At 69.1% G+C, this 55946-nt stretch carries 54 protein-coding genes and 2 tRNA genes (1 of these 56 running past the window's edge); 32 read left to right on the forward strand and 24 right to left on the reverse strand.

All coding sequences use genetic code 11. The features are described 5' to 3' along the window. Positions 1 to 203: 203 nt before the first annotated feature. Complete coding sequence (locus ACFVV5_RS16715; RefSeq protein WP_387246344.1) at positions 204 to 1562, reverse strand: 6-phospho-beta-glucosidase; 1359 nt, start codon at positions 1560 to 1562, stop codon at positions 204 to 206. Continuing rightward, a complete protein-coding gene (locus ACFVV5_RS16720; RefSeq protein WP_387246346.1) occupies positions 1559 to 2335 on the reverse strand; it encodes a DeoR/GlpR family DNA-binding transcription regulator in 777 nt (258 codons plus the stop codon). The genes ACFVV5_RS16715 and ACFVV5_RS16720 overlap by 4 nt, the downstream gene beginning before the upstream one ends. 207 nt (positions 2336 to 2542) lie before the next feature. Between ACFVV5_RS16720 and ACFVV5_RS16725 the strand changes: the two genes are divergently transcribed. The 4 genes from ACFVV5_RS16725 to ACFVV5_RS16740 are packed head-to-tail and all read left to right on the forward strand — an operon-like array spanning position 2543 to position 6687. Then, positions 2543 to 3520: a carbohydrate kinase family protein gene (locus tag ACFVV5_RS16725; protein ID WP_387246348.1), complete on the forward strand. Its 978-nt coding sequence runs from the start codon at positions 2543 to 2545 to the stop codon at positions 3518 to 3520. Positions 3521 to 3566: 46 nt separating this feature from the next. Then, a complete protein-coding gene (locus ACFVV5_RS16730; protein WP_387246350.1) occupies positions 3567 to 4925 on the forward strand; it encodes an extracellular solute-binding protein in 1359 nt (452 codons plus the stop codon). A 2-nt stretch (positions 4926 to 4927) separates the two neighbouring features. Next, entirely contained in the window at positions 4928 to 5866 is a 939-nt protein-coding gene (locus ACFVV5_RS16735) for a carbohydrate ABC transporter permease (RefSeq protein WP_387246352.1), read from the forward strand. After that, positions 5863 to 6687, forward strand: coding sequence for a carbohydrate ABC transporter permease (locus ACFVV5_RS16740; RefSeq protein ID WP_387246354.1), 825 nt, complete (start codon positions 5863 to 5865; stop codon positions 6685 to 6687). Before ACFVV5_RS16735 ends, ACFVV5_RS16740 begins: the two co-directional genes overlap by 4 nt. Positions 6688 to 6795: 108 nt before the next feature. On the opposite strand, the gene ACFVV5_RS16745 is transcribed toward ACFVV5_RS16740, so the two are convergent. From ACFVV5_RS16745 to ACFVV5_RS16755, 3 genes are all read right to left on the reverse strand, one after another. Continuing rightward, entirely contained in the window at positions 6796 to 7188 is a 393-nt protein-coding gene (locus ACFVV5_RS16745) for a PLDc N-terminal domain-containing protein (protein WP_387246356.1), read from the reverse strand. A 173-nt stretch (positions 7189 to 7361) separates the two neighbouring features. Next, entirely contained in the window at positions 7362 to 8399 is a 1038-nt protein-coding gene (locus ACFVV5_RS16750; RefSeq protein WP_387246358.1) for a Gfo/Idh/MocA family protein, read from the reverse strand. Then, positions 8399 to 9577, reverse strand: a complete 1179-nt coding sequence (locus ACFVV5_RS16755) for an ROK family protein (RefSeq protein WP_387246360.1) — start codon at positions 9575 to 9577, stop codon at positions 8399 to 8401. Before ACFVV5_RS16755 ends, ACFVV5_RS16750 begins: the two co-directional genes overlap by 1 nt. Before the next feature lie 146 nt (positions 9578 to 9723). On the opposite strand from ACFVV5_RS16755, the gene ACFVV5_RS16760 reads away from it, so the two are divergent. The 9 genes from ACFVV5_RS16760 (at position 9724) to ACFVV5_RS16800 (ending at position 18305) form a co-directional block, all read left to right on the forward strand. Next, the gene (locus ACFVV5_RS16760; protein ID WP_387246362.1) at positions 9724 to 10476 is read left to right on the forward strand and encodes an amino acid ABC transporter ATP-binding protein; all 753 of its coding nucleotides are present in this window, start codon (positions 9724 to 9726) and stop codon (positions 10474 to 10476) included. A gap of 75 nt (positions 10477 to 10551) precedes the next feature. Further along, positions 10552 to 11502 (forward strand): glutamate ABC transporter substrate-binding protein, encoded by a 951-nt coding sequence (locus ACFVV5_RS16765; RefSeq protein ID WP_387246364.1) that lies wholly within the window; start codon positions 10552 to 10554, stop codon positions 11500 to 11502. 99 nt (positions 11503 to 11601) lie between these two features. Next, positions 11602 to 12246, forward strand: a complete 645-nt coding sequence (locus ACFVV5_RS16770; protein WP_387246366.1) for an amino acid ABC transporter permease — start codon at positions 11602 to 11604, stop codon at positions 12244 to 12246. Continuing rightward, positions 12243 to 13181, forward strand: a complete 939-nt coding sequence (locus ACFVV5_RS16775) for an amino acid ABC transporter permease (RefSeq protein WP_387246369.1) — start codon at positions 12243 to 12245, stop codon at positions 13179 to 13181. The genes ACFVV5_RS16770 and ACFVV5_RS16775 overlap by 4 nt, the downstream gene beginning before the upstream one ends. After that, positions 13174 to 14190, forward strand: coding sequence for an asparaginase (locus tag ACFVV5_RS16780; protein WP_387246371.1), 1017 nt, complete (start codon positions 13174 to 13176; stop codon positions 14188 to 14190). Before ACFVV5_RS16775 ends, ACFVV5_RS16780 begins: the two co-directional genes overlap by 8 nt. After that, positions 14187 to 14963: a copper homeostasis protein CutC gene (locus tag ACFVV5_RS16785; RefSeq protein WP_387246373.1), complete on the forward strand. Its 777-nt coding sequence runs from the start codon at positions 14187 to 14189 to the stop codon at positions 14961 to 14963. Before ACFVV5_RS16780 ends, ACFVV5_RS16785 begins: the two co-directional genes overlap by 4 nt. After that, positions 14960 to 16036 (forward strand): ROK family protein, encoded by a 1077-nt coding sequence (locus ACFVV5_RS16790; RefSeq protein ID WP_387246375.1) that lies wholly within the window; start codon positions 14960 to 14962, stop codon positions 16034 to 16036. The genes ACFVV5_RS16785 and ACFVV5_RS16790 overlap by 4 nt, the downstream gene beginning before the upstream one ends. A gap of 313 nt (positions 16037 to 16349) precedes the next feature. Further along, positions 16350 to 16799, forward strand: a complete 450-nt coding sequence (locus ACFVV5_RS16795; protein ID WP_387246377.1) for a Fur family transcriptional regulator — start codon at positions 16350 to 16352, stop codon at positions 16797 to 16799. 12 nt (positions 16800 to 16811) lie between these two features. Then, positions 16812 to 18305, forward strand: coding sequence for a catalase (locus tag ACFVV5_RS16800; RefSeq protein ID WP_387246379.1), 1494 nt, complete (start codon positions 16812 to 16814; stop codon positions 18303 to 18305). 77 nt (positions 18306 to 18382) lie between these two features. Here the strand turns inward: ACFVV5_RS16800 and ACFVV5_RS16805 are convergent, their stop codons facing one another. The 5 genes from ACFVV5_RS16805 to gabT all read right to left on the reverse strand — a co-directional run bounded on the left by ACFVV5_RS16805 (position 18383) and on the right by gabT (position 23923). Further along, positions 18383 to 19054, reverse strand: coding sequence for an O-methyltransferase (locus ACFVV5_RS16805; protein ID WP_387246381.1), 672 nt, complete (start codon positions 19052 to 19054; stop codon positions 18383 to 18385). A 176-nt stretch (positions 19055 to 19230) separates the two neighbouring features. Further along, positions 19231 to 20178 carry a hypothetical protein gene (locus tag ACFVV5_RS16810; protein ID WP_387246383.1) on the reverse strand — a complete coding sequence of 316 codons (948 nt, stop codon included), beginning with the start codon at positions 20176 to 20178 and terminating at the stop codon, positions 19231 to 19233. Beyond that, complete coding sequence (locus ACFVV5_RS16815; protein ID WP_387246385.1) at positions 20175 to 20876, reverse strand: PhzF family phenazine biosynthesis protein; 702 nt, start codon at positions 20874 to 20876, stop codon at positions 20175 to 20177. Before ACFVV5_RS16815 ends, ACFVV5_RS16810 begins: the two co-directional genes overlap by 4 nt. 150 nt (positions 20877 to 21026) lie before the next feature. Beyond that, on the reverse strand, positions 21027 to 22568 hold the full coding sequence (locus ACFVV5_RS16820) for an NAD-dependent succinate-semialdehyde dehydrogenase (protein WP_387246387.1): 1542 nt from the start codon (positions 22566 to 22568) through the stop codon (positions 21027 to 21029). Further along, positions 22565 to 23923 carry a 4-aminobutyrate--2-oxoglutarate transaminase gene (gabT, locus tag ACFVV5_RS16825; protein ID WP_387246389.1) on the reverse strand — a complete coding sequence of 453 codons (1359 nt, stop codon included), beginning with the start codon at positions 23921 to 23923 and terminating at the stop codon, positions 22565 to 22567. Before gabT ends, ACFVV5_RS16820 begins: the two co-directional genes overlap by 4 nt. Positions 23924 to 24016: 93 nt before the next feature. Between gabT and ACFVV5_RS16830 the strand changes: the two genes are divergently transcribed. Both ACFVV5_RS16830 and ACFVV5_RS16835 read left to right on the forward strand, forming a co-directional pair. Continuing rightward, a complete protein-coding gene (locus tag ACFVV5_RS16830; protein ID WP_387246391.1) occupies positions 24017 to 25579 on the forward strand; it encodes a PucR family transcriptional regulator in 1563 nt (520 codons plus the stop codon). A gap of 197 nt (positions 25580 to 25776) precedes the next feature. Next, positions 25777 to 26700, forward strand: a complete 924-nt coding sequence (locus tag ACFVV5_RS16835) for an aldose 1-epimerase family protein (RefSeq protein ID WP_387246393.1) — start codon at positions 25777 to 25779, stop codon at positions 26698 to 26700. Positions 26701 to 26775: 75 nt separating this feature from the next. On the opposite strand, the gene ACFVV5_RS16840 is transcribed toward ACFVV5_RS16835, so the two are convergent. Further along, a complete protein-coding gene (locus ACFVV5_RS16840; RefSeq protein ID WP_387246395.1) occupies positions 26776 to 27399 on the reverse strand; it encodes a TetR/AcrR family transcriptional regulator in 624 nt (207 codons plus the stop codon). Positions 27400 to 27474: 75 nt separating this feature from the next. On the opposite strand from ACFVV5_RS16840, the gene ACFVV5_RS16845 reads away from it, so the two are divergent. Both ACFVV5_RS16845 and ACFVV5_RS16850 read left to right on the forward strand, forming a co-directional pair. Continuing rightward, positions 27475 to 28440, forward strand: a complete 966-nt coding sequence (locus ACFVV5_RS16845) for a nitrilase-related carbon-nitrogen hydrolase (protein ID WP_387246397.1) — start codon at positions 27475 to 27477, stop codon at positions 28438 to 28440. Positions 28441 to 28448: 8 nt separating this feature from the next. Next, entirely contained in the window at positions 28449 to 29453 is a 1005-nt protein-coding gene (locus ACFVV5_RS16850) for an agmatine/peptidylarginine deiminase (protein WP_387246399.1), read from the forward strand. 179 nt (positions 29454 to 29632) lie between these two features. Here the strand turns inward: ACFVV5_RS16850 and ACFVV5_RS16855 are convergent, their stop codons facing one another. Further along, the gene (locus ACFVV5_RS16855; protein ID WP_387246401.1) at positions 29633 to 30985 is read right to left on the reverse strand and encodes a flavin monoamine oxidase family protein; all 1353 of its coding nucleotides are present in this window, start codon (positions 30983 to 30985) and stop codon (positions 29633 to 29635) included. A gap of 207 nt (positions 30986 to 31192) precedes the next feature. Between ACFVV5_RS16855 and ACFVV5_RS16860 the strand changes: the two genes are divergently transcribed. Together ACFVV5_RS16860 and ACFVV5_RS16865 are read left to right on the forward strand one after the other, a co-directional pair. Beyond that, positions 31193 to 32137 carry a glycerophosphodiester phosphodiesterase gene (locus ACFVV5_RS16860; RefSeq protein WP_387246403.1) on the forward strand — a complete coding sequence of 315 codons (945 nt, stop codon included), beginning with the start codon at positions 31193 to 31195 and terminating at the stop codon, positions 32135 to 32137. A 378-nt stretch (positions 32138 to 32515) separates the two neighbouring features. Then, positions 32516 to 33181, forward strand: a complete 666-nt coding sequence (locus tag ACFVV5_RS16865) for a hydrolase (RefSeq protein WP_387246405.1) — start codon at positions 32516 to 32518, stop codon at positions 33179 to 33181. A 96-nt stretch (positions 33182 to 33277) separates the two neighbouring features. Here the strand turns inward: ACFVV5_RS16865 and ACFVV5_RS16870 are convergent, their stop codons facing one another. From ACFVV5_RS16870 to ACFVV5_RS16880, 3 genes are all read right to left on the reverse strand, one after another. After that, positions 33278 to 33490, reverse strand: coding sequence for a DUF1427 family protein (locus ACFVV5_RS16870; RefSeq protein ID WP_387246407.1), 213 nt, complete (start codon positions 33488 to 33490; stop codon positions 33278 to 33280). Further along, entirely contained in the window at positions 33487 to 33636 is a 150-nt protein-coding gene (locus ACFVV5_RS16875; protein WP_387246409.1) for a DUF1427 family protein, read from the reverse strand. The genes ACFVV5_RS16870 and ACFVV5_RS16875 overlap by 4 nt, the downstream gene beginning before the upstream one ends. 84 nt (positions 33637 to 33720) lie before the next feature. Beyond that, on the reverse strand, positions 33721 to 35601 hold the full coding sequence (locus tag ACFVV5_RS16880; RefSeq protein WP_387246411.1) for an amidohydrolase: 1881 nt from the start codon (positions 35599 to 35601) through the stop codon (positions 33721 to 33723). Positions 35602 to 35734: 133 nt separating this feature from the next. Between ACFVV5_RS16880 and ACFVV5_RS16885 the strand changes: the two genes are divergently transcribed. The 3 genes from ACFVV5_RS16885 to ACFVV5_RS16895 all read left to right on the forward strand — a co-directional run bounded on the left by ACFVV5_RS16885 (position 35735) and on the right by ACFVV5_RS16895 (position 37974). Continuing rightward, positions 35735 to 36655 (forward strand): LysR family transcriptional regulator, encoded by a 921-nt coding sequence (locus ACFVV5_RS16885; protein ID WP_387246413.1) that lies wholly within the window; start codon positions 35735 to 35737, stop codon positions 36653 to 36655. A 75-nt stretch (positions 36656 to 36730) separates the two neighbouring features. Next, positions 36731 to 37243, forward strand: a complete 513-nt coding sequence (locus ACFVV5_RS16890; RefSeq protein WP_387246415.1) for a DoxX family protein — start codon at positions 36731 to 36733, stop codon at positions 37241 to 37243. Next, positions 37240 to 37974 carry a YoaK family protein gene (locus ACFVV5_RS16895; RefSeq protein ID WP_387246417.1) on the forward strand — a complete coding sequence of 245 codons (735 nt, stop codon included), beginning with the start codon at positions 37240 to 37242 and terminating at the stop codon, positions 37972 to 37974. The genes ACFVV5_RS16890 and ACFVV5_RS16895 overlap by 4 nt, the downstream gene beginning before the upstream one ends. 20 nt (positions 37975 to 37994) lie before the next feature. Here the strand turns inward: ACFVV5_RS16895 and ACFVV5_RS16900 are convergent, their stop codons facing one another. Then, complete coding sequence (locus ACFVV5_RS16900; RefSeq protein WP_387246419.1) at positions 37995 to 39992, reverse strand: cell wall-binding repeat-containing protein; 1998 nt, start codon at positions 39990 to 39992, stop codon at positions 37995 to 37997. A gap of 454 nt (positions 39993 to 40446) precedes the next feature. Between ACFVV5_RS16900 and ACFVV5_RS16905 the strand changes: the two genes are divergently transcribed. After that, complete coding sequence (locus ACFVV5_RS16905) at positions 40447 to 41166, forward strand: GntR family transcriptional regulator (protein ID WP_387246421.1); 720 nt, start codon at positions 40447 to 40449, stop codon at positions 41164 to 41166. 63 nt (positions 41167 to 41229) lie between these two features. On the opposite strand, the gene ACFVV5_RS16910 is transcribed toward ACFVV5_RS16905, so the two are convergent. Together ACFVV5_RS16910 and ACFVV5_RS16915 are read right to left on the reverse strand one after the other, a co-directional pair. Continuing rightward, positions 41230 to 42582, reverse strand: a complete 1353-nt coding sequence (locus tag ACFVV5_RS16910) for a hypothetical protein (RefSeq protein ID WP_387246423.1) — start codon at positions 42580 to 42582, stop codon at positions 41230 to 41232. A gap of 3 nt (positions 42583 to 42585) precedes the next feature. Next, positions 42586 to 43545: an N-acetylglucosamine kinase gene (locus ACFVV5_RS16915; RefSeq protein ID WP_387246425.1), complete on the reverse strand. Its 960-nt coding sequence runs from the start codon at positions 43543 to 43545 to the stop codon at positions 42586 to 42588. Positions 43546 to 43895: 350 nt separating this feature from the next. Here ACFVV5_RS16915 and ACFVV5_RS16920 point away from each other — a divergent pair, with 350 nt between their 5' ends. From ACFVV5_RS16920 to ACFVV5_RS16940, 5 genes are read left to right on the forward strand one after another with little or no spacing between them, the layout of a single operon-like run. After that, complete coding sequence (locus ACFVV5_RS16920; RefSeq protein ID WP_387246427.1) at positions 43896 to 45248, forward strand: ABC transporter substrate-binding protein; 1353 nt, start codon at positions 43896 to 43898, stop codon at positions 45246 to 45248. 4 nt (positions 45249 to 45252) lie between these two features. Continuing rightward, complete coding sequence (locus ACFVV5_RS16925) at positions 45253 to 46224, forward strand: carbohydrate ABC transporter permease (protein WP_387246429.1); 972 nt, start codon at positions 45253 to 45255, stop codon at positions 46222 to 46224. Continuing rightward, entirely contained in the window at positions 46221 to 47033 is an 813-nt protein-coding gene (locus ACFVV5_RS16930; protein WP_387246431.1) for a carbohydrate ABC transporter permease, read from the forward strand. The genes ACFVV5_RS16925 and ACFVV5_RS16930 overlap by 4 nt, the downstream gene beginning before the upstream one ends. A gap of 44 nt (positions 47034 to 47077) precedes the next feature. After that, positions 47078 to 47899, forward strand: a complete 822-nt coding sequence (locus ACFVV5_RS16935) for a 6-phosphogluconolactonase (protein ID WP_387246433.1) — start codon at positions 47078 to 47080, stop codon at positions 47897 to 47899. 39 nt (positions 47900 to 47938) lie between these two features. Further along, positions 47939 to 50299, forward strand: coding sequence for a beta-glucosidase (locus ACFVV5_RS16940; RefSeq protein ID WP_387246435.1), 2361 nt, complete (start codon positions 47939 to 47941; stop codon positions 50297 to 50299). A gap of 377 nt (positions 50300 to 50676) precedes the next feature. On the opposite strand, the gene ACFVV5_RS16945 is transcribed toward ACFVV5_RS16940, so the two are convergent. Then, on the reverse strand, positions 50677 to 51042 hold the full coding sequence (locus ACFVV5_RS16945) for a hypothetical protein (RefSeq protein WP_387246437.1): 366 nt from the start codon (positions 51040 to 51042) through the stop codon (positions 50677 to 50679). A 165-nt stretch (positions 51043 to 51207) separates the two neighbouring features. Here ACFVV5_RS16945 and ACFVV5_RS16950 point away from each other — a divergent pair, with 165 nt between their 5' ends. Then, positions 51208 to 51450, forward strand: coding sequence for a hypothetical protein (locus ACFVV5_RS16950; protein WP_387246439.1), 243 nt, complete (start codon positions 51208 to 51210; stop codon positions 51448 to 51450). Positions 51451 to 51499: 49 nt separating this feature from the next. Here the strand turns inward: ACFVV5_RS16950 and ACFVV5_RS16955 are convergent, their stop codons facing one another. Together ACFVV5_RS16955 and ACFVV5_RS16960 are read right to left on the reverse strand one after the other, a co-directional pair. Next, on the reverse strand, positions 51500 to 52006 hold the full coding sequence (locus ACFVV5_RS16955) for a hypothetical protein (protein WP_387246441.1): 507 nt from the start codon (positions 52004 to 52006) through the stop codon (positions 51500 to 51502). A gap of 614 nt (positions 52007 to 52620) precedes the next feature. Continuing rightward, positions 52621 to 52803: a hypothetical protein gene (locus ACFVV5_RS16960; protein ID WP_387246443.1), complete on the reverse strand. Its 183-nt coding sequence runs from the start codon at positions 52801 to 52803 to the stop codon at positions 52621 to 52623. On the opposite strand from ACFVV5_RS16960, the gene ACFVV5_RS16965 reads away from it, so the two are divergent. After that, positions 52802 to 53230, forward strand: coding sequence for a tyrosine-type recombinase/integrase (locus tag ACFVV5_RS16965; RefSeq protein WP_387246445.1), 429 nt, complete (start codon positions 52802 to 52804; stop codon positions 53228 to 53230). The genes ACFVV5_RS16960 and ACFVV5_RS16965 overlap by 2 nt on opposite strands. Before the next feature lie 83 nt (positions 53231 to 53313). On the opposite strand, the gene ACFVV5_RS16970 is transcribed toward ACFVV5_RS16965, so the two are convergent. The 3 genes from ACFVV5_RS16970 to ACFVV5_RS16980 form a co-directional block, all read right to left on the reverse strand. Next, positions 53314 to 53387, reverse strand: a tRNA-Met gene (locus tag ACFVV5_RS16970). 34 nt (positions 53388 to 53421) lie between these two features. Beyond that, positions 53422 to 53493, reverse strand: a tRNA-Thr gene (locus ACFVV5_RS16975). Positions 53494 to 53624: 131 nt separating this feature from the next. Beyond that, the gene (locus ACFVV5_RS16980) at positions 53625 to 54581 is read right to left on the reverse strand and encodes an aldo/keto reductase (RefSeq protein WP_387246447.1); all 957 of its coding nucleotides are present in this window, start codon (positions 54579 to 54581) and stop codon (positions 53625 to 53627) included. Positions 54582 to 54692: 111 nt separating this feature from the next. Here ACFVV5_RS16980 and ACFVV5_RS16985 point away from each other — a divergent pair, with 111 nt between their 5' ends. Next, entirely contained in the window at positions 54693 to 55535 is an 843-nt protein-coding gene (locus ACFVV5_RS16985) for a pentapeptide repeat-containing protein (RefSeq protein WP_387246449.1), read from the forward strand. Between the two features lie 125 nt (positions 55536 to 55660). Next, positions 55661 to 55946: the start of a glycoside hydrolase family 13 protein gene (locus ACFVV5_RS16990; protein WP_387246451.1), read on the forward strand. Its footprint extends 1436 nt past the window's final position; the window shows 286 of its 1722 coding nt (coding positions 1-286); its start codon is at positions 55661 to 55663; the stop codon falls past the right edge of the window.

The raw sequence follows: 55946 nt of genomic DNA on the forward strand, positions 1-55946 counted from the left end.
GCCCCCCCCCCCCGCCCGCGGGCCCCCCCCCCCACCCCGCTTTTTTTTTGTAATTTTTCCTGCACCCCCCCCCCCCACCCCCCCAAAACCCAACCCCCCCCACAACTCAGCAGCCTGCACACGCCGGAGGGTGTGGACAACTCGCTGCCCGCCCCGGCGCCGCGGCCGGGAGGCGGCCATCCCGCCCCAGCGCCGCGGCGCGCCTACTTCGTGAGAACGGCGGCGACCTCGGGGATGCGGTCGATGTAGCCGGCGAGCAGCTCGCGGGCGACGGTGACGCTGTCGACGAGCGGATGCAGCGCGAACGCTTTCAGCGCCTCGTCCTTCGAGCCGGTGAGTGCCGCGGCGATGGTGTGCCGCTCCACGTCCTTCACCTGCGACATCAGGCCGATCTGGTGCAGGTTCGGCTGCTCGGTCGACAGCGGATGCACGCCGTTGGCGTCGACCATCGTGGGGACCTCGACCACCGCGTCGTCAGGAAGGCTCTTGATCGTGCCGCGGTTGCGCACATTCAGGATCATCGTCTGACGCTCGTTGCGGCTGATCGCGGCCATGACGCCGAGGGCGACGCCCGCGTAGCCCTGGTGCGCCGGGTCGGCCTCGCGCTCGCGGCTGTGCGTCGGCTCGTCCTGCGTTCCGCCCTTGGCCTCGGCCATGTAGCTGGCGCTGCGGCGCTCGACCGTCTCACGCCAGAGCTCGGCGACGCCGTCGCCGGCGGCAGATGCCCGCGAGTAGAAGTCGTTCTGCGATCGCGCCAGGAAGTCGCCGCGGGTCGCGCCCGAGCTCGTGATCGTCCGCACCGCATCCCGGTTGAAGTAGTAGTAGTAGAGGTACTCGTTCGGGATGCTGCCGAGGGTGCGGATCCAGTCCAGCCCGAAGACGTGGCCCTCCTCCATCAGACCGAGCTTCTGGTCATCGGCCATCAGCTCGGGCAGCAGGTCGCGTCCGTCGTACATCACGCGGCGCATCCAGCCGAGGTGGTTGAGCCCGATGTAGTCCATCTGCACGCGCGTGTGGTCGAGGCCCATGAGCCCGGCGACCCGGCGGCCGAGGCCGGACGGGGTGTCGCAGATGCCGAGGACGCGATCGCCGAGGACCGTCTGCATGGCCTCGGTGATGATGCCGGCGGGGTTGGTGAAGTTCATCACGTAGGCGTTCGGGGCCAGGTCTTTGATGACCTTCGCCGCCTCCACCATGACGGGCACGGTCCGGATGGCGTAGGAGAGCCCGCCTGGGCCGGTGGTCTCCTGGCCCAGGACGTTGAGGTCGAGGGCGACGTGCTCGTCGCAGCGACGCCCCTCGAGCCCGCCGACGCGGAGGGCGGCGAACACGAAGTCGGCCCCCTCGACGGCCTGGGGAAGGCTGGTGGTCGGCGTGAGCGCGGGAGCATCCGGGAAGTCGGCGGCGAGCTCGCGGAGGATCGCGACCATCGCGTTCAGGCGGGCCTCGTCGACGTCGTAGAGCGACACCTCGTCGACGCGCGGCGAACCGGTGTCGCGGAGGAGGGCCTGGTAGACGTAGGGCGTGCGGAATCCGCCGCCTCCGAGAATGCAGAGCTTCATACGACTGTGACCTCTCCGCCGGCGTTCCGGCATAGTGCGAGCGTTTCGTCGGGCGCGCCGGATGTGGTGATCAGCACGTCGACGTCGGTGAGGGAGCACAGACGCAGAGCGCCGGTCCCCGGGAACTTGGCCTCGCTGGCGAGGAGGACGACCTTGTCGGACGCCGCGATCATGGACTGCTTGATGGGGGCTTCGACGGCCATGTTGTCGACGACGTGGCCGTTGGCGCGCACACCCGTGCAGGTGAGGAAGACCACATCGGCGCTGATCTGGCTGAGCGCGAGCTCGGCGAGCGAGCCGACGAGGCTGCGGTAGTTGCGGCGCACGACGCCGCCGAGGAGCACGACGCGGACGGCCTCATCGTCTCGGAGCTCGTCGAAGACGGCCAGGTTCGACGTGATGACCGTGATGTCGCGGCCGCGCAGGTGGCGGGCGAGGAGCGGTGTCGTGGTGCCGATGTCGAGGATGATGACGCTGCCGTCGACGACCATGTCGGCCGCCGCCTTGGCGATCGCCGACTTCAGGTGGACGTCGACGGTCTCGCTGTAGTGGCCCTCCCACGCCTGGCCGCCGTGCTCTTCGACCGTGGTGCCCGGCTTCAGCATGGCGCCGCCGTAGGTGCGCGTGAGCTCGCCGTTGCGGTCGAGGATCTCGAGATCACGGCGTATGGTCGATTCGCTGACGTCGAGAGCCTCGGCCAGTTCGCGAACCGATGCCGCGCCATCGACGCGCAGCGCGCTGATGATGCGGTTCTGCCGGTCTCTCAGGATCATGCTGCTCAGCCTACCCACAATTCGCGCAGAGTTGAGCAAACTCGGTCAGCGAAACTTCTCAGGTTGCGCAGACTTAACAAAACTGCGTCATATGGGTAACGTAGACGAAACATCGGCTGCGCAGGCTGGCTACAACACCACGCTGACCCGCAGAAGATGAGCAAACCTGAGCATCCACCCGCGGATCCGCAACGACGAGGAGTCCCTGTGCCAACAGACCAGCATGCCGCACGCCCCCAGCGCGGCGCCGACCTGTTGTTCGCCGGCGAGGTGTTCTGCGATCTCGTGTTCTCCGGCGTCGCCGTCCCCGAGATCGGCGCCGAGGTCTACGCCGACGGATTCGCGGTCACACCCGGCGGAGTCGCCAACCGCGCTGTCGCCGCTGCGCGGGTCGGCGCCCACACCATGCTGCTCTCCCGGCTCGGCGACGACCCGATCGGCAGCCACATCCACGCGCTGCTCGACGCGGAGCCCGACCTGGACACCTCCCTGCTCGAGAGCGTGCCCGGACACCAGAGTCCCGTCAGCGTCTCCCTCACCGGCGAACACGACCGCAGCTTCATCACCTATCAGGAAGACCTCGGTCACCTGCACCTTCCCGACGGGATCGGACCCATCGGGGCAACCCACGTCGGCATCGCCAACGAGCTCCCGGCCTGGGTGGGGCGTCTGCGCGCGGCCGGCACCGTCGTCGTGGGCGGCGTCGGCTGGGACTCCAGCGGAGACTGGTCGCCGTCGGTGCTCGAGCGGCTCTCCGAGGTCGACGTGTTCGTGCCCAACGACGTCGAGGCGATGCGCTACACGCGCACCGACGACGCGGTGAGCGCGGCCAGGCTCCTTGCGGAACGCGTCCCGCTCGCCGTCGTCACGCGCGGCAGGGACGGGGTCGTGGCGATCGACTCCGCGAGCGGCACACTGGTCGAGGTGCCGACCGTCTCCGTCCGCGCCGTCGACCCGACCGGTGCGGGAGACGTGTTCGTCGCAACCTTCATGGCGTCGGCCGGCCACGGCTGGGACCTCGCCTCGCGCCTGCGCTTCGCCGGCCTCGCCGCCTCGATCTCGGTCACCGGATTCGGCGGTGCGGCGAGCGCGCCCACCATCGCCGGACTCCAGTCCTTCGTCGCGGCCAGCAGGCCCGACGGCGACTGGTCCTTCCTGCTCGACACCGCCTCAGCAGCCCGCTGAGCCGCGGACCCCGATGGTCTCCCGACCGCACACGATTGGAACAAGGATGAAGAAAACCCGGAAGATCCCCTTGCTCGTGGGAGTCGCCGCCGCGCTCGCACTGGGCCTCGCCGCCTGTGCGCCCGGAAGCGGCGGCTCGACTGCGAGCCAGACGCTCGGCGCCGTATCGAAGAACGTCGGCTCCGGCAAAGTCACCCTCACCGTGTGGGACCAGAACACCGACGGCGGAATCGACACCGCGCAGACCGCGCTGAACACGGCGTTCGAGAAGAAGTACCCGAACGTCACGATCAAGCGCGTCTCGCGGTCGTTCACCGACCTCAAGACCACGCTCAAGCTCGCCCTCTCCGGCTCGAACCCGCCCGACGTCGTGCAGGCCAACCAGGGCTACCCCGACATGGGCGCCTTCGTGAAGGCCGGTCTGCTTCGACCGATCAACGACTACGCCGGCCTCTACGGCTGGAAGGACTACTACCCGTCCAGCCTGCTCAAGCTCAACTCGTTCTCCGAGGACGGCAAGACCTGGCAGGGCGACAAGCTCTATGGCGTCTCCCAGACCGGTGAGGTCGTCGGCGTGTTCTACAACCGCGACATCCTCAAGAAGCTCGGCGTCGAGGCTCCGACCAGTCTGAAGGAGCTCTCCGACGACATGGCCAAAGCGAAGGCCGCGGGCATCCTGCCGCTCAGCTACGGCGACGTGGAGAAGAGCCCGGGCATCCACCTGTACGGCGTCGTGCAGGCGGCCCTGGCCGGCCAGAAGGCCGTGAACGACCTCGTCACGTCGGCGAGCGGCGCCTGGACCGACCCGGCCAACGTCGAGGCCGCCAAGACGATCCAGAGCTGGCAGAGCAAGGGCTACCTCACCCCCGGCGCCAACGGTGTCTCGCGGGATGCGGCGGTCGCCTCGTTCGGCAAGGGCGGCGCGGCCTTCCTCATCACGGGCACCTGGTACCAGGCCACCCTCGAGGAGGCACTCGGCAAGAGCGGCGTCGGCTTCACCGCCCTGAAGCCGGACGGCGCCGACGTTCCGGCGACCACCGGCGGCGAGGGCCTCGCCTGGGCGCTCACGTCCAAGACGAAGCATCCGGATGCTGCAGCCGCCTACGTCAACTTCATCACGGACAAGAGCGCATCGCAGACCCTCGTGAAGACCGGCAACCTGCCGACGGTGGTCCCGGATGACGACAAGCCCGCCGACGGCACGCTCGCCGCCGACATCACCAGCGAGTACAAGACGATCTCGTCCGGGAACGGCATCGTGCCGTACCTCGACTACACGACATCGACGTTCTACGACACGCTGACGGCAGCCATGCAGGACCTGGTCGCCGGCAAGGTCACCCCCGAGCAGTTCACCCAGACGCTCCAGGACGACTACACGAAGTTCGCGTCGAGCCGCGGTTGACCGTGACCGACACCGCGACACAGCAGACCCCGAGGGGCACGGCCGACCGCCGTGCCCCCCGGGTGGCGCGCAGACGACGCCGCAGCAGGGCCGCCTACCTCTACGTGCTCCCCGCGTTCGTGGTCTTCGCGATCTTCCTCGGCGTCCCCTTCGTGCAGACGTTCCAGTACTCGTTCTACGACTGGGACGGCCTCTCGGCGGCGACCTGGGCGGGCTTCGCCAACTACCTCTCGGTGGTCCAGGATGCCGAACTGCGCAACGCCTTCGCGCATGCGCTGGTGCTCATGGTGTTCTACTCGGTGGTGCCGGTCACGATCGCACTGTTCCTCACCGCCCTCATCTCGCGGGCCAACGGCCTGCGCGGCATGTCGTTCTTCCGCACCGCGCTGTTCCTCCCCCAGGTCATCGCCTCGGTGGTCGTCGCCACGATCTGGGTGTCGATCTACTCGACCGACGGCCTCCTCAACCAGATCCTGCGTGCCGTCGGACTGGGCGACCTCGCGCGCGTCTGGCTCGGCGACTACTCGACGGCCCTCATCGCGATCGGCTTCGTGGGAACCTGGCTCAACATCGGCCTCTGCCTGGTCCTGTTCCTCTCGGGCGTCGGCAACATCGATCCCGTGCTGTTCGAGGCGGCCCGCATCGACGGCGCCTCCGCGCCCCGGGAGTTCTTCGCGATCACCCTCCCGGCTCTCCGCGGGCAGATCGCCGTCGCGCTGACGCTCACCATCGTCTCGGCGCTCAAGACGTTCGACCTCGTCTACATCACCACCAAGGGCGGTCCGGGCACTTCCACCACGGTTCCGGCCTTCGAGGCGTACAACCGGGCGTTCAACACCGGCCAGGTCGGCTCGGCGGCCGCCGTGGCCATCGCGCTCACCGTGGTGATCATGATCGTCACCGCCCTGATCAGCAGACTCCAGCCGAAGGATGCCGAATGAGAATCTCCGCTCCCGAGAAGAGCGTCAACTACGTCATCCTGTCGCTCTTCGCGCTGTTCGCGATCATCCCCCTGGTCGGCGTGCTGTTCTCGGCCGTCACGCCCCCGAAGGAGAACAGCGGCGCGTTCACGCTGCCCACCACGATCGACCTCGGCAACTTCGGCGCGGCATGGACCCAGGGTCACTTCGGCACCTACATGTTCTCGAGCATCCTGGTCACCGTGGCCGTCGTCGTGCTGACGACCCTGCTGGCCGTGCTCGCCGGGTTCGCCTTCGCCCGGCTCGACTTCTTCGGCTCCAACGTGCTGTTCTTCGTGATGCTCGCGGGCCTGATGCTGCCGGCCGAGGCGTTCATCATCCCGCTGTACTTCAACCTGAGGAGCGTCGGCCTCGCGGACACCTACGCCGCCCTCGTCCTGCCGCAGACCGCGCAGTCGCTCGCGTTCGGCATCTTCTGGATGCGCAACCAGTTCCGCACCTTTCCCGGCACCATCATCGAGGCGGCGCGGCTCGACGGCGCCCGCGACTTCCGGCTGCTCTGGCAGGTGATCGTGCCACCGTCGCTCGCGCCGATCATGACGATGTGCGTGCTCGTCGCGATGTGGACCTGGAACGAGTTCCTCATCCCGCTCGTGCTGATCACCTCGGAGGACAAACGAACGGCGCCCCTGGGCCTCGCCTTCTTCCAGGGCGAGCACCTGACGGACTACTCGCTCCTGGCGGCCGCCGGCATCATGGTCGCGCTGCCGATCGTGATCCTCTACTTCGTCCTGCAGAAGCGCTTCATCTCGGGGATGCTCGGCGGGATCGCCACGAAGTAGCGCCACTCGGCCCGTTCGCGTGCGCAACTCCGGAGAATCGGCCCGCGCGGCCTCGTCTCCTCCGTCGTTGCATGCGGGCGGGCGGCGCGTCGCCCAGGTTCTCCGGAGTTACTCGCCGGCCGCCTTGCGCTTCTCTTCGAGCTCCCGCTGCAACCGTTCCACCTGGGCGCGCTTCTCGTAGAACTCGATCTCGCGGTCGAGCTCCGCGAGCTGCTCCTCCGTGCTGAGTGCGCCCTGCCCGGAGAACTGCCCGAAGGACAGCGGTTCGGGCATCGCGGCCGGCGTCGCGCGGCGCACCGGCAGGGCGACGCCGCCGGTCGCGGTCCCCCAGTCACGGCCGATGGCGAACCAGAGGATGCTCCCGATGAGCGGGATCAGGATGACGATGATGACCCACATCGTCTTCGGCAGGTGGCGCACCTGCGACTGGTCGCGCGTGATGATGTCGATGAGAGCGACGACGAACAGCAGCAGCGACAGCGCCGGGAGCAGAACGAACATGACCCGGATTCTATGGGGAAACCGTGCGTTCCATTCCGAACGGCCGGTTTTCCGACTCCGTGTCTCGCGCGCTGCTGGCATGCTCTCCTGAATTCAGGAGTTTCCGGCCCGCAGCGACCGCCTGCGCCTGTTTTCAGGAATGGGCGGTCGCGGGCATCCGGATTCTCCTGAATTCAGGAGGGTGGTCGGGGCGGGGGCGCCTCCGTGGTCAGCACCACGCGTTCGCCCGACCGCAGAGAGTCGCGCGCCGCGAGCGCGACCCGGAGCGCGTCGACGGCAGCCGACGTCGGGCAGCGTTCCGGGTCGACCCCGGCTTCGATGCAGTCGAGGAAGTAGCGGGCCTGCGCGACGAACGGGTCGCCGTCGTCGGCGACCACCGCATCCGTGCCCGTCGTGCCGATCACCTCGAGCGCGCTCCGGAACGCGAAGCCGTCGGCCAGGTCAGCGACGCTGAGCACCTGTGCGATGCCCCCTCCGGCGTACTCGACCGTCGTCTCGACCGGCGTGCCGAACGCCGCTCCCGCACCCGCACCCGCACCCGCCACACTCCCGTCGACCCCGACACCAAGCACCCGGATGCTCCGCACAGCGACCGGCGCGCCCAGCAGCAGGTTGGCCTGGTCGAAGTCGTGGATCGCGAAGTCCACCACCATGCCGCCCGATTGCTCCTCGTCGTCGAGCCACGACGCCCAGCGGGGCGCCGCCGACAGCCGGGATGCCCGCACCGTCCGCACCCGTCCGACCGAGCCGTCCGCCACCCGGCCGGCCAGCGCCGCGTAGCCGTCGAAGAACCGCACCACCTGCGCCACCATCAGGATGCCCGGCGCCTGTTCCGCCGCGGCCGCGACCGCGAGGGCGTCCGGCACCGTCAGCGCAATCGGCTTCTCGAGCAGCACGTTCCGGCCCGCGGCGAGCGAGCGGATGGCGAGCTCGGCGTGCGACGGCGTCGGCGTGCAGACGGACACGATCGTGACGGACGGATCGCTGAGGGCATCGTCGAGGGAGCGCGCCCAGCGGGCATCCGGGGCGTCGTCGAGCGCGGGCCGCGTGCGGGGCGAGACGACAACACCAACCGGCACCCCCAGACGCGACCACGCAGCTGCGTGCGCAGCGGCCATGCGCCCGGTGCCGACGATGGCGACCGAATGCGAACGCGCGCCCCGCGCCGACCCGTGCCGCGGCGATCCCGTCCGCACCGGACCCTCCCGCATCAGCGCACCAGGCGGCTGACCTCGGCGGTGTCGAAGAGCTTGTCGAGCACCAGCCGGCCGGCGCCCAGCACTCCGGCGCGGTCCTTGGCCACGCTCACCGCGATGTCGAGATTGTCGGTGACCATCGGCAGGCACTCGAAGTAGATCGTCGACCGCACCCCGGCCACGAAGGCCTCGGCCTCGCCGAGGATCCCGCCGAGCACGAGCCGCTGGGGGTTGAAGAAGTTCATGATGGTGGCCAGCACGCCGCCGACGCGGGTGCCCGCCTCGCGCAGCATCTGGGTGGCGAGCGGATGCGCGTCCCGGGCCAGCGCCAGCACCTCACTGGTGTCCGCCACGTCGACCCCGGCATCGCGGAGGGCCTGCACGATGGCCGCTCCCCCGGCGACCGCGTCGAGGCATCCGGTGCGGCCGCAGGAGCACAGCACCGGCGGAGCGCCGGGGACGGTCACATGGCTGATGTCTCCGGCCATGCCGTGGTGGCCGTGGTAGAGCTCGCCGGAGGCGACCACTCCGCAGCCGATGCTGGAGCCGGCTTTGACGAAGACGAAGTGCTTCACGTCGTCGTGCAGGCTGACATGCTCGCCGAGGGCCATCAGGTTGGCGTCGTTGTCCGTCGCGGTCGGCAGGCCGCTCAGCGAGGTCATCATGGCGGCCACGTCGACGCCGTTCCAGCCGGGCATCCGGGAGGGCGACACCATGAGGCCGCTCGAGTCGACGGGACCGGGGAGGCCGATGCCGTAGCCGCGCAGGCGCTGCCCGGGCTGGCCGTGCTGCGCGACCAGGTCGTCGGCGACCTCCATGATCCAGGCGAGGATGCGCCGGGGTCCTGCGCCGATGTCCATGTTGTCGTTGCGGATCGCGAGCAGGCGGCCCGAGAGGTCGAGCAGGCCGAAGGTGGCGTGGTGCGAGCCGAGGTCGACCACGCAGACGACGCCCGTGGACGGGTCGATCTCGAGGGTGCGCGGGCGTCGGCCGCCCTGCGAGACGCCTTCGCCGGCTTCGCGCACATAGCCGGCGTCGATCAGGGCGTCGATGCGCTGGGCGACCGTGGACGGCGAGAGGCCGGTGGACCGCGCGATCTCGGCGCGCGAGCGGGAGTGCCCTGAGCGGATGAGGTCGAGGATGGCGCCGGCCGATGAGCCGTGGCCCAGCAGGGCATCCGTCGTGCTGTTCATAGCGCGGCCACTCCACTCTGATCGGTTGGGTTGAGAATACTGTACTGACTTTCTGCGAAATCGCATTAAGTAATTCCAAGATTGCGTTAAACGCGTCTTACTTAGTACGCTTTCCGAAACCCGACGACAATGACGCGAGGAACACGATGACAGCAACGGATGCGCGGCCCATGGTGAGCCTGCACGCGGTCAACAAGCACTTCGGCGAACTGCACGTGCTTCAGAACATCGAACTCGAGGTGCAGCCGAAAGAGGTCGTCGTCGTCGTCGGCCCCTCCGGCTCCGGCAAGTCCACCCTGTGCCGCTCGATCAACCGGCTCGAGACGATCGACGGCGGCGAGATCCGCGTCGACGGAGAGCTGCTCCCGGTCGAAGGCGCCGCACTCGCGAAGCTGCGGGCCGACGTCGGCATGGTCTTCCAGTCGTTCAACCTGTTCGCGCACCGCACGATCCTCGACAACGTCACCCTCGCGCCGATCAAGGTGCGCGGCATGAAGAAGGCCGCCGCCGAAGCCGAGGCGATGGAGCTGCTCGACCGCGTCGGCATCGCCGAGAAGGCCCACAGCCACCCCGCTCAGCTCTCCGGCGGCCAGCAGCAGCGCGCCGCCATCGCCCGCGCGCTCGCCATGCACCCCAAGGTGATGCTCTTCGACGAGCCCACCTCCGCCCTCGACCCGGAGATGGTCGGCGAAGTGCTCGAGGTCATGGCCTCCCTCGCCGCCGAGGGCATGACCATGATCGTCGTCACGCACGAGATGGGCTTCGCCCGTCGCGCCGCCGACCGCGTGGTCTTCATGGACCACGGGCAGATCGTGGAAGAGGCCACTCCGGCCGACTTCTTCGACAACCCGCAATCCGAGCGCGCGCGCTCGTTCCTGGCTTCCGTCCTGTCGCATTAGCGAACGGAAGGCACCGCCCTGCACCAACCCGATCGCGCCCGCGATCCTCAACGAAGTAACGAAAGGACGCATCACATGACCCGCACCCCCCGCAGCATCCGCAGGAAGGCGACCGTCGCCGGCATCCTGCTGACGACCGTGGCTCTCGCCGTCACGGGCTGCTCGAGCACGACCAGCCTCCCCGGCAGCGGTTCCAGCTCGAGCTCGTCGAGCGCCGATTCGGTGTTCTCCGGCGCCCCCGTCGCCAAGGCCGACCTGATCATCCCCGGCTCCACGATGGAGGCCATCAAGAAGCGCGGCAAGCTCATCGTCGCCGAGGCGCTGGACGCCCCGCTGCTCTCGCAGCAGGACCCGACCAACCCCGACCAGGTGAACGGGTTCGACGCCGATCTCGCCAAGCTGCTCGCCATCTACATCCTCGGCAAGCCGAGCGTGGAGATCGTGCCGCCGGCATCCGAGACCCGTGAGGCCATGCTGCAGAACGGCACCGCCGACGTCGTGTTCAACACCTACACGATCACGCCGGAGCGCGCCACGCAGATCGACTTCGCCGGACCCTACTTCGAGTCCGGCCTCGCGGTCGCCGTCAAGAGCGACAACACCTCGATCAAGTCCGTCAAGGACATCGACGGCAAGAACGTGATCGTCGGCGCCAACACGCCCGCGGTCACCGAGGTCCCGAAGGTCGCGCCCACCGCCAAGGTGACCGCTTTCGGCACCGACCCGGCCGCCGTCCAGGCGCTCATCCAGGGCCGCGGCGACGCGTACGTGCAGGACTACACGCTGCTCGCGAGCGACGCCGCCAGCGAGAAGCAGATCAAGGTCGTGGGCGAGCCGTTCACCAAGGAGCCGTACGGCATCGGCCTCAAGCACGGTGACTCCGACTTCAAGTCGTTCATCAACGACTGGCTGAAGACGATCCAGAAGGGCGGCCAGTGGGGCAAGGCGTGGAAGACCACGCTCGGCACCGTGACCGACTCGGCCATCCCGACCCCGCCGGAGATCGGTTCGGTCCCCGGTTCCTGACCGGCCGGGATGCGGCGGAGTGCCCACACAACCTCCGCCGCATCCCGTCCTTCACCCTTCTTTTCACCCTCCCTCCGACCCGGACCCAGTGAGCGCCCCATGAATCCCCTGATCGACAACCTCGGGCTCATCGCCCAGGCTCTCGGCACGACCCTGATGATGGCCCTCATCGCCGGGGTCGGGTCGATCGTGCTTGGCGTGCTCGTGACCGTCGCACGGGTGAGCCCCATCCCGATCCTCCGGGCCGCGGCCTTCGCCTACGTGCAGTTCTTCATCAACGTCCCGCTGCTGGCTCTGCTGCTGCTCGCCGTGTTCGCGCTTCCGGATGCCGGCCTCCTGCTGCCCCTCACCCCCACCGCGATCATCGTGCTCACCGTGTACGAGGCCGCCTATGTGGCCGAGGCCGTGCGCAGCGGTGTGAACACCGTCTCGGTCGGCCAGGTCGAGGCATCGCGGGCGCTCGGCCTCACCCTCGGGCAGTCGCTGCGCCACGTGGTGATCCCCCAGGCCCTGCGCGCGGTGGTGCAGCCGATCGGCAACGTGATGATCGCCCTCGCGATGAACACGGCCCTCGCGGCGGCCGTCGGCGTCGTCGAGCTCACAGCCACGGTCAACAAGATCAACCTCGTCGCCGCCCAGCCCATCCTGATCTTCTCCGGCGCCGGCCTCGTCTACATGGCCATCGCGCTCGCCATCGGCCTGAGCGCCGGGTGGGTCGAACGAAAGGTGGCGATCGTCCGATGACCGCTCAGCTCATCCCCGACCGCCCGGCGCCCGGACCCACCCGCCCGGCCCGCTCCCGTGCACCGAAGCGGACATATGCCGCCTCGTTCATCTACGACCGGCCGGGGCCACGCGGCAAACGCAACATCCTGCTCGGGTCCATCATCAGCTGTGCCGTGTTCGCCATCGTGATCGGGTTCGGCCTCTGGCAGTTCGCCTCCCACGGACAGTTCGCGCCCGAACGGTGGGCGCCGTTCACCGAGTGGGCGATCTGGGAGTACCTGCTCGTCGGCCTGCTGGGCACCCTCCAGGCCGCCGCGATCGTCGCGGTGCTGGGCGGCGTGCTCGGCGTGCTGCTGGCCCTCGGCCGGATGAGCCACCAGCGCTGGCTGCGCTGGATCTGCTCGGCCTACATCGAGATCGCGCGCACGGTTCCGGTGCTGCTGGTGATCTACCTCATGCTCTTCGGCCTCCCCCAGATCGGCATCAACCTGCCCACCCTCTGGAAGCTGGTCGTGCCGCTCACCATCGCCAACTCGGCCGTGTTCGCCGAGATCGTGCGCGCCGGCGTGGCCAGTCTGCCGCGCGGCCAGCGCGAGGCGGCCCTCAGCCTCGGGATGCGCGGGGCACAGGCCATGCGCTTCGTGGTGCTCCCGCAGGCCCTCCGCAACGTCGCCCCGTCCCTCGTGAGCCAGCTGGTGAGCCTGCTCAAAGACACGTCGCTCGGCTACATCGTCGCCTACACCGAGCTGCTCTACCGTGGACAGGTGCTCGCCTCGTACCTGCACCTGCTCATCCCGACCTACATCGCCGTGACCGTGATCTACCTCGTGGTCAACGGCAGTCTGTCCGCCCTGGCGTCGCGTCTGCAACGCGGCTCGCGCCGACGCTCCTCACCTCTTCCCGACCTGCCGGCCTTGCCTGCGACCGAACACACGAAAGCCGCGAATGTCTGACCCCGCCTCCCCCTCCTCGTCGCCGACGCCCGTCGTCGCCGGCCTCGCCGAGCTCGCCGTCGTCATCCGGTCGGGCCTGATCGAGAGCCGCCACTTCGGTTCGCTCGCCGCCGTCGACCCGTCCGGTGCGACGGTGCTCGAGCTGGGCATCCCGGATGCCGACGTGCTGCCGCGCTCGACCGTCAAGCCTCTGCAGGCGCTCGCCTGCCTCACCGCCGGGGCCCCCCTCTCCGGCCCCGAGCTGGCGATCGCGGCCGGCAGCCACACGGGCGAGGACGAGCACGTCCGCGTCGTCCGCGAGATCCTGGACCGCGCGGGCCTCGACGAGTCCGCCCTCGGCTGCCCGGTCGACCGGCCCGAAGACGAGGCGACCTTCGAACGGCTGATCGCCGCGGGCGAGCCGCGGGCGCGCATCCGGATGAACTGTTCCGGCAAGCACGCCGCGATGCTCCTCGCCTGCGCGGTCAACGGCTGGTCGACCCACGACTACCTCGACACCGACCACCCGCTGCAGCAGCACGTGCGCGCCACCATGGCGGAGCTGACGGGAGTGCCCGTCTCGCACGATGCGATCGACGGCTGCGGCGCACCCCTCTTCGGCACCACCGTGCGCGGTGTCGCCCAGGCGTTCCGCGCTCTGGTGCAGGCCGACCCCGCGTCGCCCGCCGGCCAGGTGGCCGCCGCGATGCGCGAGCATCCGTTCTATGTCGGCGGCTCCGGACACCAGAACTCGACGCTGATGGAGACCGTCCCCGGCGCTCTCGCCAAAGGCGGGGCCGAGGGCGTGATCGGGGTCGCGGCGGCGGACGGCACGGCGGTCTCGATGAAGATCGTGGACGGGAGCCCCCGCGCCACGACCCTGCTCGCGTTGCGCGTGCTCGAGGCGCTCGGCACCGACGTGTCCGGTGCGACCGTGCTCACCGACCTCCCGGTGCTCGGCGGAGGCGTTCCGGTCGGCGCGATCGTCGTCGGAAGCGACCTCGCCTCCGCACTGGAGACGATCGCGTGACGCTGGTCGAAATCTGCCTCGACGATCTCGACGGCGTCTCCGCTGCAGAGCGCGCGGGAGCCGACCGCGTCGAACTATGCGCGTCGCTCGGCGAGGGCGGCATCACCCCGAGCATCGGCACCGTCGCGGTCGCCCTCCGCACGGCGACGCGCATCGGCATCAACGTCCTGGTGCGCCAGCGACCCGGCGACTTCGTCTACAGCGCCGCCGAGGTGGACGCGATGGTGCAGGACATCCTCGCCATCCGCGCTTTGCCCAACCCGGCCGGCGTGCCGCTCGCCTTCGTGATCGGCGCCCTCCGCGCCGACGGGTCGATCGACGTGCTCTCGACGGCCCGGATGCTCGAAGCGGCGGGCGACTCCCCCGTCACCTTCCACAAGGCGTTCGACCAGACGCCCGACCTCCTCGCGGCGCTGGACGAGCTGACCGTGCTCGGCGTGACGCGCATCCTGACCTCCGGCGGGGCCGCGACGGCGCTCGACGGCTCCGAGCTGCTCGCCGAGCTGGTGGTGCGGGCGGGAGACGCGGTCACGATCCTCGCCGGCGGCGGGGTGCGGGCGGCGAACGTGGCCGAGCTCGTGCGCCGAACCGGTGTCACCGAGGTGCATCTGCGAGCCGGCGCCGCCGTGCCCAGCGCGTCGCAGGCTGTCGGGGGCGCCGCATCGGTGTACGACTCCGGCGAGCGGATGGCGACCTCGGATGCCCTGGTCGGCGAGCTCCTCGCGGCGGTCGGCCGCGGAGCGCTCGGCAGCGGAGCGGGGGCTGTCGCGTGAGTGCGATCGAGACGGTGGATGGGGCCGGCGCCGCTGGCGCGGCTGCGACCGGTAGCGGAACCACTACTGCTTTGGCCGCGGCTCTGGCCGTGGCTCCCGCGGGCGGCATCGCTCCCACGGGCAGCATCGCTCCCACGGCCGTGCAGGCTCCTGCTGCCGTGCTCGCGGTCGACCTCGGCGGCACCGCGATGAAGGGCGCCGTTGTGACGGAGGGTGGCGAGACGCTCGCCGACCTGACACGGCCGACCCCCGCATCCGGAGTCGTCGAGGCGCTCGTCGCGCTCTTCCGCGACCTGCGTGCGGCCGCGGCGGACCTCGGCTGCCGCGTGGTCGGCGCCGGAGTCGCCACCCCCGGCATGATCGACGAGGAGCGTGGCATCGTTCGCTACGCGTCCAACCTCGATTGGCGGGACGTACCGCTGCGCGACGCGCTCCGCGAAGCGCTCGACCTGCCGGTCGCGCTCGGGCACGACGTGCGCGCGGCCGGCCTCGCCGAGCGTTTGATCGGCGCCGCCCGCGGGACCGACGACTTCGTGCTCGTCCCGATCGGCACCGGCGTCGCGGCGGCCCTCATCACAGCGGGCGGAACGGTCACCGGCGCCACCGGCGCGGCCGGCGAGTTCGGGCACATCCCGGTCGTGATCGACGGCGAGCCGTGCACCTGCGGTCAGCGCGGCTGCCTCGAGGTCTACGTCTCGGGAGCCGGCCTGGCCCGGCGCTACGCGGCCGCCGGCGGCGACGCGCTCAGCTCGCGCGAGATCGTCGCCCGCCTCGGCTCCGACGACATCGCGGACCGCGTCTGGTCGCGGGCGGTCGACGTGCTCGCGCAGGGCCTCAACACGCTCACCCTGCTCCTCGACCCCGACGTGATCGTGCTCGGCGGAGGGTTCTCGCGGGCCGGGGATGCGCTGCTCACCCCGCTCACGGCCCGCATGTCGGCGGGTCTCGCGTGGCGGTCCCGGCCGCGGGTCGTGCGCAGCGAGCTGGGCGGGGACGCCGGCCGCACGGGAGCCGCGATCCTCGCATTCCGCGCGGCCGGCCTCGGCGACGTCGTCGCCGGCTGGCAGGCATAGGGCTCCGGGGCCGCTCGTGTTCCGGCCCCTGTCCCCGGCACCTGTACTCAGGAGATTCCGGCCCCGCGCGACCGCCGGCTCCTGAATTCAGGAGCCGGTGGCGCGCCGCATCCGGTGACTCCCGAATAGAGGAGCGGCAGAGCTGGTGCCGGGCCGTTCCGCCAGAGGCAGGGCGCAACTCCGGAGATCGGAGGCGACACGCCGGTCGAAGTACCGTCGTCACGGGCATCCTGCGGGTTTCGGCCCGAGTTCTCCGGAGTTGCTGACGGAGATTGTTTTGAGCTATTCAAAACAAGCCACTAGGCTCGGGAGCATGGACACGGCACAGCTCGAGAACGGCCTCCGCGCCGCGGGACTGCGCGTCACCTCCGGACGGATCGCGGTTCTCGCCGCGCTCTCCGACCGGCCGCACACCGACGCCGAGACGGTGTTCCGGGCGGTCCTCGGCGAGCTTCCGGGAACCTCGATCCAGAACGTGCACAACGTTCTGGGCGACCTGAGCGACGCCGGCCTCGTGCGGCGCATCGAGCCCGCAGGGTCCGCCGCGCTGTACGAACGGCGCATCGGGGACAACCACCACCACGTCGTCTGCACCTCGTGCGGCGCGGTGGCCGATGTCGACTGCGTCGTCGGGCACGCCCCGTGCCTGACGCCGTCCGACGCATCCGGTTTCACGGTCTCGACCGCCGAGGTCACGTTCTGGGGACTGTGCCCGTCCTGCCAGCAGCGCGCGTCACAGGTCTCGTCGCGCGCAGACGTATGAATGAGGAGAAGCATGTCGGAGAACTACACCACCACCCAGACCGGAACGCCGGTCGCCAGTGACGCCCACTCGCTGAGCGCCGGCGCCGACGGCGCGATCGCGCTGCACGACCGGTACCTGGTGGAGAAGCTCGCGCAGTTCAACCGCGAGCGCATCCCGGAGCGGATCGTCCACGCGAAGGGCGGCGGCGCGTTCGGCGAGTTCGTCGTCACCGGCGACGTCTCGGCGTACACGAAGGCAGCGGTGTTCCAGCCCGGCACGGCTACCGGGACCGTGCAGCGGTTCTCCTCGGTCGCCGGCGAACAGGGTTCGCCCGACACCTGGCGCGACGTGCGCGGATTCTCGGTGAAGTTCTACACCAGCGAGGGCAACTACGACATCGTCGGCAACAACACCCCGGTGTTCTTCATCCGCGACGGCATCAAGTTCCCCGACTTCATCCACTCGCAGAAGCGGATGCCCGGCTCCGGTCTGCGCGACGCAGACATGCAGTGGGACTTCTGGACCCTCTCGCCCGAGTCGGCGCACCAGGTGACCTATCTGATGGGCGATCGGGGCATCCCGCGCTCGTGGCGGCACATGCCCGGCTACGGCTCCCACACCTACCAGTGGATCAACGCCGCAGGCGAGCGCTTCTGGGTCAAGTACCACTTCCACGCGCTGCAGGGAAACGAGCAGATCGAGGGCGCTGAGGCGGAAGCGATCGCCGGCGCGGACGCCGACTACTACCGCCGCGACCTCTACGAGGCGATCGAGCGCGGCGACTTCCCGTCGTGGAAGGTGTCGGTCCAGGTCATGCCGTACGAGGAGGCGAAGAACTACCGCTTCAACCCGTTCGATCTCACCAAGGTGTGGTCGCACGACGACTACCCGTTGATCGAGGTCGGCCTGCACACTCTCAACCGCAATCCCGAGAACTTCTTCGCGCAGATCGAGCAGGCCGCCTTCTCGCCGGCGAACACCGTGCCGGGTATCGACATCAGCCCCGACAAGATGCTGATGGCCCGGGTGTTCTCCTACCCGGATGCTCAGCGCTACCGTGTCGGCACCAACTACAACGAGCTCCCGGTGAACGCCCCGGTCGCACCGGTTCACGGCTACTCGCAGGACGGAGCGACCCGCCACGGGTTCAAGCCCGCGACGTCGCCGGTGTACGCGCCGAACTCGACCGGCGGCCCCGTCGCCGACGAGGCGCGCGCCGGTGCCGGCACCTGGGAGTCCGACGGCGAGCTGCTGCGGTCCGCCGCGACGCTCCACGCAGCCGACGACGACTTCGGCCAGGCGGGAGCCCTCTACCGCGAGGTCTACGACGACGCGGCCAAGGAGCGGTTCCTGCAGACGATCACCGGTGCGCTCGGCGGCGTGAAGAGCGACGAGATCCGCGAGCGGGCCATCGGCTACTGGACCAAGGTCGACGCCTCCCTGGGCCAGGCCCTGCGCGCCAACCTCGAGAACGGCACCCGGACCGCCGACGAGACCGCCGAGTACGTGGGCGTCGCCGACTAGGCGTCACTGCCGGACGGGCGCCCCACCGAACCCGGTGAGGCGCCCGTCTCCGCGTCGTCGCGGCATTCACAGCGGCGTCACGCCACTCGCAGCAGGATCGCGAACCCGTCCCACCCCTTGGACCCCACCGTCTGCAGCGCCGTCGCGCTCAGTCGCGGGTCCGCTGCAGCGGCCTCCAGCGCAGCGCGCGTGCCGCGCACGTTCGGGTCCGAGCTGTCCTCGTCGACCACCCCGCCGTTGCGCACCACATTGTCGATCACGATCACGCTGCCCGCGTGCGTCAACTCCATCGCCGCGGCGAGGTACAGCGCGTTGTTCGGCTTGTCGGCGTCGATGAAGACGAAGTCGTACGGTTCGACGCCGCGCTCGACGAGCTCGGCCGCCGTGTCCGCGGCCGGGGCGACGTGCACATCCACTCGGTCGAACACGCCCGCCCGCTTGAAGTTCGTCCGCGCGATGGCGGCGTTCCCCTCCTCCAGCTCGAGCGTGTCGACATGCCCGTCGTCCCCGGTCGCACGGGCCAGCCAGATCGTGCTGTAGCCGGCGAGCGTGCCGAACTCGAGGATGCGGCGCGCCCCGATCATCCGGGCCAGCATGGCGAGCAGGGCGCCCTGGTTGGGCGTGACCTCGATGTGGCCGCCGGTGGTGTCGCCGCTGGAGTCGCGGGCCAGGGCGAGCGGGGCGTCCTCGTCGACGAGGGTGTCGGCGAGGTAGCGGTCGACGGCGTTCCAGGTGTCCGGTGTGCTCATGCGCCCCAGGGTACGCCTGGGCCGGCCACCCGTCCGCCGGGCTCCGCGCCGGTGGGTGTCGTTCGCCAGTAGACGTCGGCATCCCGGGCGTGTTGGCCGCAGCTAGTGGCAAACGACGACCCAACCGGGGGCCGGGGCGGGCCGCGGCGGGCTGGGCCGCGGCGGGAGCGCTCGGGTCAGGCGGACGCCGACACCGGCGCCAGTTCGGCGAGGGCGCCGGATTCCAGCGCCACCCACACGGTCCCGTCCTCCGCGACGGCGACGCCGTGCGGCTCGCTCTCGGGGTCAGGCAGGTCGTGCGGCGCGAGCGTCCCATCGTCGGCGACCGAGATCACCTGGCCGGTCCCCCACAACGTCACCCACACACCGTCCGCCGGGTCGGCCGCCACGGCATGCGGCTTCGACCCCGCCGGGAGCGGGAACTCGGTGAGCGTTCCGTCGCGGCTCACGCGAGCCAGCGCATCCGCGAGGATCTCGGCCACCCAGACGGCGCCGTCCTCCGCGATGGCGACGCCGACCGGACCCGACCGGATGCTCGGCAGTTCGGTGAACGCGATCGCAGCGTCGCCCCCGCGTACATGCCCGATCGCGTTCCCGGCGTTGAGCGTGAACCAGAGGTCGTCCCCGGAGGCGGCGACCATCGAGACGAAGGAGCCGTCCCGCCCCACGGGGAACTCTTCGACGCGCCCCAGGATGTCGATCCTGCCGAGGGCATCCGCCCCCAGCTCGGTGAACCAGGCGGTGCCGTCGTCGAGCGCGACCACTCCGAAGGGCTGCGCGTCGGCGGTCGGAACGTCGACGGCGCCGACCAGCACGATGCGCCGGCCGCTGTCGCCGCTGCCGCCACTGCCGCTGCCACCGTCACCGCCGACACCGAGGTGCACCAGGCGGTTGCCCGTCGTGTCGGTGACCCAGACGCTCGACTCCGTCGCCCCGGCGAGCTGCGACGGCTGCGCGCCCTCACCGAGCGAGAAGTACGCGAGACCGCCGTCGGGGTCGCGCCGGCCGACCCGGCCGCCGTGCACGAGCGTGAACCACACGGCGCCGTCACGCGTCACGGCGACTCCGTACGGACCCTCGCCCGGCTCACCGACCGGATGCTCGACGACGGTCCGTCCGATCACAGGCTCACCGAGATCGTGCGGTCGTAGATGGTACGGCCGCCGACGCGGACGCGCCCGCCGGCTTCGAGCACGGTGAACAGCTCCGACCCTTCGCCCTGGCTGATCTGCACGTCCCGCCCGAGTTTGGCGGTGAGCGCGACCGCTGCCGCACCCGTCGCCTCGTCTTCGACGATGCCCAGAGCCGGCGCGAACATCCTGGCTCGCAGCGCGCCGCCCTCCTCGTCGATCCAGGCGTAGGCGTAGTGCTGGCCCGACCCGAAGGCGAGCGAATCGAGAGCGTCGACATCTGCCGGCGAGCGCAGCGGGAGCCATTCGAACGCGGGCGTCCAGGAGGCTTCGGCCGTGATCCAGGTGAGGTTGCCGTCGTCGCTCACCGCGACATCCCCGGCCTCCTCGTGCAGAGTGACCACGGGCAGGTGCTCGTGGGCCAGCCACCAGGCGGTTCCGACACTCGGATGCCCGGCGAACGGCAACTCGCGGCCGGGGGTGAAGATCCGGATGCTCGCGACGCGGCCGCCCGGCGCATCCGGGTCGATCTGATCCACGAAAACCGTCTCGCTGAAGCCGAGACCGGTGGCGATCTCCTGCTCGCGCTGGGCGGTGGCCGCCGAGCTCCGGATGATTCCCAGTTCGTTCCCGTTGGCGCCCCGGTCGTCCGTGAAGACCCGCACCACTACTACGTCGATCGTCTCAGCCATGTGGCCAGCCTCCCACGGACGCGCCCCGCACCGCCATCGCTCGCCCGTCCGCCCCGCAGTCGAGTCCGTGAAGAATCCCGCTTCGACGCGGCGAGTCGAGGGATTCTTCCCGGACTCGACTGCGGAAGGTCTCGGGGCGAGGGGCGTGCGCTACGCGGGGATCAGCGTGTACTTGGGGGTCAGGTACTCGTGGATGCCCTCGAGTCCGCCTTCGCGGCCCAGGCCCGACTGCTTCACCCCACCGAAGGGCGCGGCGGCGTTCGACACCAGGCCCGTGTTGAGACCCATCATGCCCGTGTCGATCCGGTCGATCATCCGCTGCCCGCGTGCGAGGTCGCGTGTGAACACGTAGCCGACCAGACCGAACTCGGTCTCGTTGGCACGGGCGACGGCCTCGTCCTCGGTGCTGAACGTCGAGATCGCGAGCACCGGGCCGAAGATCTCCTCGCGCAGGATGTCGCTGCCGGGCTGCACGTCGACGACCACCGTCGGCTCGAAGAAGTATCCGTCGCCGTCCGGCGCGGTCCCTCCGGTGAGCACTCGGGCACCCCGCGACACCGCGTCGGCGATGAGGGAGCCCATCGATGCCACGGCGCGGTCGTCGATCAGCGGTCCGATGGTGACGCCTTCGTCGGTTCCGCGTCCCAGCCGCAGCGCCTGCACCCGCGCCGTGACGCGCGCTGCGAAGTCGTCGGCGATCGACTCGTGCACGATGAACCGGTTGGCCGCCGTGCACGCCTGCCCGATGTTGCGGAACTTCGCCAGCATCGCACCGTCCACCGCCTTGTCGAGGTCGGCGTCGTCGAAGACGACGAACGGGGCGTTGCCGCCGAGCTCCATCGAGGTGCGCAGCACATTCTGGCCGGCCTGAGCCAGCAGTCGCCGGCCGACCGGGGTCGACCCCGTGAACGAGAGCTTGCGCAGCCGCGGGTCGGCGATGATCGGCTCGGAGAGCGCGCCGGCGGTGCTGGTCGGCACCACGTTGACGACTCCGGCCGGCACCCCTGCGTCTTCGAGCAGCTGCGCGAACAGCAGCGTGGTGAGCGGCGTGAGCTCTGCCGGCTTGACGACCACCGTGCAGCCGGCGGCGAGGGCGGGAGCGATCTTGCGGGTGGCCATCGCGAGCGGGAAGTTCCACGGCGTGATCAGGAAGCACGGTCCGACCGGGCGCTGCGAGACGACCATCGTGCCCGTGCCTTCGGGGTTCTGTCCGTAACGGCCGCCGATACGCACCGCCTCCTCGCTGAACCAGCGCAGGAACTCGCCGCCGTAGGTGACCTCGCCGTTGGCCTCGGCCAGCGGTTTGCCCATCTCGAGCGTCATCAGCAGCGCGAAGTCGTCGCGGCGCTCCTGCAGCAGGTCGAACGCCCGCCGGAGGATCTCGGCGCGGGTGCGGGGCGGGGTCGCCGCCCACGCCTCCGCCGCCTCGACGGCCGCGTCCAGAGCACGGATGCCGTCCTCCGGGCGCGCATCGGCGATGCGCTTGATGACGCGGCCGGTCGCCGGGTCGCTGACCTCGATGGGGTCGCGCTCCCCGGCCTCCCAGCGGCCTCCGATGTACAGGCCGTCGGGCACGCGGGCGAGCAGCTCCGCCTCGCGCGCGCCCAGGGCGGGCGCGGGCTGGTCTGGCGCAGACGGCGCGGGCGCGGCCGCGCCTGCCGTCTCGGTCACGGTCGTGTCGGCGGCGCTCATGCGTTGACCAGCGCGTCCGCGACGATGTCGAGGCCCTCGACGAGCAGGTGATCCGGGATGCTCAGCGGAGGCAGGAACCGGATGACGTTGCCGTACGTGCCGCAGGTCAGCAGCACGACGCCCGCCGCGTGGACGGCGGAGGCGACGGTCGAGGTGAGTGCGGCATCCGGCTCGCCCGTCACGGGGTCGACGAGCTCGATCGCGACCATGGCCCCACGTCCGCGGACCTCGGCGATGCGGGCATCCGCCGCCTTCAGCGCCCCGAGCTTGTCGAACAGGATGTCACCGATCTCGCGGGCGCGCTCGGCGAGGTTCTCGGTCTCATAGGTCTCGATGGTCGCGAGAGCGGCCACGCAGGCGAGCGGGTTGCCGCCGTAGGTGCCACCGAGGCCGCCGAGCTGCGGTGCGTCCATGATCTCGGCGCGACCGGTCACTGCGGAGAGCGGCAGGCCGCCCGCGATGCCCTTGGCCGTGACGATGAGGTCGGGGACGATCCCGAACTGCTCGGAGGCGAACATGGTGCCGGTGCGGGCGAACCCGGTCTGCACCTCGTCGGCGATGAACACGACACCGTTGGCGGACGCCCACTCGGCGAGCGCCGGCAGGAAGCCGTCGGCCGGGACGATGAAACCGCCTTCGCCCTGGATCGGCTCGATGATGATCGCCGCCAGGTTGGAGGCGCCGACCTGCTTCTCGATCTGCAGGATGGCGCGGGCCGCCGCCTCGGCGCCGGTCAGGCCGCCGTCGCGCAGCGGGTACGACGCGGGCGCCCGGTAGATCTCCGGAGCGAAGGGTCCGAAGCCGTTCTTGTACGGCTGGTTCTTGGCGGTGAGGCCCATCGTGAGGTTGGTCCGGCCGTGGTAGGCGTGGTCGAAGGCGACGACGGCCTGCTTGCCGGTGTAGTGGCGTGCGATCTTGACCGCGTTCTCGACGGCCTCGGCGCCCGAGTTGAAGAGGGCGCTGCGCTTGGCGTGGTCGCCGGGGGTGAGGCGGTTGAGCGCCTCGGCGACGTCGACGTAGGAGTCGTACGGAGCGACCGTGAAGCAGGTGTGGGTGAACTGCGCGAGCTGGGCGGTCACGGCCTCGACGACCCGCGGGGCGGAGTTGCCGACGCCGGTGACGGCGATGCCCGAGCCGAAGTCGATGAGGGAGTTGCCGTCGACGTCGACGAGCACGCCGCCTCCGGCTGCGGCGGTGAACACGGGGATGGTCGCACCGACGCCGGCGGCGACAGCCTGGGACTTGCGCTCCATGCGCTTGCGCGACTCGGGGCCGGGGATGGGGGTGACGAGCCGGCGCTCCTGTGGGAGGGCGGGCCCGCCGATGACGGTGGCGGGGGTGTCGACGATGGTCATGTGGGCATCGTATGGAGGCTCGCGCACCAGAGTCATCGACACCTCGTACAATTGCCGTGCCCGCATTCGACACGCTGGCAGATCGGAGGCGTCGTGCCCGCCAGCCTCGCTCAGCTGCTCGCCCGCCCCGAGCTCGCCCTGCGGCTGCTCGCGCCGGTTCCGGAGGAGGCGCTGAGCCGTGCCATCCCGTGGGTGCACAGCTCCGAGCTCGCCGACCCCACCCCCTTCCTCAGCGAAGGCCACGTGCTCCTCGTCACCGGGGCCCCCGACGACGTCGACCCGTATGTCGCGCGGCTCGTCGCCCACGGCATCGCCGGTCTCGGCTTCGGAACGGAGGTGGTCCGCGACGGGACGCCCGACGCCCTCGTCGAGGCCTGCCGACGCCACGGGCTCCCCCTCTTCGAGGTGCCGTACCGCACGCCCTTCATCGCGATCGCCCGCTTCGTCGCCGACCGTGTGGCCGCCGACACGTACGCCCGCAACACGTGGGCGCTGCGGGCATCCCGTGCCATCTCGCTCGCCGCGCTGCGACCGGATGCCCTGGGAGCCACCCTCGCCGAACTGGCCCGGCAGCTCGACCGGTCCGTCGCCCTGGTCGGGGCCGCGGGAGCCGTGGAGCAGGTGTTCCCCGCGCACGCGCTGAGCGCATCCGCCCGCCTCGCACTCGCCGATGCGGTCGAGCCGCTGCTGCGCCGCCGCCGCCGGGCGGCCGGCACGGCGCCCATCGGCGAGAAGACCTTCGAACTGCAGACCCTCGGCGCGCCCGGCCGTCTGCGCGGAGTGCTGGCGATCGGGGGCGACGGTCCGCTCGACCAGGCCGCCCAGCAAGTGGTGACAGGCGTCGTGGCGCTGGCCGGGCTCGCCCTCGAGCAGAGCCGGGCGACGGATGCGGCGCGCGCCCGCCTGCGCACGGCCGTGTGGCGCGCCCTCCTGGCCGGGGATCGCGCACTTGCGGCGGCGATCGCCGAACCGGTCTTCGGCGACCTCCGGGACGGGCCGGTGCGGGTCGCGCTGCTCAGCGGACCCGCCCTCGACGCTGCGGCCGACTGGCTCGAACTGCACTCCGACGCCTTCTTCGCCCGCGACGGCCGGGACCTGGCGGTGCTGGTGGCCGGTGGGCCGGGGGCGGCGGACGGCGGCGACGGCGCGGGCGGCAGCGACGGCGCTGGCGGCGGCGACAGCGACCGCGGGGACGCCTCTGCCGGTAGCCGTGGGGACGCGCCCGACGAAGTCGCCGCCCTCTCCGCGCGCTTCGACCTGCGTGCCGGCGTCTCGGGAGTCGTCTCACTCACGGGACTCCCCCGCGCCGTTCAGCAAGCGGTCGCCGCCCGCGACCGCGCTACGCCCGCCACGCCCGTCCGCATGTTCGACGAGCTGGCCGCGGGAGGGATGCTCGCCCTTCTCCAGACCGACGACGCCCGCACCGTCGCCGCCGCATCCCTCGCCCCGCTCCTCGCCGCCGACCCGTCGCTGCCCGCCACCCTGCTCACCTGGCTCGACCACAACGGTGTCTACGACGTCGCCGCCCGCGAGCTCGGCATCCACCGCCACACTCTGCGCGCCCGAGTCGCCGATGCCGAACGCCTGCTCGGCCGCGACCTCTCCGGATTCGCCGCCCGCGCCGACCTCTACGCCGCACTCCGTGCCGCCGGCTGAGTCCCCATCCGCGCCGCCGCTAACTCCGGAGATCTGCACCCTCCGACTGCCGAAACCCCCTCGTTCCCCGCGACACGCCGCATCCGCCCCGCACACCTCCGGAGTTACCAGCACCACCCGCCTGAATTCAGGAGTCCCTGCAACCGATCGACACCTCCCCGACTGTGCTCAGCGCGCAGACGGGGCAGAATGGCCGGATGAGCACTCCGATCTCCGGGACCCACTACGGCCTCACCGCAGGCGACTACCACGCGACCATCGCGACGGTCGGCGCCACCCTCCGCACGCTCGAGCACAAGGGCCGACCGCTGGTCGTCCCCTTCGACGCCGACGAGGTGCGTCCGGCCTTCCGCGGCGCGACGCTCGCCCCGTGGCCCAACCGGGTCGTCGACGGCCGCTACACCTTCGCGGGCACCGAGCAGCAGCTCCCGCTCACCGAGCCGGCGCGAGGCCACGCCCTCCACGGCCTCGCCGCGTGGCTGGATTTCAGTGTGGTCGACCACTCGGGGAGCAGCGTCACCCTGGCCGCGACCATCGAGGCGCAGGCGGGATACCCGCACCGCATCGATGTCGCCGTCGTCTTCGAGCTCGACGAGAACGGCCTGCACACCACGGTCACCGCGACCAACACCGGCCGGGATGCGGCGCCCTGGGGCACCGGACCCCACCCCTACCTCGTGGCCGGGTCCGGCCGCGTCGACGACTGGACCCTGACGCTCCCGGCGGACATCGTCCTGACCGTCACCGACGACCGCCTCATCCCGGTCGCGAACGCCGACGTCGGCACCGAGGCCGGAGGTGTGTTCGACTTCCGCACAGCGCGCGCGATCGGCGACACCTTCATCGACCACGCGTTCACCGGACTCGCGCGCGACGCATCCGGTATCGCCACCGTCACCCTTCGCAGCCAGGACGGCACCGGCACGGAGATGACCTGGGATGCCGCCTGCCCGTGGGTGCAGGTGCACACGGCCGACAACCCGGCCTCGGACGCGCACCGCGCCGGGCTCGCCGTCGAGCCGATGACGTGCCCGCCCGACGCGTTCAATTCCGGAGTCGACCTGATCGTCCTCGAACAGGGCGAGTCGACGACGGCCGGCTGGGACATCCGGGCCGTCTAGCCCCGACACCCGGGCCGCCCACGCCTGCCACCCGGCCCGGCCGCGCCGCCCGGCCGCGCCGCCCGGCCGCGACGCCTACCCGCTCTTCGCTTCGCGCATCGCGTCGAGCCGCACGCGCAGCGACGCGATGAGCAGGTCCACGCCGAGGTCGAACGCTTTGTCAGCCCGGATGCCCCCCGGCTCGCCGCCCGCGACGAGCCTTCCGAGCGCTGTGCCGGGCTCGGCCTGCCACACCTGCGGCGGCGCCGAGAGGTCGAGCCCGGAGCCGAGCGCGAACGCATCGAGCACCGCCACGATCACCAGCACCTCCTCGTCGGGGAATCCGGCCGACAGCAGGGCCTCGGCGAGCGCCTCGTAGTAGCCGAGCACGGTCACGTCGGTGACCGGCTTGCCGACCAGCAGCGGCAGGACGAGCGGATGCTCCGCGAACATCGACCGCTGCGCCCGCACGACGTACTCCACGACGCCGTGCCAGGTGAGCCCGTCGGGGACCTCGATTGCGGAGCGCACCGCGAGCCGCCCGCGCATCAGTTCGACGATCGCGTCTCTGCCGTCGACGTGGTTGTACAGCGACGACGGCGTGACGCCCAGTTCCCGGGCGAGCGCGTTCACTCCGAACGGCTTGCCCGCGTCGACGAGCTCGATCGCGGCGTCGGCGATGCGGTCGGCGCTCAGGATGGGCGATGTCGGTCTCGGCAACCCGTCCCCTTCCGTTCGAGGCCTGCACTGTGCATAATAAACGAACACTATTCGTTTTAGCATCCGGATGGAACCATGACCTTCACCCTCGTCCGCGCGACGACCCCTCCCGCATCCCTCGCCCGCGTGCCCGGCAGCCGCGACGACAGCGCGCCGCTCCGCATCGGGGTCGTGCAGCACGCCTGGCAGCCCGACACCGACGCGCTCACCGCCGAGCTCAGCGCCGCCGTCGCCGCCGCAGCAGCCGAGGGCGCGCAGATCGTGTTCCTCCCCGAGCTCACCCTCTCGCGCTACCCCGCCGACACCGTGCCCAACGGCCGGGCCGACGAACTGGCCGAAGATCTCGAGACCGGACCGACCCGCCGCTGGGCCGCAGAAGCCGCCGCCGCCAACGACGTGTACGTGCACGCCTCCCTCTACGAGCGGACCGGCGACGCCGACGGCCGCGGCCTCAACACCGCGATCGTGGTCGCGCCCTCGGGCGAGATCGTCGCGAAGACCCACAAGCTCCACATCCCCGTGACCGCCGGGTACTACGAAGACAAGTACTTCCGCGCGGGGCCGGCCGAGCATCCGTATCCCGTGCACGAAGTCGCAGCGCTCCCGGGCGTGCGGCTCGGCCTCCCCACCTGCTGGGACGAGTGGTTCCCCGAGGTCACCCGCGCCTACAGCCTGCAGGGCGCCAACGTCCTCGTCTACCCGACCGCGATCGGCTCCGAGCCCGACCACCCCGAGTTCGACACCCAGCCGCTCTGGCGCCAGGTCATCGTCGGAAACGGCATCGCCAACGGCACTTTCATGGTGGTGCCCAACCGCATCGGGTCCGAGACGCGACCCGACGGCACCCCCGGCAACACGTTCTACGGATCATCGTTCGTCAGCGACCCCTACGGCCGCATCCTCGCCGAGGCGCCGCGCGCCGAGCAGGCCGTGCTCATCGTCGATCTCGACCTGCCGCAGCGCGACGACTGGCTCGACCTGTTCCCGTTCCTCGCCACGCGCCGTCCCGACACCTACGAACTCCTCGGCGACGCCCGATGAGCTGGCGGATGCCCCACGAGGGCGAACGGCACGAGCGCACCTGGCTCGCCTGGCCGACCACCGGATACACCCTCGGAGACACCCCGGAGGAGGCCGAGGAGGCCCGCACGACCTGGGCCGCGGTGGCCAACGCCGTCGCCGAGTTCGAGCCCGTCTCCGTCGTCGTCGACCCGCGGGACCGCCACCTCGCCCCGCGCTACCTCTCCGCCTCGATCGAGTTGCACGAGGCGCCCCTCAACGACGCGTGGATGCGCGACATGGGGCCGACGTTCGTGCGATCGGATGCCGGCGAGCTCGGCGCCGTGGACTGGGTGTTCAACGGCTGGGGCGCACAGGACTGGGCGCACTGGGACAAGGACAGCCTGATCGGGGCCCGCGTCGCCTCCTGGTCGGGTGCGCAGCTGATCTCGAGCGACCTGGTGAACGAGGGCGGCGGGATCCACGTCGACGGGGAGGGCACCGTGCTCGCCACCGACACCGTGCAGCTCGACCCCGGGCGCAACCCGGGCCTCACCCGCGCCGACGTCGAGGCCGAGTTCGCCCGCACGATCGGCGCGACGAAGACGATCTGGCTGCCGCGCGGCCTCACCCGCGACTCCGAGCGCTTCGGCACCCGCGGGCACGTGGACATCGTGGCGACCTTCGCCCGGCCCGGCGTCGTGCTGCTGCACGCCCAGCGCGACGAGTCGCATCCGGATGCCGCGGTGTCGCGCGAAGTGCGCGCGGCTCTCGAGTCGGCGACGGATGCGGCCGGCCGCACTCTCGAGATCGTCGAGGTGCCGGCCCCCGCCACGCTTCGCGACGACGACGACTGGACCGACTACAGCTACATCAACCACCTGCTGGTCGACGGCGGCGTGATCGCGTGCAGTTTCGGCGACGCGCACGACGCGGAGGCGGCCGCTGTGCTCGCCGAAGCGTACCCCGGTCGCCGGGTCGTGACCGTGGACGCCCGCCCGCTTTTCGCGCGCGGCGGCGGCATCCACTGCATCACGCAGCAGCAGCCCGCGTAGCGCTCTCGCGCGATCCGTCGCTCAGCCCGACGCCGCCGCACTCGAGTCCGGACTTGCTGGCTCGAAAATCGGCGGTTCGACCCATTAAGTCCGGACTCGATTGCGGCGGCGGACTCGGAGATGCGCGAGAGGGGTGGGCGCGGCGCTCCACGACGGGCCGCGCCCAGCTTGTGGGGCGGTCAGGCCGCCGCGATGATCGCCTGCGCGTTCTCACGCCCGACGCGGATGGCGCCGTCGACGTGCTGGTATCCCTTGCCCGCCATGTCGCTGCACGAGAAGTGGATGGGCCCGACCGGCTTCCGCAGGTCGGCGCCGTACCGTGCCAGACCGCCCATGTCGAAGCTCGCCGCGTACGCGCCGCGCGTCCACTCCTCGCTGCCCCAGTCGCTCTCGTAGTACACGACCGGGCTGAGTGCCTGCTCGCCGTAGTAGTGCGAGAGCGACTCCAGGATGCGCGCCTTGCGCTCCTCGGGGGCGAGCCGGAAGACCTCGTCGGCCGCCTCATCCGAGACGAAGCCCACCAGCGTCCCTCGCGGATCGCCGTCGTAGCTGTTGTCGTACGCCTCGTGCACGACCTCGTAGGGGCTGAACGCTGTGCCCGAGTATCCGGATGCCCGCCAGAACGGCGTCGCGTACACCGCATGCACCTTGATCACAAAGCCCATCGACAGATGCTGGTGCAGCTGCTGCTGCCGTCGCGGGAGCGGGGGCTCGTACGAGATGCGGCTGATCAGCACCGGCGGAACGGCGAGAACCGCGAAACGGGCGCGCACCTCCACTTCGTCCGCGATCGCGGTGACCCCGTGGTCGTCCCAGCGCAGGGTGCGCACCGGCGCGCCGAGATGGACGTCGTCGCCGAGCCGTTCGGCGAGCAGGAGGGGAACTTGCTGCAGGCCGCCTTTGACCCGCTTGTCGAGGATGAAGTCGGCGTCGACCAGGTTGGAGAAGCTGCCTGCCGAGGCCGCCATCAGCAGCGCTTGCAGTGCCGAGAAGGCGTGGGCCGGCTTGGTGAGCATCGCCCCGGCGATGAACATGCCGATGTTGCTGCGCGCCTCTTCGTCGTCGGTCTGGGTCTCCAGCCAGCGGCGGAACGAGATCTCGTCGAGCTCTTCGGCCAGCGGATGCTCCCACGGTCGGTCGGGGTCGATCTCGGCCACCAGCGCGTCCAGTTTGTCGATCAGGCTGACGATCTCGTGCTCGGTCTTCGGCGGCACCGGGAAGATCTCCCCTTCGAAGGTGCGTCGCTCACCGGTCGGGCTGATGTAGATGTTGAGCCCGTCGCGATACCGCTCGTACGTCTCCAGTCCGAGGTCGTCGAGGGTGCCGATGAGGGCGTCCTGGTCGGGCGACACCCACTGGCCGCCGATCTCGAGGGTGGCGCCGTCGACGTCGTCGGTCCAGAGCCGGCCGCCGACCCGGTCGCGCGCTTCGAGCACAGCGACGCTCAGTCCGGCTCTACGGAGTTCGGTGGCCGCCGTCAGCCCCGAGGCGCCTGCGCCCACGATGACGACGTCTCGTTCGATGCTGCTCATTGCGTGTCTTCCGTCCCGTACTGAGGTTCACGGCGATCGTAGGTCGGGCCGCCACGCGCTGGACTATACGCGGTGTACATCGCACGCGCATCCCGTCGACACCGTGGCGAGAGACAGCACGGCCCCGGATGCACGCCGCCGCGAAACCCGCATGGTTCTCGCAGCCTGAACGACGCCTTTTCGAACGCCCGCGGGTTAGCATGCCGCATGCCGGACGACGCACCCCGAGACGCTGACGACGATGTCGTCGTACCGTCGCGCGTGAACGGGTCGCCGTTGACCCCGTTCCGGCCGTTGCTGACCAGGCGGTCGTTCGTCGTCGCGGCCAGCGCGGTCGCCGTCGCCGGCGTCGCCGCGTCGTTCGCCGCTCCGGTGGCGCTCCAACGCCTGATCGCGCCGCCGCGCGGCAAGCGGGTGACGGAGCTCTTCGCCGCAGAGTCGTTCTCGGCGGCCCATCGCGGCGGTTCGGCCGACTGGCCGGAGATGTCCGCATACGCGTACCAGCAGGCGGTCGCGCACGGCGTCGACGCACTCGAGATCTCCCTCGCCCGCACGTCCGACGGCGTCTGGTTCGGGTTGCACGATGCCACCCTCGACCGAACCTCCGGCACGTCGGGGTTCGTCGCGGCGGAGCACACGTGGAAGGAGGTCGCGCGGCACCTGATCAGTGCTCGGGAGACGTCGGACCCGCGGCAGCGGGCGCGGCCGTATCTGCGTTTCACGGAACTTCTCGGCGCCTTCGGCGATTCGCACACGATCTTCGTCGATCCCAAGGTCGTGCCGGCGCAGTACTTCCCCGAGCTCGTGGCGCTGATGAAGCGCGTGTCCAAGCCGCGCGAGACGTTCGTGGCGAAAGGGTATTGCACGGCCGGTCAGTGGCCGCAGGTCGCCGCCGAGCAGGGCTGGAAGAGCTGGGGCTACTACTACGGCGCGGAGATCGAGGCGTCCCCCGACCTCCTGAGTTCCACGCAGGCCCGCTGGACCTCGCTCGGACTCGACTACGAGGCCTCGGCCGCCGCCTGGTCACGCGTCGGGGAGCTGGGCAAACCGGTGATCGGCCACATCATCCCGTCGCGAGAGGATGCCGACCGCGTCCGGCGACTCGGCGCCCAGGGACTCATGATCTCGGGTGTGACCGAGGTCCTCGGCTGACGCGTCCGCGGCGACGCACACGGTTCCCGCCCGCTCGGTGAGATGCAACGGCCCCGTGAAGACGCCCCCGGTCGGCTCACACACCGTGATCGCAGGGACGGCCACCGCTGGCGCGGCTGCCAGGCCGACCATCATCAGTGCGGCGACAAGAGAAGCCGCAACGCTCCGGAGAGCCATGGCGCACCCGACCTATCTGATCATTTCTTCAGGGCGTCGATCGCTTTCGCCGATCGGCACAGGATGCGTTCGCTATCGCCCGCACCTTGTTTCGCGTCTCCGCGGATGTCACCATTTCTACTGCAAATCAATGCAAACGCATGGATTTCTGTCCGTGCGAACCCAGCACATGTGTGCGTACTGCAACAAAGGAAAAAGAGAATGACCGAGTTCAATCTTGACAATGTGAAGGCTGCCCCCAGCGAAGATCTCATCACCCCCGAGAACAGCGTCTTCCTCTTCGTCGACCACCAGCCGCAGATGTTCTTCGGCGTCGGGAGCGGCGACCGCCAGTCGATCGTCAACGGCACGGTGGCCCTCGCTAAGGCGGCGAAGGCATTCAACGTGCCGACCGTCCTCACGACCGTCGCCGCCCAGAGCTTCTCCGGAAACCTGCTCCCGGCGCTGCGCGAGGTGTTCCCCGATGCGGACATCATCGACCGCACCACCATGAATGCGTGGGAGGACGAGAACCTCGTCAACGCGATCAAGGCCACCGGACGCCGGAAGATCGTCATCTCCGGTCTCTGGACCGAGGTCTGCCTTGTACTCCCCGTCCTGTCCGCGCTCGCTCAGGGCTACGAGATCTTCGTGGTCGCTGACGCATCGGGCGGAGTGAGCGCCGAGGCGCACGAGCACGCCCTCCTCCGCATGGTCAACGCCGGCGCCGTTCCCGTCACCTGGCTTCAGATCCTTCTCGAGCTCCAGCGCGACTGGGCACGTGGAGAGACCTACGTGGCCGTGACCGACATCGTCAAGGCTCACGGTGGCGCATACGGCCTCGGCCTGTCGTACGCCGGAGACTTCCTCGGCGGCAACGCCGGCTAGTCCGAGAATTCACGAACACGCCGAACGCCCGGCTGGGATCTCCCAGCCGGGCGTTCGGCGTATGCGGCATGCCGTTAGCCGGCTCCATTGTCGCCGTCAGCGAACGGCCTTGCGCCGTGCTCGTCTCTCGGCGACGCGTCGACGGATCATGCGCGCCGCCCTCTCCCCGACGACCATCCCCAGAAGGCCGACCAGCGCGATGGGGCCCGGCGCCGGCGACGGGACGTGGATGGCCCAGTAGACCGCACCCATCAGGATGCCGGCGCCGAGCGCGATGGCGCTGCTGCGCAGCACTCCTCGCCGGCTCACAGCAATCCCCCGAGGAGAGCCGGGCTGGCCCACAAGCCGAGCAGACCGAACAGTGCGATCACGGGCGGAGCGGGAGACGCGACCTTCAGAAGGGCGTAGAGCACTCCGATCAGCGCTCCCGCGGAAAAAGCAATGACGAAATTCATCCTGGACTCCGTTGGGTGAGATGGACGTGGGCCGGGAGATCGATCTCTCCCGGCCCACATGGATTGGTTGCTGCGCGCAGCTCGCTAGCAGTCCTCGAGCGGGTTGTGCGTGTGCTCGCGCACCTGCTCTCCGCGTCGTTCCCGCCAGGCACGCTGCTCAGCGGAGTCGTTCGAGGCTTCGACGAATCCGTTCGCCTGCTGCACCCCGGAGGGCGTGCGGTGGTATCCGCCGAACAGCGCGACGGGGCTCCATTCGATGGACGGGGCCTCGAGGACCTCGTCCTGTCCTTCGTACTGGTCCGACGCGTACACGACTCGGCCGCCGGCGATCGTGAGCTCCGCTTCGATGTACGGGATCACGGAGTCGGCCACGGTGAAGTAGTCGGCCGAGAGGATCGCGAGGTCGGCGTACTTGCCGACTTCGATCGTGCCCTTCTCGTCCGCCTCGCCGGAGAGCTTCGCACCCGCGACGGTGTACATCTCGAGAGCGGTCGCCCGGTCCACGATGTTCTCCCGGCTGTACAGCCGCGATCCACCGATATCCGTGCCGGTGGTCAACCAGTGCAACGCGAGCCAGGGGTTGTACGACGATACGCGTGTCGCATCGGTTCCCGCGCCGACGGTCAGACCGGCCTCGAGGAGCCTGGTCACCGGCGGCGCCCATTCCGTCGCGGCCTTGCCATACCGGTTCTCGAAGGCGGCGCCCTGGAAATACATCCGGTTCTGGATGGATACGTTTCCGCCGAGAGCCTTCACCCGGGCGATGCTGTCCTCGCTGATCGTCTCAGCGTGGTCGAACAGCCATGGCACGCCCAACGTGCCACCCGAGTCTTTCGCGATCTTCTCGAAGACATCCAGGTCATGGCGGATCGTCTCGTCGTACGTCGCGTGAAGCCGGAAGCCCCAGTCGTTCTCGATGAGAAGCCGCGCTGCCGCCTCCAGGTCTGCAGCCGCGTTATCGCGCAACTGCGGTCGGGGTTCTGCGAAGTTCTCGAAATCGGCGGGACTCCAGGCCAGGTTCTCACCGGCGCCGTTCGCCCGAAGCCACTGGTCGCCGTCGCCGGGTTTGACCATCCCGATCCAGCGACGGAGGTCGTCCAGCTCCTGGCCGGCCGTCTGCGGGAAGAGGTGGTAGGCGATCCGGATGCTCAACTCGCCGCGCTGCGCCAACTGCATGACGGTGCCGTAGTCGTCGGGGAAGTCCTGAAAACCACCCGCAGCATCGATAGCGCTGGTGAGTCCGAAGCGATTCAGCTCGCGGAAGAAGTGCCGCGTCGACTCGAGCTTCTGCTCGTCACCGAGGACGGGGCCTTTGGAGAGCGTCGAGTAGAGAAGGGATGCGCCTGGAGCCGCTAGGAGCAGGCCGGTCGGCTCTCCGGAGCGGTCGCGCACGATCTCGCCGCCGGGAGGGTTGGGAGAGTCCCTGGTGTAGCCGACCGCGGCGAGTGCCGCTCGGTTCATCAGCGCGGACTGGTAGAGGTGCATGACGAACACCGGGGTGTCCGGTGCGGCGGCGTTGAGCTCCTTCAGGGTGGGGAGGCGCTTCTCAGCGAACTGTTCCGGCGTCCACCCGCCGACCACGCGAACCCACTGGCCCTCCGGGGTGCGGCCGGCTTGTTCTCGCAGCATGTCGAGGGCGCGACGGAGGGACGGGACGCCGTCCCAGCGGAGTTCCATGAGGTAGTTGTTCCCACCGCGGATCACATGCGTGTGGGAGTCGTTCAACCCGGGAATCGCGCGCCGGTTGAGCGCGTCGACGACGCGGGTGCCTGTGCCGATGTGGCGGGCTACCTCCGCGTCACCACCGACAGCGACGAAGACGCCGTCTTTGATCGCCACGGCAGTCGCGGCAGGGTTGGCGGGGTCCCCTGTATAGATCTTCGCGTTGCGCACGACCAGGTCGGCACCGGTTCCCGCACTTTCGACCGGTCGCATTCCTCCGACCGGCATTGTTTTTGTTGCCATCTGAATTCCTCACATCTCGAGCCTCAGAAGAGAGGCGCACAGAAGGAAGATAGACACCTGGACCGGCATAAGTCCAAGATGTAAACTAGCTAAGACCAATCGTTGTATGCGATCGCAACCGAGGAGCCCGACTGTGGAGCTACGTCACCTCAGATACTTCCTCGCCGTCGCGGACCTGAAGAATTTCACGCGAGCGGCTGAGCAGAGCTTCGTGGCGCAGTCCGCTTTGAGCCAGCAGGTGAGCAGACTCGAAAAGGAGCTCGGGACCCGCCTGTTCGTGCGCACCAGCCACAGCGTGGAACTGACCGCCGCCGGCGAGCTGCTGCTGCCCCATGCGCGCCGCATCGTCGCCGATGCCGCCCGCGCTCAGGCGGACATGCGTTCGCATCTCGGATTGGAGAAGGGACGGCTCTCGCTCGGCCTGATCCAGACGTCCGTCAGCCCGATCGATATCGTTCGCCCGATCGGCCGCTTCCACACTGCGCATCCGGAGATCGAGATCTCGATCGTCAACCAGCCGTCTTCAGAGATGGTCGACGGCGTCGTGCACGGGCTGCTCGATGTCGCGGTGGTCGGCGCCAGTCCTGACGAGTTGCCCGATGGGCTGGAGGCGCGACTGCTCGCCACCGATCCGCTGGTGGCCGTGATCGACGCCGAATCCTCGCGCAAACGCGTCGGACCGCTGACACTGAAGCAGGCTCTCAAGCATGGTCCGCTGATCAATTTCGCGCCGGGTACCGGCATCCGGCGTCACGTGGACGAAGCGCTGAAGCGCTCGGGGATCGAGCCCTCATCCGCCTTTGAGATGTCGCAGGTGATCGACATGGTCCGTTTCGCCGCGGTGGGCCTGGGCGTCGCGATCGTGCCTCACGCGCTGACCCTGCATGCCACCGCCGAAGCCGCGGACATCGAAGGCGACTATTGCGTGTTCGAGCTGCGCGACCAGTTGGCCGTGCATCCGGTGTCCGTCGTGTTCGACCCGTCACGGATCTCCGCGGCGGGTCGCCGCTTCCTCGATTTCCTGGATGGGTTCGACGATAAGTCGAACAGATGATCGCTAGCTGATCTGGCTGTTGGACGCATAGCCCTGAGACACCTGATGATGGATCCGAAGAAAGGGTCGATCACGATGGATATTGGGCTTCTCATAGTGCGTGTCGTGCTCGGTGCGTTCGTCGCCGTGCACGGCATCCAAAAGACGACGTACCTCTGGGGTGGCGGCGGACTCGAAGCGTCGAGCGCCGAGTTCCGCGCCGACGGTTTCGCCGGGGGCAAGGCCACCGCCTTCATCGCGGCGGGCACGCAGATCGCGGCCGGAGCCGCCCTCGTGCTGGGGCTCTTGACGCCGCTCGCCTCCGCGGGTGTCATTGCAGTGATGAGCATCGCAACCATCGTCAAGCTCCGACGCGGCTTCTGGTCCCAGGACGGCGGGTACGAGTATCCGCTGTTCCTGACCGCGCTCGGGGTCGCCGTGGCGTGGACAGGGCCTGGCGCGATCTCTCTCGACGGCGTCCTGGGGTTGTCAGCCCTGTGGGTCCCCGTCGTATCGATCGCTGCAACGCTGGCCGGCTTGGCGGGTGCAGCGGCCACCTACGTCGTTCTCCACCGTCGCGCATCCGTCACGGGGGGTGCTGCACTGTGAGCGGGCGCTTCGCCGAGAACTGGCGCGCAATCGCCGTCGCCCGCGGGAATCCGCACGGTCCGTTGCCCTTGCTTCTCGTACTCCTCACGGTTGTGACGGGGCTCGTGGATGCGTTCAGCTATCTGGAGCTCGGTCACGTCTTCGTCGCCAACATGACCGGGAACGTGGTGTTCCTCGCGTTCGCGCTGGGGGGAACGCCGGGGTTCATCTGGTGGGCTTCGATCCTCGCCATCGTGACCTTCAGCATCGGAGCATTCATCGGCGGCCGCATCCAGTCGACCTACGGAGGTCACCGCGGGCGTCATCTGCTCGTCGCCTCAGCGATCCAGGCCGCTGTTTTCGCCGCGTCCTTCATCGTCGCCCTGGTCGCGGCGCTTCCCTATGACAACATCCGGATCGTCATCCTGATCGCACTTCTGGGCATTGGGATGGGCTTGCAGAACGCGACGGCACGCGGATTGGCGATTCCCGACCTGACGACCACGGTGCTCACGTTGACGATCACCGGAATCTCCGCAGACAGCACGGCGGCGGGCGGCGCGGGCAGCAAGCTCGGCCGTCGTCTGGTCTCGATCGTGAGCATGTTCGTCGGCGCACTCATCGGTGTCGTGCTCGTCGGCCTGGGTCTGGCACCGTGGGCGATCTTCGGAGCGCTGCTGCTCCTTCTCGTCGTCGTGACCGTGACCGCCGTCTCCGCCCGCTCGACGGAGACCTGGACGGCGAAGAAGTAGTCGCGCTCGGCGCCGATCGGCTAATACCAGGCGCAGGGCACGAGGTCGGCGACCTTTGTCGTGAGCACCGCCGTCCCACCGATCACGGTCACCGTCCCGGCGCCGAGGTGTCCCAGGCCGACCAGGACGCCGCGCGGCACACATCCGCTGGGCGCGAGATACAGCGGCGACGAGGTCATGCCCGCCCAGCTGGTCGCGGACATCGCGTCGGGGAAGCCGGCACCGGTGGCGATGATGGCCGTGGATGCGTGCGTGTACGTCTTCGCGTTGACCGACTCGGCAGTGCCGTAGCGAGTGGGGCCCGCGAGCCGCGTGACCGCGTAACCCGCGTGCGTCAGCGACGCCGCCAAACCGGCGGACACGACCACGGTGCCGCCCACCAGCGCGATGTTCTTCACCTTGAGCGACGACAGCAGCAGAGCGGTCGACCGGTCGACAGTGCTCGCGCCGCCATTGACGAGCAGGATCGGTGCCCCCTTCGCGCCGGCCGCACTGCCGGCGGACAGGGCATCCGGGAAGTTCAGGCCCGAAGCCAGATAGACGGTGTTCGCCGTCGTGAACGCGCCCGCGACGACGGCCCGCGACGTCGCGAACCGATCGGAACCGGCTGCGCGCGACACGTTCGCCCCCGGCGCGGCCGTCCGCAGCTGCGCCAGAACGCGGTCGGATACCGAGGCGGGGCCACCGGCGACCACGATCGTCGACGGCTTCAGGCGCGCGACCTCGGCGGCGACGCTCCCCGGCAGGGCGCCGGGCGTTGTCAGCAGCAGCGGCCCATGGCGCTTCACTGCGGCGGGGCCGGCGGCGAGGGCATCCGGATAGTTCGCTCCCGACGCCACGTAGACGATGGGCGCGGTCCCCGGGAATTCGCGCTGCGACACGGCGACTGATGTCGCATAGCGGTTGCTGCCGGCCACGCGGTCGACGCCGAGCAACCGCACCGCGGAGATGGTCGTGTCTCCCGACGACGCACCCGACACGTAGGCGGTACGCGTCATCGCGCTCACGGCGACGTCGGCGGGGGTGGGGAGCGGTGTGGTCGAGAGGATGCTCTTCGTCGCAGTGCTGATCGTGACGAGCTCGTTCACCCGGCCGCCTTCGTAGGGCTGGGCGAGGGCGGCGTAAAGGGTCCCAGCGGTCGCATCGACGTCCAGCGACTGGACACCGGCCGGCACGGCGATGGTCGCGCTGACGGCGGCGGCGCCCCGGAGCACGACGGCGACGCTGTTGCTGGTGCCGGAGGGTGAGTGCTGAGAGACGTAGACCGTGCCCGTGCCCCTGTCGACGGCAGCGGTAGACGGAATCCCGGCGAGCGGGATCGTGCCGGTCAGCGTGTTCGATGTGGTGCTGATCGTGAACAGCGACGATGAGGAGAACCCCGCACCCGTCGCGTATACGATCCCCGCCGCCGAGTCGACTACGACGGCGACCTGGTTGCCGGACGGCAAGGCGATGGCTGTCGGGGTGACGGCCGTCCCGCCGATCGCTGCGGTGATCTGCGACGCGGTGAGCACTCTCAACCCGGGTGTGGCCGCCCCGCCCGGGCCGGCCATTCCCGCGACGTAGATCGACCCCGTCGCCGTGTCGACACCGATGCCGGCGACCCCATTGAAACTGCTCGGACCGAACACACCGAGAGGAATGGTCGCGACCAGCGCTCTCGTCGCCGCACTGAACACCGAGACGATACCGGTGCCGGCGTTGATGTCGCTGCCCGACACATAGACCAGGGCTCGGGCGGTGTCGATCGCCACGTCGGCGGGAACCTTCGGCAGCGGGAGGGTCTTCGACACCGCGTTCGACGTGAGATCGACGACCGAGAGGCTGCTGTGGACGCTGCCGGACTGGAGCGCGTACAGCGTATTCGTTCCGGCATCCACTGCCAGTGCCGGCACGGCGGCGAACGCGTCGCCGCCGGCGGGCACCGTCACGGTGCCGACGATGGCCGCTCGCTGAGTCACTGCATTCGCCGGCGCCGCCCCGAGGACGGTTCCCGCGAGCACCGCGGCGATCGTCACTCCGACAGCGAACCGCCTGACGTCCCGGCCCGTATCCGACATCGCTTTCCCCCCGTATTCGATTGAATCCAGAGCGATTATGGCAGTTGTCGAGCGCGCGTCCCGCGACGCGCCGTTCGTCGGCGGAAACGCGCGACCGTCGTTTGCCACTTGTGGTCGTCAACACGCCCGGGATGACGACCACAACTGGCAAACGACGAAGAAGTGGCGGCCGCCGTGCCTGCAGGCGCACGGTGCCCGGTGGAGGGCCATCTGCCAGGGCGGAGCGTTGCTGCGGCAGCCGGTCGAGCCTGTCTCCGCGAGTACGACGTGGCTCCCCTACTGAGCCCAATCGCCCGCCAACGCGACCGGGAAGCTGACAATCTCGGCCGTGAGATCCCGAGAACGCCGTTCAACCAGTTGCACCGAGAGTGTTGCAAATCACACCCAGTTCCCTGATTGGTATGGTGGGGCTGTGAAAACTCCCACAATCACCACCCGCGTCTCGCGGGAGCTGGGCATGGCGATTAACCACGGGATCTATCAGCCGGGAACTCGGCTGCCGGGTGAGCGGCTTCTTGCGGAGCGATTGCACGTGAGCCGCAGCACCATCCGGATGGCGCTGCAGGACCTGGAGCGACAGGGCCGTGTCGCCCGCTCGCCCCAGCGCGGATGGTTCGTGCCGAGCCCGACCGTCGGCGAACCGCCGAGCACGCTGGAGAGCTTCACCGAGATGGCCAGGCAGCGCGGGCACACTCCGACGGCCGAGGTGTTGGAGAAGTCGGTCAGATCGGCGACCCTTGACGAGGCCAATCGGCTCGGGATCGCCCCGGGAACCGAGGTGCTCGAGCTGGTGCGGCTGCGTGGGATGAACTCGACCCCGATCTGCGTCGACAGGAATGTGCTCCCGCTCGCGATCGCGCAGGCCCTCGTCGACCTCGACCTCACGGACGCATCGCTCTACGAGACTCTGCAGACGCAGTGCTCGGTGAGCATCTTCCGCAGTGCCTACAGCGTGCAGGCCGAGACGCCGACGGCCGAGCAGGCCACCCTTCTGCGCATCCCGCAGGGGAGTCCGGTTCTGGTCGGCAGGGAGATCGCCTACGACAGGGCCGGTGCGCCCGTGCTCCTGGGCCTGAACACGTACCGGGGCGATGCGTACCGGTTCCACGCTGACCTGTACCGCGCCGAATAGAGCGCACGCGGAAGAGGCCTCCGACCCGTCGCCGAATCGGAGGCCTTACGTGTTCCGCTCGATTCAGTGCAGCGGCGGAAGGATGTCCTTCTGCAGCTCGAGGAACTCGTCCAGCATCGCGACGGCGCGGTTGTGCGAGTCCACGACCGGGTCGAGCAGGATGGCCTGGAGCAGCTTCGCCTTCGACTGCTCGGCGTACGCCTGGACCAGCAGCTTGTGGATGCTCCCCTGCAGCCGGATCATGGCGAGCACGCCCTCCGGGAACTCGTCCATGGGGATCGCGACGAGCTCGCCGTCGACGACCCGTGCCGGAACCTCGACGACCATGTCGTCCGGCAGGCCGGGGATGGCGCCGCGGTTCGGCAGATTCACCGCGGGAAGGTCCCGCTCGACGCCGCAGGCGACCCACTCGATGATCGGGATTGCGAGCTCCTCCGACGACACGATCGGACGGTCCTCGAGGCTGGCCTCCAGCGTCTTCTGCGCGTGCTTCGGCGGGCTGTACGGGCGGTCGGTGTCCGCGAACCGGATCTCGTAGTACCACTCGGGCGTCGCAACGCCCTCGCGCCAGGGCGAGCCGTCGGCGGGGTCGTTGAAGTACTGGAGCTGGGCGGGCACGTAGTCGTCCGCCCAGGACAGGTACTCCCCGATGTGGTTGGCGCTCGGCGACGGCCACAGGCCGAACCGGCGGAGCAGGATGCGCGAGAGACCCACTTCGTGCCAGTCGGAGACCCAGTTCGCGTCGTGTTCCCGTTCGCGCAGGCGCGGGTAGAGGTCTTCACCCGTCTGGCGGTCCTGGATGCGCTGGAACCACGCGAAGTGGTTGATCCCGCCCGCGGCGAGGTCGAGTTGGGCGAGCGGGGTGTCGAGCAGCGCGGCGATCTGGCGCGCGCCCTGGAAGTAGCCGTGGCACAGGCCGACGACCTTCACCGACGTCAGCCGCGAGATGGCCTCGCATACCTTGTGCTCAGGGTTCGAGAAGTTGAGGAAGAGCGCATCCGGTGCCAGTCGCTCGATCGCGCGGGCGATCTCGAGAAGGGGGCCGAATTGACGGAGAGCGTGGAACAGACCGCCGGGGCCGCCGTTCTCGCCGTAGACCTGACGGAATCCGTACTTTCGCGGCACGGTGAAGTCCTGGGACCAATAGTGGTAGCGGTTCACCTCGATCGCGGTCACGACGAAGTCCGCGCCCGTCACGGCCTCGTCGAGGTCGGTCGTCGTCGTGACGGTGGCCGCGTGATCGAGCACGCCGATCAGGTGCCTCGCGTAGGCCGCCATCTCGGCGAGGGGAGCCGCGGCGATGTCCATGAGCGTGATGTCGAGACCCTTCTCGGCGATCGGCGTGCTCAGGAGGAGGTCGCGAATGATGGTGCCGGCGAACTCCCGGCTCCCTGCGCCAATGAGTGTTACTTTCATCTGCTACTTGTCTCCGATCTGGATGGTGTTGACCTTCTGTTCCCGTGCGATCCGGTGAGCCACGGCAACGGCTCCGAGCACGGGGGGTTTGTCGAGGATGGTGAGTGCGACGCCGGGGTGGTCCCTACCCATGGCTGCGGCGAACGCATTCTGCAGTAGTGCCTGACGCTGGATGACCGAGCCGCCGGCCACGACGCCGTCGGCGGGGACCCCGCGCTCGAGGAGCTGATGCACCAGCCAGGCGAGGTGCTCCCCCGCCTCGGCAATGACCTCGGCCGCGATTGCGGAGCCGTCATCGGCAGCGGCGAAGACCTCGGGAGCGTGGCTGCCCCACTCCTCCGCGGATGCCGCGTTCGTGACGGCCAGTGCGAGCTCATCGCCGTCGCTGGCTGCGAATGAGGCAAGCAGCCGCCGGCCGAGCTGGTCGAACGACCCGCCGCGGTCCAGCTCGCGCAGAACAGCCCGGGTGGCGTCGCGGACGAGGCCGGCGGCGCTGCCCTCGTCTCCGAGGAGCCAGCCCCAACCACCCGCGCTGACGAGCTCGCCGTTCGCGTCCCTGGTGGTGGCGATCGCCCCGGTGCCGACCACGACGCCGATGGCGCGCTCGTGACCCATTGCGGGTGCGATGAGCTCGGAATCGTTCATGACGGCGACCGGGCCGCTGAAGCGGGCACGCAGAGCGTGCTCCAGCTGGCGGCACTGCGCGGTGTTCTCGCAGCCGTGCGCGCCGACGGCGAGCGGCGCCGTCAGCACCTCCGGGCCGACGTGCTCGAGCAGGAGCGCGCGCAGCCCGTTGGCATCCGCCTCGAAGTCTCCGAGGCCGCCCCGCCACGAAGCAGACGGCACGACGATCTCACGAGGGCCCGATGCGGGATCCGATCCCGGTTCCACGGAAGGGTCGGCCGGAGCCACGACTATGTGCGTCTTCGTGCCGCCGATGTCGATGCCAACCACTCGGCTCATCAGTTCGTCCCTCACAGTCGGTCTCCTGGCGTGGCCCACCAACGTCGGCGGCGCCTCAACGCTAATCACACACAGCCCAGCTATGCCAGTTCGCTGGTGATTAACAACCAGATCGGACACTGGTCCGGTTCCATGGGGGCCGTTCAGGGGGCTATCAGGTGCGGTGTTGGAGTGTTGGTACCTCGAAGGACCGGCATATTGCGGTCTTGGGAGGCGGACATTACCGGACCAGTCACTGGAATGGTTGTTATTTCGTCCTCAAGTGGACTAACTGAGCTGGTTAAGAATAGCGTTGCTCCCGCGCTGCATATCGGCGTGAACGACTGGGCGACGAGTTAAAGGAGACTCGCATGAAGAAGCGGCACCTCGCTGGAGCGATTGCTGTAGCTGCCGGATTGGCTTTGGGCCTGGCGGGCTGCGCGCCGGGCGGATCCACGGCGGCGGACTCCTCCCGTCCCGTCTCGAAAGACGTGTCGGGCAAGGACGTCACGCTCAAGATCCTCGACTTCTGGCAGAACGACGAAGGCAAGTGGATGGACGCCGTCGTCAAGGACTTCGAGAAGCAGCACCCGAACATCACGATCAAGCGCACCACCCAGGACTGGGGCCAGGTGATGAACACGCTCAACCTGCGCCTCGCCGACCCGAACGGACCGGACATCGCGTTGGTCAACAACGGCTGGCAGTCGATGGGAACGCTGGCCAAGGGCGGCCGCATCATGAACCTCGACGCATACTCGAAGCTGTACGGCTGGGGCAAGGAGATCCCCGACACCATCTCGCGTCAGCTCGAGTTCACCCCGGACGGAAAGGAGATGGGGACAGGCTCGCTCTTCGCCACCCCGGCCGCCCGCTCCTCGCTGATCGGGCTCTACTACAACAAGACCATGCTCGACAGTCTCGGACTGCCAGTGCCGACCACTCTCGCCGAGTTCGAGAAGGACGCAGCGGCGATCAAGGCGGCAGGCAAGACGCCGATCGCGTTCGGCTCGCAGGACAAGGGGTCGGCGACGTCGATCCTGTTCGCGACGCAGAACCTCTACGCGCCGGCGGGCAAGATCGGTGACTTCGTCTACTCGAGCGGCAGCGTGCCCATCACGGACACCGGGATCGTCGACGCGGCGACCGATGTGAAGCAGTGGGCGGACGCCGGCTGGTTCACGCCGAACTACCCGGGCATCCAGTACGCGGACGCCCAGAACGACTTCCTGACCGGCAAGGCGGCCTTCCGCTTCGAGTACACCGGCTCCCTCGCGTTCTCCGAAGCGCAGAAGCAGACCTTCGGTTACGTACAGCTCCCGCAGGTCGAGGGTGACAAGGTCGTCGGCACCGGCGCATCCGCCGCCAACCTGGCGATCTCGACCAAGTCGAAGAACCCGGATGCGGCGGCAGCCTTCTTGGACTTCATGGCCAGCAAGACGGCCGCCCAGGAGGCGGTGGACCACGGCTTCCTGCCGCTGCTGCACGCCGACCTGTCCATTCCGAGCGGCAACCCGGAGCTGGCCAGCGAGATCAAGGCACAGCAGGCGCTCGACAAGGGCAACGGCTACGTGCCCTACTTCGACTGGTCCACCCCGACGATGCTGGACACGATCGGCGGCCAGCTGCAGCAGCTCTTCGCGGGTCAGGTCACGCCGCAGCAGCTCGGCGTGGCCGGTCAGAAGGACTACGACGCTTTCCAGGCGCAGCGGGCGAAGGGCTGAGACGATGACCTCGTCCGATCTGGTGCAGCGGCGGGAGACCCCCGCCGCTGCACCGGCGGCGCCGCGTCCTCCGCGCCCGTCCTCGAAGAAGAGCCGGCTGTCGCCGCTCGCTCGACGGCGCCGCTGGCTCGGGCTGGCGTTCGCGGCGCCGGCGCTCCTGTTCTACGGGTTCGTCGTGCTCGTCCCCATCCTGCAGAGCGTGAACTACTCGCTCTACAGCTGGGACGGCGTCAGCGCGGCCCGCTGGGTGGGGTTGAGCAACTACGTGTCGTTCTTCACTGACCCCGCGCTGATCGAGTCGCTCGGGCACGTGCTGGTGCTCGTGGTGTTCTTCTCCCTCATCCCGATCGCACTCGGCCTCATCTCCGCCGCCCTGCTGGGCCGCGGGAAGACCGCGGGCAGCGGTGTCTACCGCTGGCTGCTCTTCCTCCCGCAGGTGCTGACCAGCGTGGTCGTCGCCGTGATCTGGAAGCGCATCTACGGACCTGACGGTCCCCTCAACTCCGCCCTCCACGCCGTCGGTCTGGGCGACCTTGCCAAGAACTGGCTGGGCGACTTCACCTGGGCGCTCCCTGCGCTCGGCGTGATCGGCACGTGGACGGCGATGGGACTCTGCATGGTGCTGTTCGTCGCCGGTGTCGCCGCCATCCCGGGCGAGCTCTACGAGCAGGCCCGTATCGACGGCGCAGGGCCGATCCGCGAGTTCTTCTCGATCACCCTCCCCAGCCTGAAGGGACAGGTGGCCGTGGCACTGACGCTCACCGTCACCGGCGCGCTGCGGGCGTTCGACCTCATCTGGGTGACCACCCAAGGCGGCCCCGGCTCGTCGACCACTACGCCGGCCCTCCTGCTCTACCGCAAGGCCTTCCTCAACCCCGACGTCGGGATGGCCGCGGCGATCGGCATCATCATCGCAATCGTCTGCCTCATGGTCGCCCTCGTCATCACCCGCCTCTCCGAGGAGAAGAACGCATGATCTCCCGCTCCGAGCGCGTGCTCAACCACACCGTCCTCATCGCCGTGTCGATCTTCGTACTCTTCCCGGTCGTCTGGTTCCTGTTCACTGCGCTCAGCCCGGACCGCAGCGGTCAGCTCGACCTCCTGCATCCGCAGTTCGGCAACTTCATCACGGCCTGGAACGCCGGCGGCTTCGGTTCGGCGATGCTGGCCTCCGCCGTCATCACCATCGGCGCTGTCGTCGGCCAGACCGTGCTGGCGGTGCTCTCTGGCTTCGCCTTCGGGGTGCTCGGAGTCGCGGGGCAGAAGGTGATCTTCCCCCTCGTGCTGTTCGGGCTGATGATCTCGGCCGAGGTGTTCATCATCCCGCTCTATTACACGTTCCAGTCGATGGGTCTGACCAACTCCTGGCTCGGGCTCATCATCATCCAGATCGGGATGGGCGTGCCGTTCGGCGCCTTCTGGATGCGGGCCACCTTCCGCGCCGTACCTCCGTCCCTGATCGAGGCGGCCGAGATGGACGGAGCCCGGTCGTGGCGCGTGCTGTGGCAGGTGCTGATGCCTATCGCCCGGCCGGCCGTGCTCACGCTCGCCCTGCTGTCCTTCATGTGGACCTGGAACGACTTCTTCCTCTCCCTCGTCTTCATCGCCGACCCGGCCATCCAGCCGGCCACCCTCGCGCTCGGGGTCTTCCAGGGCAAGAACACCCTCGACGTGAACCTGCTGGCCGCCGGCTCGCTGATCGTCGCCCTCCCCGTGCTCGTCCTCTACGTGTTCTTCCAGCGCCACTTCATCAGTGGCGTGCTCAACGGCGCGATCAAGGAGTGAGCGATTCCGCTCAGCCCGATCCGTTCCTCAGACAAGGAGTCTCCATGCGCATCGCGCCAGAAGTCCTCGATACCGCCGACGACGTCGGCCGCGCGGCCGCCGAACAGATAGCCGACGCGATCGTCGCCGCCAACGCGGCCGGCCGGACGTTCGTCCTCGGCTGCCCGACCGGCCGGAGTCCTCTCACCACCTACGAACAGCTCGCCAGCATCGTCGCCGAGCGCGACCTCGACCTCAGCAACGTCGTCATCGCCCTGATGGACGAGTATGTGGAGCGTTCCGACGGCGGGCGGCGCGAGGATGAGTTCAGCGCCGTCGACCCAGCGCTCGCTCACAGCTGCGTCGGGTATGGAGAGCGCGAAATCCTCGGACGGCTTAACGCCGTCGCGCGACCGGAGCACGTCATCCCGGAACAGAACCTCTGGTACCCGGACCCCCGCGACGCGGACGGCGCGTACGACAGGAGGCTGGCGCAGGCGGGCGGCATCGACCTCTTCCTTCTCGCCTCCGGCGCGTCGGACGGCCACGTCGCCCTCAACCCCGTCGGCGCCGGCGCGGACACGGTCACCCGTGTGGTCGCGCTCGGCGACGACACCCGCCGCGACAACCTCGACACCTTCCCGACGCTCCGGAGTCTTGACGAGGCGCCCCGCTATGGGGTCACCGTCGGGATCTCCACGATCCGCAAGCTCTCCCGTTCCGTGATCATGGTCGTCACCGGCGAACACAAGCAGCCGACCGTGCGCAGGCTCGCCGCGGCGGACGCCTACGAGCCCGAGTGGCCCGCCACGGTCCTCACCCAATGCGCGTCCCCGCGCTTCCTCGTGGACCGGAGCGCCGCGGCGCTCCCGCAGACCACGCGCTGACCGCAACCGGCGCCGTCACCCCTTCCGGAAGGTACCCCCATGCACGTTCCCCCGTTCGATGTCGACGACGTCCTCGCCGCGCTGACCCTGGAGGAGAAGGCGTCGCTGCTGTCCGGCGTCGACGACTGGTTCACCCAGACCATCGATCGGCCAGGGCTGCCGGCCGCCGTCCCCGCCATCGAGGTCGGCGACGGACCGCACGGGCTGCGCAAGGAGACCGGCGTGGACATGGTCTGGGTTCCGGCGACCGGGTTCCCTACTGCCTCGGCGATGGGCGCATCCTGGGACAGGGACCTGATGCGCAGGGTGGGCGCCGCGATCGGCGACGAGGCCAGGGCAGAGGGCGTGCAAGTGGTGCTGGGGCCGGGCGTCAACATGAAGCGCTCGCCGCTGTGCGGACGTAACTTCGAGTACTTCTCCGAAGACCCGATGCACTCCGGCGACCTGGGCGCCGCCTACGTCGAGGGCGTCCAGTCGACCGGCGTCGGAACCTCACTCAAACACTTCGCCGCGAACAACCAGGAGATCGAACGGACGAGGATCTCGGTCATCGCCGACGAGCGCACGCTCCGGGAAACCTACCTGCCCGCGTTCGAGCGCGTCGTCCGCCGCGCGGAGCCCTGGACGGTCATGTGCTCGTACAACCGGTTGCTCGGCGTGCATGCGTCGCAGAACCACTGGCTGCTCACCGAGGTGCTGCGCGACGACTGGGGCTACCAGGGTGCCGTCGTCTCTGATTGGAACGCCGTCCATGACCGCGTCGCCGCGGTGCGCGCCGGGCTCGACCTCGAGATGCCGGGCACCGCCGGACGGACGGATGCCGAAGTGGTCGCGGCGGTCCGCAACGGCTCGCTCGACGCATCTATCGTCGACGACGCTGCTCGCCGCGTGCTGAACCTGGTCGCCCGCGCCCACCCGGGCGCTGACCAGGTCGACGGGCCCGTGATGTCGCTCGGCCACGCCGCGGGCGACCGACTCACGCCGGAGCAGCTCGCCGTCCTGCGCGCCGACGAGCATCACGCCCTCGCCAGGGAGGCTGCGGCCGGATGCATCACGCTGCTGCGTAACGAGGACGCTCCCGGCTCCGCCGCACCGGTCCTGCCGCTCGCGGAGGACATCGGCACCATCGCGGTGATTGGGGCGTTCGCCGAGCACGCGCGCATCCAGGGCGGGGGCTCTTCCGGAGTCGACCCGACCCGCATCGATGTGCCGCTCGACACCATCCGCGGCATCGCGGGCGACCGCGTGGTCTACGCGCCTGGTTACGTGTATGCGACGAAGAACGCGTACCAGGACGACAACCTCGCCATCCTGGCCGCCCATGGCATCAGCCACGACGAGACCAAGCCCAGGGTCGCCCGGCGCTCTGCGAGCTTGGCGAAGGAGCTGCAGCTCGCGGAGGCGGTCCAGCACGCGGGTAGGGGGCCACTTTCCGAGACGGCCGAGCGGCTGATCGACGAGGCCGCCGCCGTAGCGGAGCAGGCGGAGTCAATTGTGGTCTTCGCCGGCCTGCCGCTCTCCTACGAACAGGAGGCGAACGACAGGGACTCCCTCGCGCTCCCGGAAGACCAGCTCGCGCTGATCGCCCGGCTGGCCGAGGTGCGCGAACGGACCGGCGCATCCCTCACCGTCGTGCTCTCGAACGGATCCCCTGTGTCGATGGACCCCTGGCACGACCGGGTCGACGCCATCGTGGAGGCCTGGCTCAGCGGCCAGGGCACCGGCCACGCGGTCGCGGACGTGCTCTTCGGGCGCACCAACCCGTCCGGGAAGCTAGCCGAAACCTTCCCGCTCACGGTGGAGGGTACCCCCGGCTTCCCGAACTGGTTCGGCGAGCGGGGAACGGTGCTCTACGGCGAGGGCGTGTTCATCGGCTACCGCTGGTACGACGCACTGAACCGCGCTGTGCAGTACCCGTTCGGGCACGGCCTGTCGTACACGACGTTCACCTACCGCGACCTCGATGTCGAGGTGGTCGACGCCGCAGCGGCCCACGTACGGGTGTCTTGCACGGTTGTCAACGACGGCGACCGCGCTGGGCACGAAATCGTGCAGCTCTACGTCGGCGATCCGGATGCGGAGGTGCGGCGCCCGGTGCGTGAACTGCGCGGCTTCGAGAAAGTCAGGCTCTCACCCGGAGAGTCGGCGCGGGTCGCCTTCGAGCTCGAGAACCGCGACTTCGCGTACTGGGACTCGGCCGCCGAACGCACGGACGGACGGACGGGCCTGTGGCGACGCGAGGGCGGCGAGTTCAGGATCGAGATTGGCGCCTCCTCGCGCGACATTCGCTTGGCAACGGCAATCGAGCTGCCGGACGATCCGTCGATTCCCCCGCTGGTTCCGGATTCGGAACTCATCGACATCGCGGCGTCGCGCTTCGTCCAGGGGCACGCCGGCTGAACCGACGCAAGGTTCAGTAATCGCTCCGATGGGAACGAGAAGCTGCACTAGACGATTCAATCTGCGACAGTCGGTCCTCGCGCCCATCGCCCGCTCATGTATCTCAATCAAGTGTGGCAAAACGTGGCAACTCGGCCGAACGCGCGAACTCACGGCATGAAAAAAGCCCCGAGATGGCGAGATCTCGGGGCTAGTAGCGGGAGCGGGACTTGAACCCGCGACACCACGATTAGGGGATATGACATATCCGCACATTCCCGGGGATTCTCCTACGTACATAGAAGTCCAGATGAGAGGGTGTTTACCGACCAAAGGGTGATCGGAGCATTCCTCGGAATTCCGCCAGATTCCTCGAATAAGTGGTGACTAAAGGTGACTCATGAGCCATCCGCCTCGACGTGGTCCCGCTTCTTGGGAGGGAGCGAGGCTCCGTACTCCCACACCGGCACCGTGAGTAGTACGACTCCGACTATCACGACCACCTGCAACAGCAGGTCCGGATTCGAGTCAAGCCACTCCATTGGTGCATAGATCGACGTAAGCGAGAGCGCCCAGCCGATCGCCAGGATCGCGCAGACGACCGCGTACAGGATTGTCGCGTAGAGATGGTCCTTCCGGCTGACTGGGTGCTTCCGCTTCTGCTTCGCGAACCGGCTGATGAGGATGCCGAACGCGAGGCCGATCACCGGGATCACCTGCGCGAGGGTCAGCCAGAGGTCGTGTGCTCGTGCTGCTGTCGTCATGCGATCAGAATGACAGGCGGCATCATCGTCCGGGCCGCGACACGACCGCGTTCCCACCTCCTGCAGTCGCGGGGGACCGTCTGCCGCGTCGAGAGAGCCGGGATGCTTACGTGTGGCAGAGGTGCTGGCGGCCTCGCCGGTCTAGCGAACCGCTACGGTGAGCGCATGGCTAACTTTGCGAACTCGCCCGAGCGCTTTACGCACGGCGCACTGACCCTCATCCGCGATTCCCGGGGCACGTATGACGTGACGATCGAAGGCATCGTCGGCAACATCGCCACGGTGACCCCGTATGCGGGTGGCCAATTCGGGTGGCTGCACCTGGAGTCGGGGCAGAGCGGCAGGGGTTCGGAACTCCGAGCGGCAGCCCAGGCCATTCTCGAAATTGAGGCCACGCGAACGGACTAACGACCCACCGTGGCGGATGACCCCGGGTGGCAGCCCGGGGTCATCACCCCTAGAAGTAGCTGGGGAATGTGAGGGCAAGCCCGACAGCGGTTATTGCCAGACCGAGCGCTGCGACTCCGAGGCCACCGAGCGCATTGTCCCGGAGTCCGGCTTGCATCTGCGCTTGGGATGTCTTCTCGACTCGCTGGAGTTCCGCCTCGAGGCGCTCCACGACGTGCTTGGTGTGTCCGGCTTCGCTCTCAACTTTGGCGAGGGTCGCGAAGTCTTCCTGGATATATCGGGTGAGGATTGCGATCTGGTCGCGGATGTCGGGTGGTAGTTCGTATGTGCGCGTGTCGGCGACTGGTCCGTATGCACTCACTCCAGACCACCGGAGCTTGGGCCCCTTGGGCGTCTCCGGTCGATGCGGTTTGAAGATATCTGCGACCCAACTGCCGAACCGAATCGCGATGAGGCGGAGGCGGGACCGGATCGCCTTGCCTACGCGTAAACCATCGGGCGCGTGTGTTCGGTAGGTGTTGTACACGCCTAAAATCGCGACGATGACACCGACCAACTGGACGGCGTTGCCAACTGCCCCACGCGTTCACGATCGCAGGCTAGCAGGGACCCCTAGCCTGCGTGCGCGGTTTCGCAGGGGGGGTAGGTGACATCGCGGGGGAGAGGACAGCCCGCGCTGCGAGCCGTCCCTACTTTTCCCCGCATGAGATATGACCGCCCCTCCCCCTGTCGTCCGGCTCAATGTCGGCGGAGCCTGGCTCGCGCCGCGACCGTCGGCGCAACCTAGTACGCTCGCGCTATGACAGACGCCCCGAAGCCGACCGAGATGCGGATCGTTCCGGCTCGACCGATCGTCTGCATGATCTGCGGGCATGGTCCCTACGAGTACCTCTCGGGCCTAAACAATCACCTCGCCGCGAAGCACGGGAGTGCCACGCCGTCAGGAGGGTCCGTAGTTGGCCGCCCCGGTCACGAACCGATTGACCGGTCATTTCTGACCGGCATGGACGACGACATCGAATAGACAGGCGACGAATCGTCCGGATGTCTGGACGTCGGCGATGTGAGCACCCCTTCCCCTGAGCGATCGATGCCGAATCGAGCGCCAGGTGCCGTGGATACCTTTTGTGCACAAGGCACATGAGCGCCGAGCGACCATCCAGGCAGAGCTCAACCAAGCGCGTCGAAGGTTTTCTTGATCTCGGGGTTCACACTGATGGCGAGCTCCAGCCTGTGCAGTAGTGCGATCGTCTCCACCAGAGTGTCGTGCAAGGCGGTGCCATGCTCCTCGTTGGTCTTGACGCCCTTCATCCGGATGTCGAGCATTTCGAGAATGCGCTGAGCTTCGGTCATGACGCCCAGTGTGGCGCATTCGCGCGCCGGCGTGCAGCGGCCAGCGGGCACGGCGTCCGAGGATGCGAGCCGACGCACGATAGCGATACCGGCTCCGTTGATCGGGCGGCTCGGCGACCGGCGCATCAAGCAGTTCGTGGACAACCCGCTCGACCTCGTCTTCCCGACCGTCACGGGCAAGCTGCGGGACCCGAGGAACACCCACCGGGACTGGAGCAACGCCCGCACCCGGCTGGGCCTCGAGACGGTCACCTCACACTCGTTCCGGAAGACGGTGGCCACCGTCCTCGACCAGGAAGGCGAGAGCGCGCGGGCAATCGCCGAGGTGCTCGGGCACGCGAACCCGTCGATCGCCCAGAACACCTACATGGCGAAAAACACGGGCGGGAAGAAGGCTGCCGAGGCGCTGGCCAGCCATGTGGCGTGACGAATAAGTGGTGATTAAGTGGTGACTTGCAGAAGGCGCAACTCGAAGAAAGACCCCGAGATGGCGAGATCTCGGGGTCTTTGTAGCGGGAGCGGGACTTGAACCCGCGACACCACGATTATGAGCCGTGTGCTCTAACCACCTGAGCTACCCCGCCGCGACCTTCACGGTGTCGAACACCGGGAGGGCGGAGCCCCCTGTGGGAATCGGACCCACTACCTCTTCCTTACCAAGGAAGTGCTCTACCAATGAGCTAAGGGGGCGAAGCCTGCGTCTGGCGCGAGCGCCGCACGTTTTTTGGCAACCGTACGAGGATACCATCCGCGCGACCCTGGTTTGTACCACCGGATGCCCGGTTGCACACCGTCTGACGCAGGCGCAGCGCCGCCCGGGCTCAGGCTGCTTCGTCCTCGGCGGTCGCGTCGCCGAGAGCGCCGATCTCGTCGGGCGTGAGCTCCAATTCGACGGACGCGAGCAGGTCGGGCAGCTGTGCCAGGTTGCGGGCGCTGGAGATCGGCGCGACCACGGTGGGCTGGGCAGCCAGCCACGCGAGCGCGACGGTGGCGACCGAGGCGTCGTGCGCCGCCGCCACCTCGTCGAGAACGTCGAGGACGACCCGCCCGCGGTCGTCGAGGTACTTGGATGCTCCCGCGGCACGCGGGCTGTCGACCTCCACACCGTCGCGGTACTTGCCCGTGAGGAACCCCGCCGCGAGCGCGAAGTACGGCATCACTCCGAGGTTCTCCCGCTCGGCGATCGGGCGGTACTTCTCCTCGAAGTCGCGCTCCACGAGGTTGTAGTGCGGCTGCAGAGCGACCGCGCGGTGCAGACCCTCGGCCTCGGTGATGCGGAACCACTCCTCCACCCGCTCGGGCGAGTAGTTGGAGATTCCGATGTAGCGCACCTTGCCGGCGTCGATCAGGCTCGACAGTGCGGCGACCGTCTCGGCCAGCGGAACGGACGCATCGTCGAAGTGGGCGTAGTAGAGGTCGATGTGGTCGGTGCCCAGGCGCTCGAGCGATGCGTCGGCCGCGCGCAGGACGTTGTCGCCGGCGAGCCCCTTGAAGTCGGGGTGCTGGCTGACCTTCGTGGCGAGCACGATATCGTCCCGGTTGCCACGGGCGTCGAACCACTCGCCGATGATGCGCTCCGAGTCGCCGCCGGTGTTGCCGGACACCCACGCCGAGTAGCCGTCTGCCGTGTCGACGAAGTTGCCGCCCGCCGCGGTGTATCCGTCGAGCACGTCGAACGACGTGTCCCGGTCGGCCGTCCAGCCGAAGACGTTGCCTCCGAGCGAGAGCGGGTAGACGGAGAGCTCCGAGGTTCCGATGGTGCGACGCGTCGCGGTCATGCATGTCTCCTTCGTTGTGGTCTGACTTTCACGCTAACGCGACCGCCTCCGAGCTATTCCGGGTTCTCATGAGGATGTGGAAAGAATTCACCGACTCCCTAATGTGGAGGAGTGGACACACCCGATCGCGGAGCACGACCCGAGCTGATGGCCGATTGCGCCAACTGCTTCGGGCTCTGCTGCGTCGCGCTCGCGTTCGCCCGGTCGGCCGACTTCGCTTTCGACAAGGCGGCCGGCGACCCGTGCGTCAACCTCGACGACGGCTTTCGCTGCACGATTCATCCACACCTGCGCGACCGCGGTTTCAAGGGCTGCACCGTCTTCGACTGCTTCGGCGCCGGCCAGAAGGTCTCCCAGCACACGTTCGCCGGCGAGAGCTGGCGCGGCGACCCGGGCCGCCGGGCCGACATGTTCGCCGTCTTCCCCGTCATGCGCCAGCTGCACGAACTGCTCTGGTACCTCGACGAGGCGCTCCGGATGCCCGCAGCAGCGCCCATCCGTCCCGACCTGCTGCGCGCCTCAGCAGAGGTCGAGGCGATCACCGGGTTCCCGGCCGAGCGCATCCTGCAGACCGACCTGGAAGACGTGCGCGCACCGGTCGCCGACCTGCTGCGCGAGGCGAGCCGGCTGACCCGCGCGAGCATCCGGGCCCTGCCGATGACGGGAGTCCGCAAACGTGTGGGACCCGGCGCCGACCTGATGGGGGCCGACCTGTCCGGGCTCGACCTCCGCGGTGCCGAGTTGCGCGGCGCACTCCTCATCGCCGCCGACCTGAGCGGAGCCGACCTCTCGCACGCCGAGCTCATCGGAGCCGATCTGCGCGACGCCGAGCTGGCCGGCGCCGATCTCGCGACGGCGTTGTACCTCACCCAGCTTCAGGTGAACGCAGCCCGCGGGGATGCGCGCACCGCACTGCCGTCGAACATCCAGCGCCCGTCGCACTGGGCGCCCTGACCCCCCGACCGCCGGCCGACGCCGACCGACAGCCAACGCCGAGGTCGCGGCCTGTACGATACTGACCGGCCCGATCATCGATCGCTCAGACCACTCCCACTCTGTCCACCGACGTGAGGATCCCCGTGTCCGCAGCAACCCCGAACCCCACCGCATCCGCTCTCTCGATCTCGGAGCCGGGTCGCGAGTGGTGGCGTTCCGCCGTGATCTACCAGGTGTACCCGCGCTCGTTCGCGGATGCCGACGGTGACGGGGTGGGCGATCTCCCCGGCATCACGCGCCGGCTTCCCGCCCTGCGCACCCTCGGGGTCGACGCGGTGTGGCTCTCCCCCTTCCAGACCTCGCCGCAGCGCGACGCCGGCTACGACGTGGCCGACTACCGCGACGTCGACCCGCTCTTCGGCACGCTCG

The organism is Leifsonia sp. NPDC058248 (genome assembly GCF_042881905.1).
Taxonomy (GTDB): Bacteria; Actinomycetota; Actinomycetes; order Actinomycetales; family Microbacteriaceae; genus Leifsonia.

Excerpts from the sequence above, each read along its gene's own strand:
- ACFVV5_RS16715 (WP_387246344.1), bottom strand. The coding sequence starts at position 1,562 with ATGAAGCTCTGCATTCTCGGAGGCGGCGGATTCCGCACGCCCTACGTC.
- ACFVV5_RS16720 (WP_387246346.1), bottom strand. The coding sequence starts at position 2,335 with ATGATCCTGAGAGACCGGCAGAACCGCATCATCAGCGCGCTGCGCGTC.
- ACFVV5_RS16730 (WP_387246350.1), top strand. The coding sequence starts at position 3,567 with ATGAAGAAAACCCGGAAGATCCCCTTGCTCGTGGGAGTCGCCGCCGCG.
- ACFVV5_RS16740 (WP_387246354.1), top strand. The coding sequence starts at position 5,863 with ATGAGAATCTCCGCTCCCGAGAAGAGCGTCAACTACGTCATCCTGTCG.
- ACFVV5_RS16745 (WP_387246356.1), bottom strand. The coding sequence starts at position 7,188 with ATGTTCGTTCTGCTCCCGGCGCTGTCGCTGCTGCTGTTCGTCGTCGCT.
- ACFVV5_RS16750 (WP_387246358.1), bottom strand. The coding sequence starts at position 8,399 with ATGCGGGAGGGTCCGGTGCGGACGGGATCGCCGCGGCACGGGTCGGCG.
- ACFVV5_RS16755 (WP_387246360.1), bottom strand. The coding sequence starts at position 9,577 with ATGAACAGCACGACGGATGCCCTGCTGGGCCACGGCTCATCGGCCGGC.
- ACFVV5_RS16760 (WP_387246362.1), top strand. The coding sequence starts at position 9,724 with ATGACAGCAACGGATGCGCGGCCCATGGTGAGCCTGCACGCGGTCAAC.
- ACFVV5_RS16765 (WP_387246364.1), top strand. The coding sequence starts at position 10,552 with ATGACCCGCACCCCCCGCAGCATCCGCAGGAAGGCGACCGTCGCCGGC.
- ACFVV5_RS16770 (WP_387246366.1), top strand. The coding sequence starts at position 11,602 with ATGAATCCCCTGATCGACAACCTCGGGCTCATCGCCCAGGCTCTCGGC.
- ACFVV5_RS16775 (WP_387246369.1), top strand. The coding sequence starts at position 12,243 with ATGACCGCTCAGCTCATCCCCGACCGCCCGGCGCCCGGACCCACCCGC.
- ACFVV5_RS16780 (WP_387246371.1), top strand. The coding sequence starts at position 13,174 with ATGTCTGACCCCGCCTCCCCCTCCTCGTCGCCGACGCCCGTCGTCGCC.
- ACFVV5_RS16795 (WP_387246377.1), top strand. The coding sequence starts at position 16,350 with ATGGACACGGCACAGCTCGAGAACGGCCTCCGCGCCGCGGGACTGCGC.
- ACFVV5_RS16800 (WP_387246379.1), top strand. The coding sequence starts at position 16,812 with ATGTCGGAGAACTACACCACCACCCAGACCGGAACGCCGGTCGCCAGT.
- ACFVV5_RS16805 (WP_387246381.1), bottom strand. The coding sequence starts at position 19,054 with ATGAGCACACCGGACACCTGGAACGCCGTCGACCGCTACCTCGCCGAC.
- ACFVV5_RS16815 (WP_387246385.1), bottom strand. The coding sequence starts at position 20,876 with ATGGCTGAGACGATCGACGTAGTAGTGGTGCGGGTCTTCACGGACGAC.
- ACFVV5_RS16820 (WP_387246387.1), bottom strand. The coding sequence starts at position 22,568 with ATGAGCGCCGCCGACACGACCGTGACCGAGACGGCAGGCGCGGCCGCG.
- gabT (WP_387246389.1), bottom strand. The coding sequence starts at position 23,923 with ATGACCATCGTCGACACCCCCGCCACCGTCATCGGCGGGCCCGCCCTC.
- ACFVV5_RS16835 (WP_387246393.1), top strand. The coding sequence starts at position 25,777 with ATGAGCACTCCGATCTCCGGGACCCACTACGGCCTCACCGCAGGCGAC.
- ACFVV5_RS16845 (WP_387246397.1), top strand. The coding sequence starts at position 27,475 with ATGACCTTCACCCTCGTCCGCGCGACGACCCCTCCCGCATCCCTCGCC.
- ACFVV5_RS16850 (WP_387246399.1), top strand. The coding sequence starts at position 28,449 with ATGCCCCACGAGGGCGAACGGCACGAGCGCACCTGGCTCGCCTGGCCG.
- ACFVV5_RS16855 (WP_387246401.1), bottom strand. The coding sequence starts at position 30,985 with ATGAGCAGCATCGAACGAGACGTCGTCATCGTGGGCGCAGGCGCCTCG.
- ACFVV5_RS16860 (WP_387246403.1), top strand. The coding sequence starts at position 31,193 with ATGCCGGACGACGCACCCCGAGACGCTGACGACGATGTCGTCGTACCG.
- ACFVV5_RS16865 (WP_387246405.1), top strand. The coding sequence starts at position 32,516 with ATGACCGAGTTCAATCTTGACAATGTGAAGGCTGCCCCCAGCGAAGAT.
- ACFVV5_RS16875 (WP_387246409.1), bottom strand. The coding sequence starts at position 33,636 with ATGAATTTCGTCATTGCTTTTTCCGCGGGAGCGCTGATCGGAGTGCTC.
- ACFVV5_RS16880 (WP_387246411.1), bottom strand. The coding sequence starts at position 35,601 with ATGGCAACAAAAACAATGCCGGTCGGAGGAATGCGACCGGTCGAAAGT.
- ACFVV5_RS16890 (WP_387246415.1), top strand. The coding sequence starts at position 36,731 with ATGGATATTGGGCTTCTCATAGTGCGTGTCGTGCTCGGTGCGTTCGTC.
- ACFVV5_RS16910 (WP_387246423.1), bottom strand. The coding sequence starts at position 42,582 with ATGAAAGTAACACTCATTGGCGCAGGGAGCCGGGAGTTCGCCGGCACC.
- ACFVV5_RS16915 (WP_387246425.1), bottom strand. The coding sequence starts at position 43,545 with ATGAGCCGAGTGGTTGGCATCGACATCGGCGGCACGAAGACGCACATA.
- ACFVV5_RS16920 (WP_387246427.1), top strand. The coding sequence starts at position 43,896 with ATGAAGAAGCGGCACCTCGCTGGAGCGATTGCTGTAGCTGCCGGATTG.
- ACFVV5_RS16925 (WP_387246429.1), top strand. The coding sequence starts at position 45,253 with ATGACCTCGTCCGATCTGGTGCAGCGGCGGGAGACCCCCGCCGCTGCA.
- ACFVV5_RS16930 (WP_387246431.1), top strand. The coding sequence starts at position 46,221 with ATGATCTCCCGCTCCGAGCGCGTGCTCAACCACACCGTCCTCATCGCC.
- ACFVV5_RS16935 (WP_387246433.1), top strand. The coding sequence starts at position 47,078 with ATGCGCATCGCGCCAGAAGTCCTCGATACCGCCGACGACGTCGGCCGC.
- ACFVV5_RS16940 (WP_387246435.1), top strand. The coding sequence starts at position 47,939 with ATGCACGTTCCCCCGTTCGATGTCGACGACGTCCTCGCCGCGCTGACC.
- ACFVV5_RS16945 (WP_387246437.1), bottom strand. The coding sequence starts at position 51,042 with ATGACGACAGCAGCACGAGCACACGACCTCTGGCTGACCCTCGCGCAG.
- ACFVV5_RS16950 (WP_387246439.1), top strand. The coding sequence starts at position 51,208 with ATGGCTAACTTTGCGAACTCGCCCGAGCGCTTTACGCACGGCGCACTG.
- ACFVV5_RS16965 (WP_387246445.1), top strand. The coding sequence starts at position 52,802 with ATGACGCCCAGTGTGGCGCATTCGCGCGCCGGCGTGCAGCGGCCAGCG.
- ACFVV5_RS16960 (WP_387246443.1), bottom strand. The coding sequence starts at position 52,803 with ATGACCGAAGCTCAGCGCATTCTCGAAATGCTCGACATCCGGATGAAG.
- ACFVV5_RS16980 (WP_387246447.1), bottom strand. The coding sequence starts at position 54,581 with ATGACCGCGACGCGTCGCACCATCGGAACCTCGGAGCTCTCCGTCTAC.